A 57671-nucleotide genomic window follows, 5' to 3' on the forward strand; every position below is an offset into this window, starting at 1 on the left:
GGGAGTTAATCATATAATTATGAGAAATGGCTTGTTTCCCAATAACAAGAATTCTGACGTCAACCACCACAAAGAAAGCCAAAACACTCCCTTTAACGCTCAGGGATCAAACTCGAACTTCTAAACTCATAAACTTCTAAACTTATAAACCCATCAACTCCTAAACTTTTAGACCCCTCAACTTTTCAACTTTCCCCCGAAACCCGTACATTTGTGAAAAACACACGCCAATGCTAAAAGCGGGAGTTCTGGGTGCAGGTCACCTGGGAAAAATACACTTGAAATTGCTGCAACAATCCACAAAATATGACCTTGTGGGATTCTTCGATGCCAGCAAGGAAGCCTCGAAACAAATAGAAACTGAATTCGGCTATAAAAGTTTTCCCTCGATGGAAAGCCTTATAGATGCTTGCGATATGGTGGTTGTGGTGACCCCGACGAGCACACATTTTGAATGTGCCGAAAAGGTAATACGGGCCGGAAAGCATCTTTTTATTGAGAAACCCATTACGGAAACGGTCGCACAGGCAGAGCAGATTCGCGATTTGGCGAAAGAGATGAAAGTACGCGGACAAGTAGGGCAAGTGGAACGTTTTAACCCTGCCTTTCAAGCCATTAAGGATAAAATCCACAACCCGATGTTTATTGAGACCCACCGTTTGGCGGAGTTCAACCCCCGCGGGACCGATGTTTCGGTGGTATTGGATTTGATGATACACGACATCGATGCTATCTTGAGCGTTGTAAAAAGCTCGGTAAAGTCGGTAAGCTCCAGTGGCGTTTCGGTTATCAGCGAAACGCCCGATATTGCCAATGCCCGCATTGAGTTTGAAAATGGTTGCGTGGCAAATTTGACCGCAAGCCGCATTTCGCTTAAAAAAATGCGCAAGGCCCGTTTCTTTCAGCGCGACGCCTATATTTCGGTAGATTTTCTGGAGAAGAAATGCGAAGTGGTAAAAATGAAGGACGCCCCAAAGGAAATAGACGATTTTGCGATGGTGTTGACCAATGCGGAAGGAATAAAAAAACAAATCTATTTCGAAAACCCAAAAATTGAGGCAAACAATGCCATTCTTGACGAGCTGGAAAGTTTTTACGAAGCCATTAAAGCCGATAGAACTCCAGAGGTTTCGCTTAAACAAGGTACAGAGGCGCTTCGGGTGGCCATGTTGATAATTGAAAATTTTAAGAAAATATAGGCCCCTAACCCCGAAAGGAGGCCTAAACTTTGGAGAAATTATAAAAAGAATAAAAAAGTCTAAAATCTCAAGTCTAAAATCTCATATCTAAAAAATGAAAAACATAGCAGTAATAGGCGCAGGCACAATGGGCAACGGAATAGCCCACACCTTCGCACAATTTGATTATAAAGTACAGTTGATTGATATTCACCAAACGTCGCTTGACAAAGGGATTGCCACCATCACCAAGAATTTGGACAGAATGGTCGCTAAAGAAACCATTTCTGAAGAAGACAAGCAACGAACGCTGAAAAATATAACCACCTATACCAGCCTTGAGGAAGGCGTGGAATGTGCGGGACTTGTTGTGGAAGCAGCCACTGAAAATGTGGATTTAAAACTGAAAATCTTCCGCGATTTGGACAAGTTTTGTCCGGAAGATACCATTCTTGCGAGCAATACTTCTTCCATTTCAATTACGCAGATTGCCTCGGTAACCTCGCGTCCCGGAATGGTTATCGGGATGCACTTTATGAATCCGGTGCCGATTATGAAATTGGTTGAAATAATAAAAGGTTACAGCACGAGTGAGGAAACTTTCAAAACGGTGGAAGAACTTTCAAAAAAGCTGAATAAAGTTCCCGTGGAAGTAAATGATTACCCAGGTTTCGTGGCAAACCGCATTTTGATGCCGATGATAAACGAAGCCATTGAAACGCTTTATAACGGCGTGGCCGGCGTGAAGGAAATAGACACCGTAATGAAACTGGGGATGGCCCACCCGATGGGTCCCTTGGCATTGGCAGATTTTATCGGGCTTGATGTTTGTCTTTCTATTTTGAAAGTGATGTACGAAGGCTTTAAAAATCCAAAATACGCGCCTTGCCCATTATTGGTAAATATGGTCATGGCAGGAAAACTGGGCGCCAAAAGCGGCGAAGGTTTTTATGATTACAGCCAAAACAGAAAGGCGGAGGATGTTTCTTCGCAATTTTCGAAATAAATTTTAACCACGGAGTGCACAAAGATTTGCACAAAGTCCACAAAGAAAACCACTAAACTTTTAAACTTTTAAACTCCTAAACTTATCAACCCATCGACTCATCGACTTTTAAACACTTAAACTACTAAACTCATAAATCCAAACATTGGCCAAAATTATCCCCTTTAAAGCCGTCCGCCCTACGCGTGACAAAGTGAGCCTGCTCGCGGCGCGCTCCTATGACAGTTATACGGCCATGCAGGTAGAGTCGCGATTGCGGGACAACCCATTTTCGTTTCTGCATATCGTGAACCCGGGGTATAAGTATCAAAAGGAAATTTCGGGCGAAGAACGCTACGGCCTGGTACGCAACCGCTATCAGGAATTTAAGGAAGATGAAATTTTTATTCAGGACGAAAAACCGTCATTCTACATTTATAAAATCGTAAACCGTGACAGGCTTGAGTTCAACGGCATTGTGGCCGCGGCGAGCGTTCAGGATTACGCCGATGATGTCATCAAAAAACATGAGGACACGCTGGAATTTCGAGAGGTTATTTTTAAGGAATACCTAAAAACCGTGGGTTTCAACGCAGAAGCCGTGCTCCTCACCTATCCCGATAATGACGAATTGGAAGCCATAATTGAAGAGGTAATGCAAAGCCGCGCCGAGTATGAATTTACCACCACCTATCGCGACACGCACTATCTGTGGAATGTAGATGACGAAGTGCTGCTGAAAAAAATCCAACAGATTTATAGCAAAATGCCAGCGCTGTATATTGCCGATGGCCACCACCGCTCTGCTTCTTCATACCTATTAGCGAAAGATTTGAAGGAAGAAAATCCCAACCACACCGGCGATGAACCTTATAACTATTTTATGAGCTACCTCATTCCGGAAAGCGATTTAAAAATATATGAGTTCAACCGCTTGGTGAAGGATTTGAACGGGATGACAAAGGAAGAGTTTTTAATAAAGCTCGACGAACATTTCAGAATAGAAAACCGCGGAATGGAATATTACAAGCCTTCGAAACTGCACCATTTCAGCATGTATCTTGATGGCGAGTTTTATTCCTTGTACCTTCGCAAGACAAAATATGAAATAAAAAATGCGCTCGATGCGTTGGACACCCATATTTTATACGTTACGGTCTTAAAACCTCTTCTCGGCATCGAGGATTTACGGAACGACCAGCGCATTGAATATTCCCACGGAAAAAAGGATTTGGCATACGTAAAAACCGTGGTTGATTCGGGGACGTTTGCTGTGGGTTTTGGGCTGGTTGCCGTCACTACGGACGAACTAAAGCAGATAGCCGACGAAGGCCTGAAAATGCCCCCCAAGAGCACCTATATTGAACCGAAACTGAGAAGTGGCGTAACGGTTTACGAATTCTGAAAAAAGAGAAAAGAGAAAAGAGAAAGGAGAAAGGAAAAAGAGAAGTGATTATGACGATTTCAGAAAATTTAAAAAATTTAAAAAAAGCATTACCGAAGGATGTTACACTGGTAGCGGTTTCAAAAACCAAGCCCGTGAGCGATTTGATGGAGGCCTACAACGCAGGTCAGCGTGTTTTTGGCGAAAACAAAATTCAGGAAATGGAAGCCAAATGGCAGGAAATGCCAAAGGATGTGGAGTGGCACATGATTGGCCACGTGCAGCGCAACAAGGTAAAATATATGGCTCCTTTCGTGAGTCTGATTCACGCGGTGGACAGCTTAAAACTTTTAAAGGAAATCAACAAAGAAGCCCTAAAGAATAACCGGACCATCAATTGCTTGCTTCAAGTAAAGATAGCCGAAGAAGAGAGTAAATTTGGAATGGACGAAGCCGACGCCGCTTCCCTCCTCGCTTCCGAGGCATTTAAAAAACTTCAGAATGTAAAAGTTGTGGGCCTTATGGGAATGGCAACCTTTACCGATGATGAAAGGCAGATTTCAGAAGAATTTCAGAAATTGAAGGATGTTTTTGAAAAATTCAAGGTTCAAGATTCAAGATTTAAAATTCTCAGTATGGGAATGAGCGGCGATTACAAAATCGCAATCGAACACGGCAGCAATATGGTGCGTGTGGGAAGTGCGATTTTTGGGGAACGGAATTACGAGTAAACAGTTTTCTGTAGCGGTAAGCAGTCTTTACAATAAAAAATAAAAATAGAGAATAGTCAATAAACGGATGTACGCAATTTTAGACATAGAGACGACGGGTGGAAAATACAATGAGGAAGGGATTACCGAAATTGCAATTTACAAATTTGACGGTCACAAAATCGTGGACCAGTTTTCAAGTTTAATCAATCCCGAAAAGCCCATCCAGCCATTTGTTGTAAACCTAACGGGCATTAATAATGAAATGCTCCGGCACGCGCCCAAGTTTTACGAAGTGGCCAAACGCATCATCGAAATTACCGATGGCTGTATTATGGTGGCGCACAATGCCCTTTTCGATAATAGAATCCTTACCACCGAATTTGACCGATTAGGCTACCCATTTGAAAAGGAAACCCTTTGCACGGTGGAGCTCGCAAAAAAGTTGATACCCGATATGCCTTCATACAGTTTGGGAAAATTGGTGCGCTCGTTGGGCATTCCGTTAAGCGACCGCCACCGCGCCCAGGGAGATGCAAAGGCTACCGTGGCACTTTTTAAAATGTTGTTGGCAAAGGACACTTCCAAAGAAATAATTACGGAAACGCTCCGCAAAGACCCAAAACGGGAAATGGCGCCAAAACTTCTCGATATTATTGAAAACGCACCTTCTGAAACGGGTGTGTATTATATGCACAACGAAGCGGGAAACATAATTTACATCGGCAAGAGCAGGAATATCCGAAAAAGGTTGATGCAGCATTTTACCAACGATAACCGGAAGTCAAAAAAAATCCAACGGGAAGTTAAAGCGGTCACTTTTGAAAAAACGGGGAATGAAATGATAGCGCTTTTGAAGGAGTTTGAAGAAATAAAACAAAACAGGCCGCTATTTAACCGATCGCTTCGGCATCCGGTTTTTACACATCAACTCACCTCTTTTGTTGACGAAAACGGTTACATAAACCTAAAGATTGAAAAAGCGGACGGCAGAAAAAAGGCCATTTCTACGTTCAGTAATTATCAACAGGCAAAATCTGCACTTTTCAGAATAACTGAGGAAAACCAACTGTGCCAAAAGCTTACGGGACTTTACGAGACCAAAAAACAGTGTTTCAATTATTCCATTAATGAGTGTTACGGAGCTTGTGTTAACAAGGAACCGGCTGCCGAATATAACAACCGCGTACAGGCATTTTTGGAGCAGCATGCCAATGAAAACCAAAACCTGCTAATCATAGACCGCGGACGGGACGTGGAGGAACGCTCCGTGATTTTGATTGAAAACGGAAAATTCAAAGGCTATGGATTTTATAATTTGAATTATCAGATCAACAATCCCGAAATTCTAAAAAGCATTATCAACCCAATGCAGGACAGCCGTGACGTTCGGCATATTATTCAAAATTACCTTCGGAAGAATAAAGTGCTTAAAACCATAAACCTTTCTGTTAATAAAGTCAATTAAGCTAAAAGTTGCTTATTTTTAGTCATTCAAAAAAATTATCTTGAAACCAACCAATAAAAAATCCTGGCGCTACAGGCTTCACGAAATAATCTACGAAGCCGATACGCCTATGGGAAGGCTTTTCGACATTGTCCTCCTGATACTTATTCTGCTGAGCGTTGTGATCGTAATGCTGGAGAGCGTACGTTCCATCGATTTGGAATACCACCGGTTGTTTTATATAATTGAATGGATTATAACCATTTTCTTTACCATTGAATATATCGCGCGCATCATCACCGTAAAAAAACCAAGGCACTATATTTTCAGTTTTTATGGAATTATTGACTTTCTTTCCACCATTCCGTTATATCTGTCGTTCATACTTGTGGGGAGCAATTATTTGCTTACCGTGCGGGCGTTGCGACTGTTGCGGGTTTTCAGAATTTTAAAGATAACGCGGTACATTGGCGAAGGCAACAAGTTGAAAAAGGCACTGATAGAAAGCCGCCCGAAAATCTTTATCTTCATATTTGCCGTTCTCATCGTAGCCATTATTGCCGGAACCCTTATGTATCTTATTGAAGGAGAGGAAAGCGGTTTCAAAAGTATTCCCGTGAGCGTATATTGGTGTATTGTAACCCTAACCACCGTAGGTTTTGGCGATATTGCGCCTGTTACTCCGGCCGGGCAGTTTTTGGCAACCATCATAATGATTCTTGGGTATGGAGTTATCGCAGTGCCAACAGGAATTGTGAGCGCCCAATACTTAAGAAAGGCAAGTGATGATTACGTTCACGTAAATACCCAATCTTGCAGAAATTGCGGGGCGCAACGACACAGAGACGATGCCAAATTTTGCCACAAGTGTGGGGACGAACTAAACCCAAAAAGTCACGTAGAAACATAATGTCTTCAAAAAAGCCATTGTTAATATGTGTAGTGGGTGCTACCGCCATCGGCAAGACTTCCTTGGCCGTAAAACTTGCGCAGGCTTTTTCTACGGAAATCATTTCGGCAGATTCGCGGCAGTTTTTTAAGGAAATGACCATTGGCACTGCCGTTCCCAGCAAACAGGAATTAAGCGCCGCCCCGCACCATTTCATTCAAAATAAAAGTATTTTTGAAGCGTATTCCGTAGGCGATTTTGAGCGGGATGCGATTGCGTTGTTGGAAAATCTTTTTAAAAAAAATCAAATCGTTATAATGGTCGGCGGCTCTGGCCTTTATGTGGATGCCGTGGTGAAAGGTCTGGACAATTTTCCAAAAGTGCCTTCGGAAATAAGGGAACAGTTGAATCTGGAGTTAAATGAAAAGGGCCTTGAGGCACTACAAAATGAATTGAGGAATGCAGATCCCGTATATTTTGAGAAGGTGGATATCCAAAATCCTCACCGAGTAATTCGGGCTTTGGAAATCTATCGCGCCACCGGGAAACCATATTCGTCCTTCCTTAAAAAAGAAAATATACAAAGAGACTTCAATACTTTATTTATTGGTTTAACTGTCAATAGGGAAATAATCTACGAACGCATTAATCATCGGGTAGATACTATGATTAAGGAAGGGCTAATAGATGAGGCGAAATCGCTTTTTCAATACAAAGAAGAAAATGCACTGCAAACAGTGGGCTATCGCGAACTTTTTGAATATTTTGAGGGTAAAATTTCTTTGGAAGAAGCCATTTTAGAAATTAAAAAAAATACGCGCAGATTTGCAAAACGCCAAAATACCTGGTTTAAAAAAAATGAGGCTATCCATTGGTTTGATTACGATACGGAGGTCTCGGAAATTATAAATTTTATAAATGAAAAAAACGCCCTTTAGAGGCGTTTTTTTACACTTATCTTAATCTGTAATTAATTGTCAACTTCGCTCTTCACCACCAAACGGAATCCTTCGCCGTGAATATTGATGATTTCCACTCCATCGTCCTTGCTTAGATATTTACGCAATTTGGCAATGTAAACGTCCATACTACGGGAGGTAAAGTAGTTATCATCCCTCCAAATCTTGGTTAAGGCAAGCTCGCGCGGCATCAAGTCGTTTTTGTGCAGTGCCAAAAGCCGCAACAATTCGTTCTCCTTTGGAGAAAGTTTAATAGGTGTTTCCTTGTTATAGGTTAAGAATCGCAGTTTGGAATTTAGGTGGAAATTGCCAATCTGAAATTCAAATTGCTTGCTATCTGCAATAGAATCTGTAGCTTTCCTTTGAATGATTGCCTTAATTTTCATCAAAAGTACCTCGCTGTCAAAAGGCTTATTTAGGTAATCATCGGCCCCTACCTTGTACCCTTTAAGCACATCTTCCTTCATGGCCTTTGCGGTAAGGAAAATGATAGGCACATCCTCGTTTTTCTCCCGGATTTCCTTAGCCAATGTGAAGCCATCTTTATAAGGCATCATTACATCTAGTATGCAAAGATCGAAATCATCCTTTTTAAATTTTTCAAAACCTTCCATCCCGTTTTTTGCGTGGGTTACGTTATAATCGTTCATGGCTAGGTAATCTTTTAATACTGTCCCAAAGTTGGGATCGTCTTCCACAAGAAGGATTTTTTTGTTTTCTGTTTCCATAATTTTAAGATATTAAGTGTAGTTTTATAATAAATGTGCTGCCTTTTCCTTTTTCGCTTTCTACGTAAATTTCGGCATCGTGATCATCCAAAATACGTTTTACATAGGCTAAACCAAGGCCATGCCCTTTAACATTATGTATGTCGCCGGTATGTTCGCGGTAAAATTTTTCAAAAATGCGTTTTTGCACGGGTTTGCTCATTCCCATACCCTGATCGCGGATTTTTAGGATAATGCTATTCTTTACGTTTTCTGAATAGATATCTATCTTTGGTTCGTCTTCGGAATATTTTATTGCATTGTCAAGTATATTTACCAGAACATTGCTTAGGTGTGATTCATTAGCCAAGACGGTTGACTTGAGCGCCCCAAAATGCGTATGCACATATCCTCCCCTGTCTTCTATTATCAGGCTTACGTGCGAAATGGCATCTTCAACTATATCCTGCAAATCCAGTCGCTCCTTGGGCAGATCGAGTTCGTTTTTTTCAAGTTTTGAAATTCGCAAAACATTTTCAACCTGTGCATTCATCCGCCTATTTTCATCCCTTATCATTCCCAGATATCGATCCAAAAATTCCCTGTTGTCCTTTACCTTCGGATTTTTCAACGAATCCAACGCCAAATTAATGGTCGCTATGGGAGTTTTGAACTCGTGGGTCATGTTGTTTATAAAATCACTTTTTATTTGTGATATCTGTCTCTGTTTATAAATTTGCGATATGGCACTGGAATATGCTAAAATTATCACCGCCGTAAAGACCAGTGAAAGGATAGCCATACCCAGAATACTATTAAGAACCAACTTTTCCTTTTCAGAAAAGTTTACATACAGTTCATAATTATTGCTGTTTTCATTACCGAAAAGCGGAATTGTATAGGTGCTTTCTTCATTAAACTTAAAATCTTTGGAGCGTACCTTCGTTTCCAGATTGTTGCTATAAATGGCAAACTCAAATTTAGATTTTAACCCTCTTTCCTTTAGTTCCTTCGCTATTAGGCTTCTTATCTCCTCTGCGGTTACTCTTTTGTAGATAGGTACCATCGCAGTAACATTGCCTACAAAATCCTCAAATTGCTTACGTTCATAATCCTTCATTCTGGAGAAGGATTCTACCCTCGTATCTGTCGTGGTTATTCCGTCCAGCCCTTCAGAAATTTTTGTTTTTGTCTTTCTGCTGGTAAGTTTCCGGAACTGCACACTATCCATATCCGAATCGAATAGTCCCGTGGAGAGTTTATAATCCTGTTCTAAAATTCCATCGGTAAAAATGTAGGTTTCATTTGTGGCCTTATTTTGAATTCTATAAGCCAATTCGGTGAAACTTTGGTTGTCAGGAATTTGAATACTGTCCACATAAGCACTATAAACCTGATAATAGGCCTCGTTTTCCCTTAATTGAATTTCTTGGGCAACAGACAATAAAACTTGCTTGGAATTTATTGTGAACTGCTCTGCTTTTGTTCTATAAGCATTTGAAATCCAATATCCTTGAACGAAAACTATTCCCAATAATGAGAGGCTCATGAGCGCTATAAGCAATACGAATAGCTTTTTGTTCATACCTCAAAAGTAAGATTTTAACATTTAGCCACTCGTCCATTTAACCAAATGTTAACAAAAGATGCAAATGCACTCTCTAGACCGTCTAAAGCAAGGCGTTATGGATTTCCGCCACGCGAATTTTCGTAGCTTTCAGGTCTTGGTTATCGATGATAATATCGGCCAATTTCCGCTTTTCTTCATCGCTCCATTGATTGTCCATACGTTGCTCTATTTCAGCTATTGTAGATTTATCACGGGCCAAAAGACGCTCGATTCGCATGGATTTTGGTGCGGTGACAAGAATGACCTTATCGCATTCCCTGTAAGCGCCATTTTCAAAAAGAATGGCGGCCTCCTTAATAACATAGGAAGAATTTTGTTTTGAGGCCCATTTTTTAAAATGTTCGGCGACTCTAGGATGGATTATTCCATTTACTGCCTGCAGCAATTGTTTATCATTGAAAATTTTATCGGCAACAAAAGCCCGGTTGAGGCCTTTTTCGGAATATGCTTTTTCACCGAGCAAAGCTATTAGTTCTCGACGAATAACTTTTGAAGTATTCATCAACTTTTTTGCTTCCACATCTGCTATATATACGGGTACGCCTAACTGCGAAAACATTTTTGCCACAGTTGTTTTACCGCTCCCTATTCCGCCGGTAAGACCTATTATTTTCATTGAATTAATATTTCGGCCATTATAACCATCGTTTATTTAAAGACCAAAAAGTCTATCTTCTTGGGTTCAAAAACCACGTTTTGTATATTCGAAGGCTTTTTTTCCAAAGTGGGCAGCATAAAATTTTCTTCCTTGTTTCTTTTGGAATAATCGCAAATAACCCTAAAATTTTCCTTTGAAATGTCAGCAAAGTCATTCACGGAAACATCGAAAGAAACAGTAACATTTGGGGAAACAAGCTTAATGTCCATATCCGGCGGAAGGTTGATAACCTGCACTGGAAGAGTGAACTTGCCTTGGGAAAATTCGGCTACCCGTAAGCTTATTGTCACTTTATCGGGCTTTATTGAAACTATCTCTTCATTATTGCTGGTTATCTTGATGGTTTTCGAAATGTCCTGGTCAATATTCTCCAAAGAAATCTTCTCGGTTTTAATGCCCGCAATATTTTTCAGGCTTCCCGAAGGACCAGAAATTATAACGGAGTCTGGGGCGATCTTTAGACTGTCCACTGGCTTAAACCCATCCTTAAAAGTAAATTTATGTTGCGGGATTACACGCACCTTCTTCAGTACAATCGGATCCAGTATTACCTTCAGCTCTTCGACCGAGAGATTTTTTACAGCCAAGTTTCGGTTGAAATTGGAAGATACCATTCGGTTCAGTTCATTTTTGGAAATCGTAAAGTGATCCTCCCCTTTGTCATAATATTTGCCCACCGGCACATCGATCGTTGGCTTTTTAAATTTATAGAATAAAATCTCAAATCCGTTGGCTGTCAGATCAAAGGTTATGTCGCGCAGATTGCCTTCAGACAACGCCGCTGTTTCGGGAATATTTTCATAGTGAATTTTTGCAAGCATAGTAGCGGTGAACTCCCTACTGAACTTGGTTAAAATCCAGAAAATAGTAGCGACCAATAAAAAGAAAAGAAACCGTTTTACTTTTAAATTCTTGTTTTTCTTTAAAAACCCTTTTGCCATATTCTTGTTTTTCGCCATCTCTAAATTTACTTAAAAAATAAAAAGGGAAATTGTTTCTGGGGATCTTTCTTCAGAAAATTGATGAAAAAAGTAGCCTTTGCGAATGCCATTCCATATCCAAAAAACTGGATAAATACGGCACCTATGGAAAGAACGCCAATATAGAAACTATTATTTCTTAAGGAAGAATCTATTAGGAGGACCAGAAGGTAAAAGCCCAGTGGGATTAAAAACAGCGATGAAAACACGATTGAAAACACGAGCGATAGCAATACAAATACTACAAAAAACGTAGGAAACCAGAAAGTGATTTTCGAGGCTGAAGGATGCCATCTGTTTAGGATAGGACGCACTAATCCAAACTTTTTAACCTGCAAGTAAAATTTTTCCCAAGAAATTCGGCGTTTGTGATATACAAATGCGTTGGGAAGAAAGGTAGTTTGGTATCCTGCCTTTAGAATTCGCTGTGAAAGATCGGGGTCCTCCCCTGGATGAATTTTGGAATAGCCACCCGTTTTCAAAAAAGCCTCTTTTGATATTCCCATATTAAAGCTTCGGGGCTCAAAGTTAGTTACGCTTTTCTTGCTTCCCCGGATACCGCCAGTGGTTAAAAAAGACGTCATGGCGTAGTTAATTGCTTTCTGCAAAGGTGTAAAACTTTGATGGGCTGCATCTGCTCCACCAAAGCAGTGATAAAATTTTCTTTGAAGGAAATCATCTACCGCGTTCAAATAATGTGGAGGCAGCAAACAGTCGGAATCTAGGATTATAAAATAGTTTCCCTTGGCGCGTTCCATTCCATAATTTCGAGAATTTCCGGGACCTGAGTTTGCTTTAAAATAATATGAAATTTTGAGATTTTTGGAAAATTGGTCCACAATATCGCTTGCAGGTTCAGTAGATCCATCTTCTACAATTACAATTTCATATTCCTTATCAAAATCCAAGTGCATGAAACTTTCCAGGAGTTCCCTAACCTCCTGGGGTCTGTTAAATACTGGGATTATAAAGGAATATTTAATCTGCATCGGGCAAAGTTAATCAAATAAAAAAAGCCACCCACTTTCGTGGATGGCTTTTAAAATGACTTAACAATTTTAAAATATTAATTCTTTAAAATCTTGTAAGTTCCCGTTTGGCCTTCCACGGTTACCTTCATAAGATAGGTTCCGCTGCTAAGACCAGAGATATCAAGTTGCGACGTGGTTGCCTCCAGGCTTCTATCCACTACTCGCTGACCTAAAAGATTATAAAGTGAAACTCGCTCAATATTCTTTACGCTTTTTAGGTTCAATATCCCGGTAGTCGGGTTCGGGTAATAATTAAAACCTGCGATTGAATTTTCAGATACACCTAAATTGGTTCCGTCTATTACAATATCAGTAACTGCTCCAGAGTTCAGAACAAAAACATAGTATGCCTGTCCTGCAACAGTTGTGATAGAGGCAGAGGTACCTGGAACACACTGGTTGCTATTCTGTGGTACTAGAACAAGATCAGTCTCTACAGCGTTCTCATCAGGAGCGGTATAGAAAGTTACGGCACTAGCACCTCCTGGAGTGGTAATGCTTGCCACAGCAGTACCATCGCCAGCAGAAACAAAGTTATACCAAACGCCGTTGGCACCGGTTAAGTCACAGTTTTGTGGGTTACCATTCTCAGTTGTAGCGGCTGGCATTGCAACAGCAGGATCTGTGTAAGGTAATCCGATTTCATCTACATCAATAGAGTTTACAATCATGTCGTTCGGCGGAGGAGTTGGCATACAGCTAACATCTAAAGTGAAATTACCGGTTGCACCCCCAAAGCTGTGGATTAAGATATAATACTGCGTATTTCCATCACTTGCGAAAGTAACTTCCGATTGAAGACCGCAGGAATCATCATTTCCGTCAACGCAAACTAATGCGCCACAAGTTCCACTGTAAATGGAAATCTTTGAGTCGAAGTCTGTACCATTACACAAGGATACAGTAATATCACCTGGAAGGCCACTATCGTCGTTTAGAGAGTACCAAACACCTGGAGATGTGATAGCAGGACCACAAACAGGCGCTGTGGAATCCACAGTCGCTCCTACCGTAGTGCCCGTAACCGAATCCCCACAGCTAACAGCTATAGCTCCGCTACAATCGTCATTAGGTAAAGGCTGTGTACAACTAACATCAAGCGTAAAGTTACCCGCATTACTGCCAAACCCTTCTACCATAATATAATAAGTAGAGGTGCCATCAGAAACGAAGGTTACCTCGCTTTGAAGTCCACAGGCATCATCATTGAAAGCCAACTCATTTGCAAGATCGCAATCGTCAAAAACACGCAGTGCGGAGTCATAATCGGTACCGCCACCACAAAGGGAGATAGTAACCAATTGTGTTGAACCATTGCCGGTGAATTTATAAAAAACATCTGGAGCAGCATTACCACCAGAATCTGTGGCCGTCAAAGTTTCTCCCACAACGCTATCGCCGCATGCCAAAGCAAATGCGTTTGCACAATCGTCGTTTGTAAAGACCGGTGGTACACAAATAGACATTGAAAACTGAAGTACTTGCCCAGAATCTCCACCTGCATCATCACACACTTTTAAGTTCCAATAACCGTTAATATCCTCACCTGCAAATGCCGTAGCAAAAGCGCCGCCCATTGGCTCATAGGGTCCTACTCCGAAGGGAGCCGTAGCTAGCGTAATGTCAGCCCCTCCATCTTCAAACATAGTTCCATTATATCCATTATCAGTACCACCGCCAAGGTCATTGGCAAGTAATAATTCTGTTCCGCTTGGAGAAATTAAGTAAAGATCCAAATCTGCCGAAAAGGTATGTGCAATATCTATAGTTATATTTTCCAAAATAGCACCAGAACCGATAGTTCCCATTTCTGAAACAGTTATTGGGATAAGGTTTGGAGCATTTGCACAATCTACGGTTGTTGTTCCAGCACCATCTATATCAAAAGGAACCGCAGTGCTGTTATAAGCTGTGCTTGTGCAACTACCGCCACCAGCTGTGGTTACATTTACAGTATAATCTTCGGCCTGTCCAAAACCTGAACCAGGCGTACAGGAGTCTGTAGCATAACTGGCCTGGAATCTTTTAATAACTCTTAGTCTGGTTGGACCATCTGCAACTCCAGCCGGCACCAGAATGTTTCCAGTAGCTTGCTGGCCATCTGTACCTGTAGATCCAAATATGGTTCCAATTTCATAACGCTCACTTGCATTATCTAAAATACCATCTTGGTTCCAATCTATAAAAACGGTAAAGCTATTGGTAAAACCGCCTCCCGTATTTCCTTCAAGTGCTATGGGGTACGACATACCTTCTTCCATATCGCCCTCGATAGCGGTAAAATCCTCGTGAGCTGGCGACCCATCCAAAACCGGATCACTAACATTGCTAATGCCCGCAACCTCAACTAGCGTGATTGGCTCTACACCTGAGTTGAATTCCAACGGTCCACAGTAAGGATCTGGGAAGGGGCCTCCGCCGCCTACTTCTTCTCCTACTACATTAAATACTAGGTGCATATCTGGAAAACCTATGGTTGTTACATCAGTTGGAGTAGCTGCGCCACAGAATGCTGACTGAATATAAGTCGGAGAATTTTGTCCGGCGGCATTGGAACCGGGATAAAAATCTGCCGTATTCGTAAAGTCAGGCGAAAAAAGTTCCATTACCATTACCTCACCGGCAGGAATGGTAGCGCTTAAAGGAACTGAAACAACCGTCCCGTTATCTGCCGCCGAAGAAGCATAGTCAGCCGTTCCTTGCAGCGTAAGTGTTCCCCCTGGTAAACCAGTTGGGGATGAATAAATGTTTATAGTAACAGTAAGTCCTGTAGATTCCTCAACACCGAATTCAGCGGAAGTAACCTCGAAATCTCCAGCAATTCCAAAATCATTGGCTAAGTCAAAATCGCGAAAAAAACTGTCGTCACCACCAGGACAAGCCACAGAATTATTCGGAACTATGTTTTGGGAAACACTTTGTGTGATAACAACCGGAGCCATATTATTGAACAAAACGTTATCGACATTTGGAACATTTCTATTTAATGGTCCTTGTTCCGCACCCGCAGAAACCTTTTTGCCTGTCACATTGTTCCTACTATAAGAAAATGTGTCAGATTGAATAAACTGCGCTTCCATGGTGGTAAGAAAGCCACAAAGCATAAAAATAAGTAGTGTAAATTTTTTCATTAAAAATATAATTTAAGTTAGTAATTGATTTATGGATTAAAACTATTCTAAAAAAAGAACTTTACAAAACATTAGGCAATAAGAATTGACATCTCAGAAATTACCTTGAAAACCGATCCATTGAACTTTTGGGAGAAAACATTTAATACTCCTTCTTGCGAACCGGATGGTTCCCAAACACTTCAAAATAATTTAAAAAAAAACCACCCGTAAATCACGGGTGGTTCTTTATTAAATAATTAAAATAAACCTAGTCTTTAAGTACTTTATAAGTACCTATCTGTCCATTAACGGTAACTTTCATTATATAAGTTCCGCTACTTAGTCCAGAAATATCAACCTGTGCAGCTGTAGAATCAAGAGTATTGTCCTTCACTCGTTGGCCCAGTAGGTTATAAAGTGAAACTTGTTCTATATTATCCACACTACGTAGGTTAAGTACTCCCGTAGTTGGGTTAGGATAATAGCTGAAACCTGCTATTGAATTTTCAGAAACACCCAGGTTGGTACCGTCTATAACGATATCTGTAATAGCCCCAGTGTTTAATACGAAAACATAATACGCCTGACCAGCAACAGTTGAAATAGATGCTGAGGTACCAGGCACACACTGGTTGCTGTTCTGAGGAACCAGAACAAGGTCGGTTTCAGTGGCATTTTCATCTGGTGCGGTATAGAAAGTTACAGAACTAGCTCCGCCTGGAGTAGTAATGGAAGCAGTTGCTGTACCATCACCTTCTGGAACAAAATTATACCAAACACCATTTGCTCCCGTTAGGTCACAACCCGAAGGATTTCCGTCTTCAACGGTAGCCGCAGGCATGTGAACTCCTGGATCGGTGTAAGGGAAACCTATTTCATCAACATCAATAGAATTTACTATCATATCGTTTGGCGGAGGCGATAAAGCACAAGTTACGTCAGCTTCCCATCCGGCTCTTGGTACAGAACTGTCGCTCATAAATACAAAGGTCAATGCACCACTTGGATGGCTAGATGTAAATGGACCAGGAATAGAAGTTCCGTAAAAACCACCTGCAGGGAATCCACTATTTGTCGGTGGATTTCCGCTGGAAATTAATGGAGACGATGCGTCTGGACCGTCGTACACATATAATGCATCCCAGTTTGCCTCCACATCAAAAGCCGTAAAAGTAACCGTTACTTGCTCACCTGGATTCACAGGAGTTATTGTAGTGGTAACATTTTCACTATTCTGATAGTCGCCAGTTGGGCCTCCAGTATCATAGAACTTACCGCCGCAAGCAGGTGGGGTAGCAAAGCTGACCGGTCCTGCTAACTGGCTCAATCCATCTGAATCGCAATCTGCAACCACGTAAAAATCATAACTAAGACCTCCATCTAAGCCGGTAGCTGTAGCAGTGGTTGTACCTGCAGGCACAGTTCCGGTAGCAACTGGTGGATCGGTCATAGGGTTATCGCCTTGAAGGAATACATACCAGATATAGCCGTTGCTCGCGTTAGGCTCTGCATCCCAAGATAGATCAGCTGAATCTGCAGCTATATTGGTAACAGCAAGGTTTGTTGGTTCAGGACACGCTGGAGGAGGAAGAGTTTCCCCTATGGATGCCCAAGCTACCTGTGTAGTAGCCTCAGGCGTCACTATTGGTCCGATTAAGGTCGTGTTTCCTGTGGCCAAATCAACCGAACGCCATTCTGCAGCGAATGTTGTTCCATTAAATGCAGCCATATAAACCATGTCGGTTGTGGGATCATAACACATACCTTGACCAAAATTGGCATCAAAACCTATATTTCCTATAGCAGTAGCTGTAGCTGTAGCAAGGTCTATCGAGTAGAAGGTTTGGTTTACAAGCTCATAGGTATAACCAACGCCAGCTCCATCAATCGCAAGCGCGATAGGAAGATCCGAAGGATTAATTCCTGTAGCACCCACTAGTGTAGAAGAGATTGCAACCGGATCAATGGTGTAAAGATCAGCGCCTTGTATGGCATAGAGCGTACCAGTGGTACGATCAAATTCCATACCTACCCAATCTCCTGGTATATTGCCTAATAAAGTATAGAAACCAGAAACCACATCAAAAGAATAGAATTGACCTCCGTTATCAAGTACGTAACCGGTTGTTGGATTGGCTGGATCAATTGCACCAGCATTTTCAAAATTCACTGTTATTGGTGACGTTCCAAAAACCTCTGTAGTTCCAGGTGATGCCACTCCAAAACCAATAAGGTCTTGGTTGGAATTGTTGATACCGTAAACGGTTGTGAGCGGTCCGGGACCACCCCCACCAATAGGCTCGCACTGACCGCTAAAGGTATAAACTACCTCTTGAGCTGGATCGTCAATTGCCCAGGTACCTACTGTAGAATCAAATTTTGCATATGGTTCGCCCTCCACTGGGATATCATCTGTATATTCCCAGAAAACAGTACCCTGATTTGTTGCGGTGCCCATGCTAACTTCTATCCAATAGGTAGTATCAGATCCTGCATCTCCATCAAAAGTAAATGGCGTCACTGCCAAACTGGTCATGAATTGAAATGCAATCGGATTCGCCCAAGGCCCAGAACTCAAAATAGTGGGAACCACAGTTTCACTGCCTATCACAGCACCAGGCAAACCACCAGCATCGTCATAATAAACTATATTTGCTGTAATTGGTGGATCTTCCGGAGCGAAGGTAAGGAATGGGACCTCTATAGTATCTAAAACGAAGTCTTCTCCTGCAGCCACGACGATATCGGCAGCTGTTTTAAAGGTGGAATCTACGGAAGAACCAGAACCTCCACCGGCAACTGATCCAAAAGGATGATCTTGGGCACAGGCAGCACCACCACCTCCACCACCTCCGGCAGAAAGTACTTCAACTTCCCATCCACAAGTGTTTACGACAGCTGTGGCGTTAAATTCAAAGGTTAATGCTCCTGATGTAGAAGTAAAAATCGCAGAGCCGTTTGCAGCAATCATTCCTGCCAGTTCATCTGTAGTAGCATTTAAATTGCTATCATATAATTGAGGAGAACTGGTGTCTGGCCCATCATATATGTTTAAGAAGTCGAAATTTCCAAAAACTCTAAATGATAAAAACTCTACTGATAAATCGGTTCCTGTTAATGTAGTGGTAGTAACACAGCCACAATTAGGATAATCACCAGGATCCCCAGAAGAAGTTACAGAACAGTCGCCCCCTGGCCCTCCATTGGTACCATCAGATGGATCATAAAAGAAATCTCCCGTGGATACTGCAAAAGTTTCTGTTGCACCAGCTGTTGGAATTATCGCGGCAAGAGGATTTCTATTGTAAACCGTTGATGTATTTTCTACACTTACATTTTGGCCTTGTTGAGAAGCGGCAAAAACCTCTTGTTGCTCTAAAGAAGTAAGCGCCTCGGGGGCCAGAAATAATGGTTGTCTCTGCGCACTTTGAGCAGCCCTTTGCTGTGTAGAAGCTACTAATTTTCGTGCCTGTTCAGAATTATCTTTAACTGCCGAGGGTACAAATAATGGCACAAATTGATCTCTAGAAGCATTGATTCCAGTATTATTGCTAACCCCATTTCGAGAGTTGGCTGGAGCCTGGCTACTAAAATAGGAACGTAAAATTCGCTGTTCCTCCTGCGAAAAATATTCAGAAACAGCGCCATGGCGTTTTCCTAAATTTTGATACCTAGCCAAGAGCTCCTGCAAGGAGGCCACGGGCTTTTTTTGCATCTCTACATTCGTAGTGCCAGAAATGGACTTTGAGTTAGAGGGTTGAGTAACTTGGGCATTCATCGTTAGCGCGAGCATACCGACAAAAAGCCCAACAATAGTACTTTTTCTCATAATTTGATAATTTTAGTTAATAATTGACTAAAAGTATCTAAAATAATGTTAATATCAAATATTTTTAGCAACTACTTTCGGACTGTCGATAAAAAATATTCTCTATTCAGAAGCCTATGAATAAAATAAATGTGTTTAGAAATAATGACGAAGATTTTATTTTAAACAGAAATTCTATTTCTGATTATTTCCGTAGTTTTTATCAATTAACTGTAAATCAAAATGTTCCACCGGGATAGATTTACCGGAAGAGAATTTCTTGTCAACCAAAAATATTATTCGTGACTTCCCTATAAATATTACCTATTTATGGCTCTATTTTGGTGAGCCATACATCTCATTCTTTAGTGTTAGGAGCAAGTGAGAGCTCAAATAGAACTAAAAAACTCCGAGAATTCAGAATCTTAAAGCCTTTTGAATAAGCTTCCGCTTAATAGGGAAACAGGCTGCAATAATCTATTATTTCTTTTTGATGATCTGAAATTTACAGTGTTTTTAATAAATATTTTATGCCGCAAACCTTGAAATGAATCCAAAAAAAAACTCTTGCTGTTTCCAACAAGAGTTTTTCAATTTATAAATCATCTTTTATTCGCCGTCCACAAAGGCCTGCATCACGGCATCACTAACGCCCATATTGGAGAAGCCGCCGTCGTTGTATAAATTTTGAAGCGTTACCCGTTTGGTCAAATCGCTGAACATGGCAACCGTGTAGTTGGCACAATCCAGTGCGGTTGCATTGCCCAAGGGAGACATTTTATCTGCATAGCTTATAAAGCCGTCAAAGCCTTTTACGCCTTGGCCCGCCGTAGTTGGGGTGGGCGATTGCGAAATGGTATTTACACGCACCTTTTTATCCCTTCCGAAGAAATATCCAAAGCTGCGCGCAATGCTTTCCAGATAGGCTTTGTTGTCTGCCATATCGTTATAATCTGGGAATACGCGCTGCGAAGCCATATAGGTGAGCGCGACGATGCTCCCCCACTCGTTCATTGCGTCTTTTTGATAGAGCACCTGCATGGTTTTGTGAAAAGACACCGCGGAAATATCCCAACCTTTATGGGTAAAGTCATAATTTTGATTGGTATAATGATTGCCTTTGCGAACATTTACCGACATCCCAATGGAATGCAAAACGAAGTCCAGTTTGCCGCCCAAAATCTCGGTTGCCTTGGCCACCAAGTTTTCAAGATCTTCTATACTCGTAGCATCGGCAGGAATAACTTCTGAATTGGTTTTTTCGGCAAGTTCATTTATAGTTCCCATGCGCAACGCAATTGGCGCGTTGGTGAGTACAAACTTCCCTCCTTCTTCGTGAACGCGCTCTGCCGTTTTCCAAGCAATTGAATTTTCGTCCAAGGCTCCAAAGATGATTCCCCGTTTTCCTTTTAGTAAATTATAAGACATGTTTTAAATGTTTGTGGTTAATGGTTTCTTGTGAACTGTTTGTTGTTTGTTGTTTGGTGTTTGGTGTTTAGTGTTTGGTGTTTTGATGCTAATCTGTTCATTAAATATATTGAAATTCCAAATCGACTACCGACTACCGACTACCGACTACCGACTACCGACTACCGACTACCGACTACCGACTACCGACTACCGACTACCGACTACCGACTACCAAAAAGTAAAGATACATTTTAATTCAATAATTCCTTCGCATTGGCCAGGGCAGCTTCCGAAACATTTTTTCCGCCGAGCATTTCGGCTATTTCAACTAGGCGCTCCTCTTTGCCCAACGCTTTTAAATGTGTTGTCGTAACATTATTGACATCTTCTTTATACACCTTTAAATGGTGGTCGCCCTTTGCGGCTATTTGCGGCAGGTGCGTAATGCTCAGTAGCTGCATAGCCTTACTCATTTGGTGCATTATGGCTGCCATTTTATTGGCTATTTCACCAGAAACACCTGTATCTATTTCATCAAAAACGATGGTTGGTAATTTTTTGTATTCGGCCAAAACAGCTTTTACCGCGAGCATAATCCGGCTCATCTCGCCGCCGGAGGCAACCTTTTTAAGAGGGCCGAATGCCAAGCCCTTGTTTGCGGTAAAGAATAACTGTAAGCTATCGGTTCCGTTGTTTTTGAAATCTTCGGAAGGCGTAAGTTCAAACTGAAATCTCGCATTGGGAAGACCCAACGGAAAAAGCGTTTCCTCTAATTTTTTCTTAAGCAATGGAATTGCTTCCTTTCTTCTTAAATGAAGTTCTCCCGCCGTTTTCAAAGCGGTGTCCTTCAACTGTGCTTTTTGGTGCTCCAATTTACCTATCTGCTCGTCCAGCCCGAGGGTGGTATTTACTTTTTCCCCAAGTTCTTCCTCTATCGCAATCAGTTCATCCACGGAGTCAACCCCGTGTTTTTGTTGCAATTTGTAAAGCATTTGCAGTTTTTCGTTAATCTGGAACAACCTTTCGGGGTCGGCTTCAATATGTTCTGCGGCACTGCCTATTTCTGAAGCAATGTCTTCCATTTCAATTATGACGCTGTTCAGGCGTTCCCAGAAATCCTCAAACTTCTTTGAATATTCTTTAATTCTTCCCAAAACAATCCGGGTTTCCTTTGCCGTTTGCAGCGTGCCTATTTGCTCTTCATCCAAAAGTAGGTTGGCGTTTACAAGTGCTTCCTTAATATCCTCGGCGTTGTTGAGGGTCTCAAAATCCTCCTCAAGTTCCTTTTGGTTGTGTTTTTTTAGATTTGCCTGCTGCAGTTCATCGTAAAGAAAGCTATTGTAGTCCAGCTCTTTGGAAGCATTTTCCTTTTGAAGTTTTAATGCTGAGAGCGCTTCGGAAACCTTTTTATAATCTTGAAATTGAGCCTTGTAGGATTTTAAAATTTCCGCATTTCCCGCCAGAGCGTCCACCACTTCCATTTGGAAAGTTTCAGAAACAATCTCCAAAGTTTCATGCTGGCTGTGAACGTCCACCAAATAAGGCGCTAAGGTCTGCAATTGGTTCAGGGCGACGGGCGTATCGTTTACAAAGGCGCGGGATTTTCCGCCGGGCAATATTTCGCGGCGAATGATTGTGTGAGGCTCATAATCAAGGTCGTTTTCCTCAAAAATGATTTCCAGTTGATAATTTTTTATTTGAAAATGTCCTTCAATCACACATTTTTTGGAAGGGTCCTTCACGCTGCCCAGGTCGGCGCGCTTTCCCAGAACGAGTGCCAAAGCCCCTAAAATGATAGATTTTCCCGCTCCCGTTTCACCCGTAATAATCGTCAATCCTTCATTAAACTCCACGCGTATGTCTTCAATAAGCGCATAATTTTTTATGGCGAGGCTGGTTATCAAAATTTGGACGTTAAATTTTTAGACGTGAGACGTTAGGTTTTTTATTAATCAACATTCAGTTTTTGAACAATGCAATTTGAACCTATAAATTTAAAAGAAAGTAATTAACTGGTCTAAACTTGCGGAAAGAAAAATCAAAACTTGATTTCGGTCCAGTTGCTTCGCTTTGTGGGCGCCAATCGGTTAAGATTCTCAACCAGTTGTGTAATGTCAACCTGTGGACCACCGCTGAAAATGGCTTGTATTTCGTCACTTTTCGCATCAAAAAAAGTGCGTACCAAAAAAGAATTTGGACGACGGTCGTTAATGCCTTTCAAAGCATTGATGGCGCTCGCAATTTCCTGCTTGGCAGCTTTTTGGTCCGCGGCCATAATATCAAGTCCTTTGCGGTGGTATCGGTACATCACATCGTGAAATTCCTTATATACCGAAGACAGCAAGGCATCGTTGTATCGGTATCGGGACTGGTTGCCATCGGTAGCCTTCCAACCTTGGAAATTGCTGGAGGCAGCCGTGTTAGTAATCTGTTTCGCGATTTCAAAATAAGGCGCGCCCCCGTTTGGCGAGAACGTGTCCGCATCCAAACCTATTACCGTGTAGACGTGAAATGCCACAACGGAAACCAGGTTTGAGCCAAAAGTGTTAATATTGAAGTTCAAAGGTTCGTATTCCTTATAATTGAACTGTACTTGCCTGTCAAAATAATTATAGACCGGACTATCATAAGTTGACCCAAACACGGGACGCGAGGATTGAATTTGAAGCGTTGCCGTAAAGGAGTCGCCATCATATTCACTCACTACCAAGGTCATATTACAATCAATGCGCTCTTGGTTTTTATATTCCTTATCGGTCCATTTTGTATTGTTTACAAACTCCCGCAATTGGGTTTCAAGCGTCCTAAAAATCTGCAGATTGGGTTGGCCGGTTTGTTCGGCATCAATGGAAACGGTGCAATTAAGTTCCTGGGCCTGGGCCGAAGATACAACAATGGCACATACTAAGAAAAGTAAAATTTTACGCATTTGTCTGTTCTATAATATATTCTAAAATATCTTTTGCTACTTCTTTTTTAGGTTTAACAGGGAAAGGAAGCGTTTTATTGTCTTTGGCTATCAAAGTAATTTTATTGGTGTCGCCCTGAAAGCCCGCGCCCTTGTCGCGAAGCGAATTTAACACAATTAAATCTAAATTCTTTTTTTTCAGTTTCAATTTTGCGTTTTCTTCCTCATTTTCGGTTTCCAATGCAAAACCCACCAAGAATTGATCTTTCTTTATTTCGCCCAGCGAAGCCAATATATCTTTCGTTTTTGTAAGCTGAAGTGTCAAAGCATCGGTTTTCTTTTTTATTTTTTCCGAAGCAACATCCGAAGGGCGATAATCCGCAACGGCAGCACTTAAAATGGCCACATCACTTTTACCGAAATATTCGTGCGCGGCATTGTACATTTCTTCCGCAGAAGTAACGCGGATTATTTTTACGAAATCGTTTTCAAGTTTTAATGCCGAAGGGCCTGAAATCAAAACAACCTCAGCGCCAAGTTCGGCAGCGGTTTCGGCAATGGCGTAACCCATCTTTCCACTGGAATGGTTGCCGATGAAACGAACGGGGTCAATGGCTTCATAAGTTGGCCCGGCTGTAATCAAAAACTTTTTGCCACGAAGGGGAAGTTTCTGCAGCAAATCATTTTCCAAAAAGGAAACGATTCCCTCGGGCTCCGCCATCCTGCCCTGGCCTACCAAACCGCTGGCAAGTTCGCCAAAGGCTGCGGGAATCTGAATATTTCCAAAGCTATCCAATTTTTTAAAAGTTTCCGCGGTGGTGGGATGTTGGTACATGTCCAAATCCATTGCGGGGGCGTAGTACACGGGACATTTGGCCGAAAGATAGCACGCGAGCAAAAGATTGTCGCAAGCGCCGTGTGCCATTTTAGAGAGCGTGTTTGCCGTGGCGGGAGCTATCAAAAACAAATCGGCCCACAGGGCCAATTCTACGTGGTTGTTCCAGTTGGGCTCCTTAAAGCTGCCTTCTTCCTTTTCATTAGTAAAGGAAGAAAATACCTCGTTTTTTGAAAGTGTTGCGAGGGTGAGTGGCGTTACAAACTCTTTAGCCGAATCTGTCATTACCACTTTTACCTCAGCTCCTTTTTTTACTAAAAGCCGAACTAAAAAAGCCGCTTTGTACGCGGCAATCCCGCCGGTAACGCCAAGCAAGATATTTTTCCCGTTCAAAACAGCCATAATTAAGTGTTCAGTGTTCAGTAATCGGTACGCAGTAGCCAGAAATCAGGAAGCAGTTCTTACGCACTATGTTCCCGCTATGGGAGAGGGGACTTACTCTTCTACTACTTCATCAGCAGTATTTCGCCAATAGATTTTGTTCTCCAACCACTCCTGTACTGCCAAGGCGTGTGGTTTTGGAAGTCTTTCATAAAATTTTGAAACCTCTATTTGCTCCTTGTTTTCGAAAATTTCTTCCAAACTATCGTTGTAAGTGGCAAATTCGTCAAGTTTTTCCAAAAGTTCCTTTTTGATATCGCCATTTATTTGTGCGGCACGTTTCGCAATAATGGAAATAGCCTCGTAAATGTTGTTGGTAGGCGCATCGATCAAATTCTTATCGAAAGTAACCGTATTGATTGGCGCATCTGAATTTTTAATATCCATAGTAAAAAATAAATTAAGTAGTGGGTTCTGTTTCCACAGGCTCTAGCCTGTTCTCTATGTCCTGATTAATCTCCATTGCTTCGGGAGCCAAATCGGTATCTTTATAATATTTAATGAAATTATTGTAATAAACCTTTGCGGTGCGAAGCCGTTCCTGTACCAATACCGGAATACTGTTTATAGCCAATTTATAGGCCGCGAGAAATCTGCCGTAAAACGCATCTTTTCTATAAATAGAACCGGGATTGTCGGTTATAAAATTATCGAAGGCGCCAATCGCAGCTTTGTAATCCTCAACACGTAAATATTGTTTTGCGACTTCGAATTGCTTTTTTTCCAACTTATTTCTCAATTCAGCTACCAAGGTATTGGCCTCGGCGCGCTTATCAGAATTTGGGTATTGGTTTATGAATTCCTGTAATTTTTCCAGCCCCTTATCCGTATCCTTTTGATCCAGGGAATATCTGGGGGAAAGTTGGTAAAAACTTTTTGCCGACTTGAAGGCGGCTACCTCAACGCTATCACTTTGGGGGTAGGCTTGGGTAAACCTTTCAAATTGATACCCAGCCAAATAATAATCTTCAAGATTGTAATAGGTGTTGGCGTATATGAACATTAGCTTTTCGCCTTGTGGCTTCCCTCTGTATGCGGGCACCAACTGCTCCATTAATTTGAGGCCCTTTTTGTATTTCCCGATTCTATAAAGGGAATCGGCAAAGGCGTATTTTTTTCCCATATCATCCTTTCTAAGCACCTGCTGATATTGGCTACAGGACGAAAGCAGAATAGTGAAACAAACTAAAATAAAAAGTGGTAAACGCATGGGCTTAAAAAACATCGTGCAAAAATAGGGAATTAAACGTGATTGGACAAAACTTATTCTTCGGCTAAAATATTGCGCTGAAGGCTATTATTTGCAAGCCTTTTGAAATATTTAACTTCAAATGCAAAAAGGGAGCTTTTAGAATTTTTTGATGAAATCTTCTATTTTGGATCTCAAACCATCGCTAACTCCCACCAAAGGAAGCCTTACGGTATCACCGCAAATTCCCAATGATTTAAAAACTGCCTTTATTCCGGCTGGATTTCCTTCCGCAAAAATATAATCGATTACCGGGGCAATTTTGTAATGTATTTCATAAGCTTCGTCAGCTTTTTTGTCGAGACCCAGTTTTACCATTTTTGAGAATTCTTTCGGAAATCCTTCGCCGATAACCGAAATCACTCCTGCCCCACCGGCAAGTACCATTGGCAAGGTAATCATATCATCACCAGAAATAACAAGGAAATCTTTTGGACAACCGGAAATCAATTTCATTGCCTGCACAATATCGCCCGCAGCTTCTTTTATGGCCACGATTTTTTCAAAATCATTCGCCAATCGAATTACGGTTTCCGGAAGCATATTTGAAGCCGTCCTCCCCGGAACATTGTAAAGAATTATCGGCAGCGGAGCAGCCTTTGCAATTGCGGCAAAATGCTGATAAATACCTTCCTGCGTAGGTTTATTGTAAAAAGGTGAAACCGAAAGAATAGCGGTAAAGGCAGAAAGGTCGCGGGTTTTCATTTCTGAAATTACCTCCTGCGTATTGTTGCCGCCAATGCCCAAAACCAAAGGCAAGCGGTGATTGTTTGCTGAAACCACGGTGTCAATTACCAGCTGTTTTTCTTCTTTGGAAAGCGTTGCGCTTTCGGCAGTAGTTCCTAAAACTACCAAATAATCTATTCCATTTTCAATGTTGAAATTCACCACATTTTTAAGTCCTTCCACATCTACGGAAAAGTCACTTTTAAACGGGGTTATCAATGCTACGCCTGTTCCAACTAATTCTTTCATATTCTATATTTTGATGCTGTTGATACTTTTGTTTCTATGGATTCTAAAATTTGATTCATTCCACCTTTTGCTTCCTTCTTTTAGCTTCCATTAAATTTTTTTAAAAATTTTTAAATATTTTTTCACTTCACTTTTAAAAGCTTCCTTGTTTTGCAGGTCAACATTTAAAAGCAAATCAAAAAGCCGGGCATCAGAATTATTGAATCCTATTTTGAATTTTGCCCTGCTCTGCGCCACCATTGCCCCTAAAAACTCATGTGTCCCCTTGTAATAACCTATTAGCACATCAAACGGAAAATCCAAAAACTCCTGTGCATTCTGATTGTGGATTTCGCCGCGCCACGTAAATTCCTTATTGGTTATCTGGTTTTGCCGAAGCGAGGGTATCTTTCGCCGCGTTTCCACAAAAGTGAAGACTTTTACATCTTTTCGTTGCAAGCCGAGCTCCTTTCCGAACTCGTAAAGGATTTCAAAATCGTCAAAAAAAGCTTCATCCACCACAAAGCCCAAATATGTTAAAGGCTCATTGCGCTTTGAAAAATCCCGCTCAGTCAGGTTTTTTTCAATGTGTTTTTTTAAGGAATGTCGCTTTACTTTTTTCAACATGGAATGCCAAATTCTCGTGTGGCAAAAATAGCTATTTTCAGCGCTTTCCTACTTTCAATTAGGAAATCATTTGCAAAAAATCGTCTTCGGAAATGATGGCGACGTCCAAACTTTCGGCCTTGGTCTTTTTGCTCGGCCCCATATTGTCGCCTGCCACCACATAATTGGTTTTGGATGAAATGGAGCTGGAAACCTTGCCGCCGTTGTCCTCTATCAGCTTTTTGAGTTCGTCGCGGGAGACTTTTGTGAAAACACCCGAAACTACGAAGGTCTGCCCCTTTAACGTATCGGTTTGATTGGCAAGTTTTTCAGCGGAAATCTCCAACTGCACGCCATAACTTTTCAGCCGTTCAATAATGGCGTTATTTTCTTCGGAAGCGAAAAAGGAAACCACACTTTGGGCGATGCGCTCGCCAATTTCGTCAACGGTGGTGAGTTCTTCTTCGGAAGCATTTCTTAAGGCATCAATGGTTTTGTAGTGCTTTGCCAGTTTTTTGGCAACGGTTTCACCCACATAACGGATTCCCAGCGCGAAAAGCACCCTTTCAAAAGGAATCGCTTTGGAAGCTTCTATCCCTTTTATCATATTTTCGGCACTTTTTTGCGCCATGCGTTCCAACGGAATAATCTGTTCTTCTTTTAAAAGGTACAAATCGGCGTAATTATTTATCAAACCGTTGTTTACCAAAAGTGCGACGGTTTCGCCGCCCAAACCTTCAATATCCATCGCCTTTCGGGAAATGAAATGCTGGATGCGCCCAATAATCTGTGGCGGGCAACCTTCGGTATTGGGGCAATAATGTTGCGCTTCGCCTTCGGTGCGGACCAAGGTTGTTCCACATTCGGGGCATTCGGTTATGTAATTTGTTGGCGACGAATTTGGGTCGCGCTGTGTAAAATCTACCCCGATTATCTTCGGAATTATTTCGCCGCCCTTTTCCACAAACACCGTATCGCCCTCGCGAATGTCGAGCTTGGCAATCTGGTCCGCATTGTGCAGGGAAGCGCGTTTTACGATGGTGCCGGCCAATTCCACAGGCTCCAGATTTGCTACGGGCGTGATGGCGCCCGTTCTGCCCACTTGATAGGTTATTTGGTTTAAAACGGTGGAAACCTGCTCTGCTTTAAATTTATAGGCCATCGCCCAGCGTGGTGATTTGGCGGTATAACCGAGCTCTTCCTGCTGTTGCAGGTTGTTCACCTTTACTACTACCCCATCGGTTTCGTAGGGAAGTTCGTGGCGGTGCACGTCCCAATAATTCACGAACTCCAAAACCTCATCCAAGTTTTTAGCGAGTTTGGCAGCTTCGGGGACTTTAAAACCCCATTGCCTTGCTTTTTCAAGACTTTCAAATTGGGTTTTTATGGGAAGTTTTTCGCCTACAATACTGTAGAGCAAGCAGTCCAACGGCCGTTTGGCAACTTCGGCGCTGTCCTGCAATTTTAGGCTGCCGGAGGCTGTGTTTCTCGGGTTTCGGTACGGCTCTTCGCCTGCCTCTACCCTTTCGGCATTCATCTTTGTGAAACCTTCAAAAGGCAAAACTATTTCGCCGCGAATATCAAACAACGGCGGGTAATCGCCTTTCAATTGCAGCGGAATGGAGCGAATGGTCTTTACGTTTGCGGTTACGTCATCGCCCTGAAAACCGTCGCCGCGGGTAACGGCTTTTTTCAGCTTGCCGTTTTCATAAGTTAAACTTATTGAAGCGCCGTCGTATTTAAGTTCGCAAGTGAATTCTACCTTGCCATCAACGGTTTTTTCGATTCGCTTTTCCCAATCCTCCAAATCTTCCTTTGAATAGGAATTGTCCAAGGAATACATTCTGTAGGTATGCGGCACGGTCTCAAAATTCTTGGTGATTTCGCCCCCAACCCGAAGCGTGGGCGAATTGGCATCGTAAAACTCGGGATGTGCCTTTTCCAGCTCTTGAAGTTGCTTTAGTTTTTGGTCAAACTCAAAATCGGAAATGGTGGGATTGTCGAGGACGTAATAGTTATAGTTGTGCTCGCGGAGCTCGTTGCGGAGGGCAATGATTTGTTGTTCGATGTTCATAGAACAAATATAAAATTTAAAACCCCATAGCTCTTTGAGAACTTTGGGGTTTTTTTTAAAGTTTAAGAAAAATTTTTACTGGCAAGCACCGGTTTTCTTTTTAAAAAATAAAGGTGTTACGTCCTGCTCTCATTAAGCCATTTGGGAACATCGGGGCGTTTAAATTCTTCCATTTTTTTAAGAAGCCGATTGGTGTCTGAATCAACCAAAAGTAGATTGTAGTTGTCCATGGAAAGGAAACCCTTGCGTACCATGGTTTCGAGCATTTTTATTAAATCGTTGTAAAAACCGTTTATGTTCAGCAAACCAATCGGTTTTTGGTGCAGGCCCAGTTGCAGCCAGGTTATTATCTCAAAAAGTTCCTCTAAAGTCCCCATGCCGCCGGGCAGGGCGATGAAGCCATCGCTCTGTTCGTGCATTTTCAGTTTCCGCTCGTGCATGTTTTGGGTGGTGATTAGTTCTGTGAGGCCAAGGTGGACAACTTCTTTTTTCTTTAAAAAATTGGGGATGATGCCGATTACCTTTCCGCTGTTGTCGAGCACGCTTTTGGCAATGGTGCCCATCACTCCTATTTTGGCGGCGCCATAGACCAAGGTAATGTTTCGTTCTGCGAAAATTTCGCCCAGCTTTACTGCAGCATCGGTAATGGCGAGGTCGTTGCCGTCGCTACTTCCGCAGAAAACGCATATTTTGTCGAGATTGTTCATATTTTTTCTCTGTGTTCTTTGTGCCTCTGTGGTGGGCCGTTTTACAACAGTGGCACAGGGGGCACAGCGTTTTTAGATTTTACATTTCAACATTCGGTCTTTGCCGTAGATGTCTTTTTTTATTTCAATATTTTTAAATCCTTCCGCTTTTAAAAGCTCGGTCATTTCATAAGCAAGATACTCATTAATCTCGAAAAAGAGTTTCCCGCTGGGGTTTAAATGGTTTTTTGCCAAGTGGGAAATGGCTCGATAAAACAGCAAAGGGTCTTCATCTTTCACGTATAAAGCTGAATGGGGCTCGTACTTTAGTACGTTTTGCTGCATCTGCTTTTTTTCGAGTTCGCGGACGTAGGGCGGGTTTGAAACTATCACATCGTATTTCATCGGAAGGGTTTCCGCGGCCAAAATATCGGTTTGAAAAAAATCAACTTCAACCTTGTTTAATTTTGCATTCGCTTCAGCGATTTTCAAAGCTTCTTCGGAAATATCCAAAGCGGAAATTTTTGCATTGGGAAGGTTTTTGGCGAGGGAAATGGCGATGCAGCCGCTGCCGGTGCCGATGTCTAAAATCCCCTTGGCCCCCGAAGGGGGAAATCCACTCAATATCCACTCCACCAATTCCTCTGTTTCTGGGCGGGGGATTAGGGTGTGTTTGTTTACTTTAAAAGGAAGGCCGTAAAATTCTGTTTCGCCGATTATGTATTGAATGGGTTCGTGGTTTTGTAGGCGAAGGATTGCTTTTTGAAATTTTTCGGCTTCTGTTGCGGAAATGGTTCTTTCAGGGTTTAAAGCGATTTCTATTCGGGAGAGGTTTAGGTATTTTTCCGAAAGAATATTGAAAAAAGATTGTACTTCTTCCGAAGGATATAATTCTGAAAGCGATTTTTTGAAATTGGATTTAAGATCTGATATTTTCACAAGATTCTATTGATGCTTTGGATGCTTTGGATGCTGTGGATTCTCTGGATACTATGGATTCTATGGATACTTTGGATGCTTTGGGTTCTATGGATACTTTGGATACTTTGGACGCTTTGGATGCTTTGGATGCTTTGGATGCTTTGGGTTCTATGGATACTATGGATACTATGGATACTTTGGATGCTTTGGATGCTTTGGGTTCTATGGATACTTTGGATACTTTGGATTCTATGGATTCTATGGATTCTATGGATACTTTGGATTCTATGGATACTATTGTTTGGGATTTGGGTCCCGATTGCTATTGGGATGGTTTTTACAATGTTTTAAGCATATGCACCGGGCAGGAATAATGGCCCGTGTCGCCCATTGCGCTTTCAATATATTCAAAACCGGCTTGTTTATACAGCTTTTGGGCGTGGGTCATATATTCCATGGTTTCGAGGTATATTTTTTCAAAACCGAACTCACGCGCCTTTGCCAAACAGAACTCCATCATTTGTGCGCCAACTCCCCTCCCGCGGGCTTCGAGCAGGAAGTACATTTTTTGAAGCTCGCAGACGTTGCCTTCGTAATTGTCTAATTTCGCCACCCCGGCGCCCCCGATTATTTTGTTGTTTTCTTCCACCACAAAATAAGCGACCTTCGGTTTTTGGTAGGTTTCAAACATACAATCCAATGATTTATCGGCATAGGCGGTACCTACTTTTGGCACGTTGAAATCTTCCAAGACCGTACGTATCACTTTGGCTATTTGTGGATTGTCCTTCTTTTCAATAAGTCGGATTATTGGTGTGTCCATTCTAATTAAATCCTTGTATTTTTACGCTGTGAAGATACACGAAAAATATATGTTGCGCTGCATCCAACTGGCCAAAAACGGGCTGGGAACTACCTATCCAAATCCGTTGGTGGGCAGTGTAATTGTTCACAACGACCGAATTATTGGCGAAGGTTGGCATTACAGAGCCGGACTACCCCATGCTGAAGTGAATGCCATCGCGAGCGTTAGCGAAGTGGGCCTTTTGAAAGAAGCGACCCTTTACGTGAGTTTGGAGCCTTGCAGCCATTTTGGTAAAACTCCGCCCTGTGCCGATTTGATTATCGAAAGCGGAATAAAGAAAGTGGTGGTGGGCAGTTTGGACCCAAATCCTAAAGTAGCGGGGCGCGGCATCAAACGATTGATGGAGGCCGGTTGCGAGGTGATTGTAGGTGTTTTGCACGCTGAATGTGATATTTTGAACAAACGATTTTTTACCTTTCACCAGAATAAAAGGCCGTATATTTTTTTGAAATGGGCGCAGACAGCCGATGGATTTATTGCGCCAAAGGATGAGACCCGCGATGAGACGAAACCCGTTTGGATCACCAATGAATTTTCGCGCCAAATAGTGCATAAAATGCGGGCGGAGGAACAGGCAATTTTAGTGGGCACCCGTACGGTTTTACAGGACAACCCATCGCTAACGGTTCGGGAATGGGCGGGTGAAAATCCAACGCGGATTGTGATTGACCGAAATTTAAAGATTCCGGAGAATTTTTCGGTTTTTGATTCTTCTTCCAAAACGATAGTTTTCAATGAAACGGAAAGCAAAACTTCGACAAATATAGATTTTGAATCGATAGACTTTTCCGAAGAAATTCCCCAGCAAATCTGCGCAGCGCTTTTCCGAAGAGATATTCAGTCGGTCATTATTGAAGGTGGCGCAAAGACCCTGCAAACCTTTATTAACGCAAATTTGTGGGACGAGGCATTTGTATTTCAGGGAAAAAACCGTTTTGGTGAAGGTATCGAGGCGCCGATTTTTAAAGGTGTGCACGTTTCCGAAGAAAAGATAAAAGACGATACCCTGCGAATCTTTAAAAACGAAAACTCTTGATTTCACTGGCGCTCAGCATTCTTTCATCCACCATGATCTTTGTGGTTTTTAAACTTTATTCGAGGTTTAAAATCAACACCATGCAAGCCATCGTAATGAATTACTTTACGGCTTGTTTCTGTGGGATTGTTTTTCAGGAAAGTGCAATAAATATTGCAGAAATACCACACTTTGGCTGGTTTCCCTTTGCACTGGGTTTAGGGGCTATGTTTATAACCGTGTTTAACCTGATGGCAATAACTACGCAGCGCAGCGGGCTTTCGGTTGTTTCGGTAGCTACCAAAATGAGCGTTGCTATTCCCATTCTCTTCGGGCTGTTATATTATAAAGAGAGTCTGGGAGTTTTTAAGATTATAGGAATTATTTTAGCCCTTGCTGCCGTGTATTTGGCTTCGATAAAAAAACAGGACGGCTTAAAAATCAAGCCGACCAACTTCATCTTTCCAGTTTTAGTCTTCTTGGGCAGCGGAATAATAGATACGACCATTAAATATTTGGAAGGCGAGTATATTGCCAAAAATGACACGCCTATTTTCTCGGCAACTATTTTTGCGATGGCAGCGGCCATTGGCGTTTTACATTTGAGCGCTCAGGCACTGCAGGGAAAATTCAAATTCCAGCTAAAAAATGTTTTGGGCGGCATTGCCTTGGGAATCCCCAACTATTTTTCAATTTATTTTTTGGTGCAGGCGCTACGGAGCGGTATCTTGGAAAGCTCGGGAATATTTACGGTAAACAATGTTGCTATTGTTATGATATCAACTTTACTCGGCATTTTGCTATTTAAGGAAAAATTATTGCTGAAGAATTGGATTGGGATTGGGCTGGCGATTCTTGGAATTTTGTTTATTGCGTTGGAAAAATGGTAGTCCCCCTCACCCACAAAGGGGAAAAATAAAATTGTGAAACATTGGAAACTGAAAAAGACACATACAAAACCATTTTAAAGGCTTCCGAAGAGGTGCTTTTTAAGGAAAGGGGCAGTAAATTCTTTGGCTATGCCTTTCCGGTGGTTTCGGAAGAGGAGGTAAAGGAACACATCGAAAATCTTAAAAAAACACATCATACCGCGCATCATTTTTGCTATGCTTGGCAACTCGGCAAAAGTTATGAACACTATCGGGCCAATGATGACGGCGAACCATCAAACAGTGCGGGAATGCCTATTTACGGACAATTGCAATCTTTTGATGTTACAAATATTTTGGTAGTGGTGGTACGCTATTTCGGCGGAACCAAATTGGGCGTGGGCGGATTGATACAGGCCTACAAAACCGCTGCGCAAATGGCCTTGGAAAATTGTAGGATAATTGAAGAAACAATTGATGAAACGTTTCTTTTAAAATTTGAATACCCAGAAATGAACACAGTGATGCGCATCCTTAAAGATGAAGACATCAATATTGTAGATCAAAAAATGGAGCTCAATTGTGAGTTTAAAATCGCCGTTCGGAAGAAAGATGCGGAACGGATTTTTGAGTTATTTGAAAATACTTACAAAGTGAAAATCATCAAAAAACAAATCCCCAATTCCAAATAAATTTCGAAAACAAAAAATCCCAAAATTTGAAATCACGACTCTGTGATTTGGATTTATTCAAGCCTCTTTTTTAGGAAAGTTTTTCCAATAGGTATTGGGGTGCCTTGGTCAACTTTTTTGTCGTACTGTTCACAAAAACCAATACAGTGGTTGCCGTAGCCAAAAGTTGTTTGGATTCATTATAAATTTCATAATAAAACTCAATTTTTACAGTAGGCAATTGTTTCAAACTTGTCCTCACCGTTAGTAGGTCGTCATAAAATGCAGGCTGTTTATAATCTATACTGAAATGAACCACTGGTAGCTGTATATTATTGGCTTCCATCCATTTATATGAAAACCCGAGCGCCCTAAGCCATTCCGTTCGGCCCTGTTCCAAATACTGCGCATAGTTGCCATAATAAACCACGCCCATCTGGTCCGTTTCGCCATAGCGCACTCTTATTTCTGTATCTGTATTCTTCACGATTTTATGGTGTTTAAAGAAAGTTTTTTTGTAGTTTTATCGAAAGGGAAGTATGGGAAAAAAATTCTAATAATTCAACCCCAATCTGGTTTTTTTTATAACTTTTTTGTTCACATATTTGCACTGTTAAGAAATAGCTCGGAAACACTCCATCCCCTATTATTTTAACCAACCCTTTTTTAAAAACAAAACACAAATTTTAACTATGAGCAAAACTGCGGAATCGGTTTGGAACAATTGTTTGGCTTTTATCGAAGATAATATCTCTTCGCAAGCATACAAAACTTGGTTCGAACCCATTAAGGCGGTAAAGCTAACTGATAATGCACTGAGCATTCAGGTTCCTAGCAAATTTTTTTACGAATGGCTCGAGGAACACTACGTTAAGATATTGAAAGTCGCGCTCACCAAAGAGTTGGGAGCTACCGCTAAGTTGGTTTACATTATCAGAATGGAAAACACCTACGGCAACAAACAACCATTTACAGAAAAAATTCCAAGCGCCAATAGAAGCAATTTACAATCGCAGGAGGTTGATGTGCCGTTGAAAAACAAAAGCCCGGAACTTAAAAATCCGTTTGTTATTCCAGGAATCCGAAATGTTAAGATAGAATCACAGCTTAATCCCAATTATAATTTTGAAAGTTTCCTTGAAGGGGAATCGAACAGGCTGGCACGTTCGGCCGGTTTAGCAGTGGCAAATAAACCCGGTGGAACTTCCTTCAACCCACTCCTTATTTTTGGCGGTGTCGGGTTGGGAAAAACACACCTGGGCCACGCAATTGGTGTTGACATAAAGGATAAATATCCAGAAAAAACCGTTCTTTATATTTCTGCGGAAAAGTTTACGCAACAATACATTGAATCGGTAAAGAAAAACAACCGCAACGATTTTATACACTTCTATCAAATAATAGACGTGCTTATTGTGGACGATATTCAATTGCTTTCCGGAAAGGCCGGTACACAGGACGTATTCTTTCACATTTTCAACCATTTGCACCAAAACGGCAAGCAGGTTATTTTAACCAGCGACAAGGCGCCGGTGGATATGATTGATATTGAACAACGTTTGCTTTCCCGTTTTAAATGGGGCCTTTCTGCGGAATTGAACCACCCAGACTACGATACGCGTGTGGCGATCATAAAAAACAAACTGTACCGCGACGGCGTGGAAATGCCGGAGGATATCGTGGAGTTTTTGGCAAACAACATCAAGACGAACATTCGAGAACTGGAAGGCGCCATAATTTCATTGATTGCGCACTCTTCCTTCAACAAAAAGGAAATTACCATCGACCTTGCCCGCAAAATTGTTGATAATTATGTGAAACACACCAAACGCGAGGTTTCCATTGATTATATTCAAAAAGTAGTAAGTGATTATTTTCAAATGGACGTGGATACTTTGCAATCAAAAACACGAAAAAGGCATATTGTGCAGGCTCGTCAATTGGCAATGTTCTTCGCGAAAAAGTTTACCAAAGCATCCCTCGCCTCCATCGGTTCCCAAATAGGGCAGCGCGACCACGCAACTGTGCTACACGCCTGCAAGACCGTTGATAACCTTTCCAGTACTGACAAGCAGTTCCGCAAATATGTGGAAGATCTGAGTAAAAAGTTGACACTTTAGTTCAGGTTTCAGTCGCAGGTTTCAGTCGCAGTGTTCGGAAAGGAAATCACATCGTTCAGACTACTAAACTTTTAAACCCATAAGCTCTTAAACTTCTAAACACTTCATATCGTTTTGAAAAAATATAAAATCCTTATGGTCTGCCTTGGCAATATTTGCCGTTCGCCCTTGGCGGAAGGTATTTTGAAGTCGAAGGTTGACACTTCAAAAGTGTTTGTTGACTCTGCAGGTACTGGCCATTGGCACGTGGGCGATGAACCTGACCAGCGAAGTATTGCCGTGGGGAAAAAATACAATATAGACATTACCCAACAACGTGGAAGACAGTTCAGCGCAAAGGATTTTGACGATTTCGATTTGATTTATGTAATGGACAACAGCAATAAGGAGAACGTTTTGGCCTTGGCTGAAAATGATACGCATCGCCAAAAGGTAAAACTAATCCTAGATGAAATTTTTCCCGGTGAAAATGTGGATGTGCCCGACCCGTATTTTGGCGGAAATGCAGGTTTTGAAAACGTTTTTAAAATGCTCGATGAAGCCTGTGAACAAATTGCGAAGCGACTTTAACGCATTTTTACATATGGTTTTCTTACTTTTAGTAACTCACTAAATAAAAAACCATGAAAAAATTACTCCTCTGCATTCCATTCTTTCTTTTTTCCTCAATTTTTTTGGCTCAAGAAATATCCATCGAATTTTTTAAAGGAAATTTCACACAACCCTTAAGCCTTCAACACGCCAATGACGACCGTCTTTTTGTAGTGGAAAAAGGAGGCCACATAAAAGTAATCCAGGCTAACGGAACCGTAAATAGCACTTCTTTTTTGGATATTTCGGGAATGATCTCAACCAATAGTGAGCGCGGGCTTTTGGGAATGGCATTTCATCCAGATTATAGCAACAATGGCTATTTTTATGTGAATTATACCAATACTAGCGGTAACACACAGATCTCACGCTTTTCCGTAGATAGCGGCAATCAGGATTTGGCAGACCCCAATTCTGAATTGCCCATCCTCAGTTTTAACCAACCAGCCTCAAACCACAATGGTGGTAATTTGGCATTCGGGCCAGATGGTTATCTATATATAGCTTCGGGTGACGGCGGCGGCAGCGGAGATCCGAATGATAGAGGGCAAGACCTGAATTTTCTATTGGGAAAACTATTGCGAATAGATGTAGATAACCCTTCAGGGGGAAATAACTACGGAATACCTGCAGATAATCCGTTTTTAGGAAATCCTGACGCGCGCGATGAAATTTGGGCGTATGGTTTGAGAAATCCTTGGCGCTTTTCCTTCGATTTTACGGCAAACAACATTTGGATAGCAGATGTGGGCCAAACAAGCATTGAAGAAATAAACCGGACCGGAATTACTGAGGCAGGATTAAATTATGGCTGGAGATGTTATGAAGGCTCACAACCTTATAACACCCAGGACTGCCCTCCCCAATCTGAATTGAGCTTCCCTTTGGCTGAATATAACCATTCCGGTGGCAATTGTTCCATAACGGGCGGTTATGTTTACAGAGGTTCTGTATATACCGATATTCCGGGGCTATACTTTTTTGCCGATTTCTGTAGTGGATTGATTGGTACGGTCGATGCCACGGGGAATTTGACAGAGATCGGTATTTTTTCAGGTAGCTGGGTTTCCTTTGGCGAAGATGTCAACAAAGAACTTTATATCATAGATTTCGGTGGCGATATTTATAAAATTAAAGGAGGCGAAGTAGCCGGAACGGAAGACTTCTCATTAGAAAATTCACTCACCATGCTTCCTAACCCCTCTTCGGAATTTGTAACCTTTAATTTGAAAAACGATTCCCTTCAAAGCATTCAGCTCTTTGATGTAAGAGGCCGCTTGGTTTCTTCAGCAGAAAATATATCCAATAATGAAAAAGTCATTCGCATTTCAAGTTTGACTTCTGGTTTATATTTTGTGGGAATCACCTCTTCAAAAGGACAATCAACCGTGAGAAAATTAATCGTCCAATAATATTAATGACTTCAACTAAAGGAAATTTATACCTCATCCCCTGCCCTCTGGGCGATGTGCCTCCATTGGCGGTACTCCCGATTTCGGTAAAAAAAGCCGTTGAAAAAATTGACCATTATATCGTGGAGCATGAAAAAAATGCACGCCGATTTATAAAAAGTATTGTCCCAGAAAAGAAACAACCCACGCTGAAATTTCAAGAGATTAACAAATTTACCCACGCTGAAGAAATCCCCTCCATGCTCAATCCGTGCCTGGAGGGTTTTGATGTGGGCGTAATAAGCGACGCCGGTTGTCCCGGAATTGCTGATCCCGGGGCAAGAGCGGTACATCACGCACACGAACTCGGCATAAAGGTCGTGCCCCTCGTGGGACCATCGTCCATTTTACTGGCAATGATGGCCAGTGGATTTAACGGTCAAAATTTCGCTTTTAACGGGTACTTACCTATTGATAAAGGTGAAAGGAAAACAGAACTGAAAAGACTTGAAAAAATATCAAAGGATTTTGACCAATCCCAACTATTCATTGAAACTCCGTACCGTAACAATCAAATGCTGCAGAGCCTAATTGAAAATCTCAATCCACAGACAAGAATTTGTGTGGCTTGTGATATTACTTTGCCTTCAGAATACATAAAAACTGCTCCTGTAAGTTTATGGAAAAAAATAAAGGTGGATCTTCATAAAAGACCCACCTTATTTATCATTCAAGGATAAAATTTAAATTACCCTCGGTTTTTTATTTGGTACAATATGCGAAGTATCATACCCTGAAAACTTTCGCAAATAATAACGAATGGAGGCGCCATTGGCATCCTCAAAACGGTTTTCGCCCGCACTTCTCAAAAATTTCTTCACATTACCGGCACCTGCCAAATGCGCAGCGGCCAAAATTCCCGATTCGGTAACTTTCACACCGCCAATGGTTTTGCCTGCGTAGCGCTTTATATCGTTCCGAAGCACCCACTTATTCAAAGAAGTGTATGCTAGGAAAGCAGCCTCCTGCTGACGGGTATCGTATAAAAAATTATCGGTATTCTTAAAACCAATCATTCGTAAAGTGGCGCGGGAAAACTGATATTTCCCCATATATCCATAATCGTTTACGATATGGTAATTTCCTCTGGATTCCTTAAAACCAAGAGCTTCTTTAAAACCCAAATAGGATTTTCCCAAAAACAAATAAAACTTTGGGGTCACAGGAGCAATAAATGGCATAAGCTCTGCTTCTGTGGGAACGGTGTAGTCTAACTCTAATCCTTCTGTACTAAAAGTAGAAAAATCGTAGCTATCTTTTGAAATGAAACCTGTCCCTACTGTTACGGTAACAACAAGTAATACTGCAATGAGATATATTCTTTTTTTCATTAAGGTTTAAAATTCCGATGTTATTACATCGTCGTTTCAGCGCGCAAAGATAAGGCTTTTTTTAAAAATCTGATTTGTAGGCTGTTAAATAAATATTAAATAAAAAAGCTAGGCTTGTCAACCTAGCTTTCTTCAATAATTATAATGTCGCCCTGGCATTGTTGTCCGGGAGTATTTGAGAGACATCGTAATCTACGAAGCGTTTCATATACCTAGTTATAGGCACGTGATTGGCATCTTTGAAAACGACTTCTCCATTGCTGTCCAGAAATTTCATAACATTTCCGGCACCTCCCAGATGCGCCGCGGCCAAAAGGCCCGATTCGGTTATCTTAACACCATTGATGGTTTGGCCATCAAACCTATCAATATAATCCCGAAGTACCCATTTGTTTTTGGAAATCAAGGCCTCAAAGGCCTTTTCCTGTAACAAAGGGGAATTTAAAAATCGGGAGGTATTGTGGATTCCGACCCAGTTAAGGGTGGAACGGCCAAACTGGTACTTGCCCAAATAACCCAATCTGTTCACGGCTCTGTAATTGCCACTGCTTTCGCTAAAGCCGAGGTCGTAACAGAAACCCAGGAACGACTTCCCAAGAAAGGGAACACTGTCTTGGGAACTCATATTCACTTCATATTCGTAGGGCACATGGGCAACGTCCCCTACAATATTTGTAGCGAATATAGAACTGCTGTAATCTTCTCTTTTTGAAGAGAATGCCGTTGCAACAAATACCGCAACAGCCAGCAGCACAGACAATTTCATAAAACGTTTTGTCATGTTTTACTTAGTTTTTAAAAGTTATAATTATTGCGCCACCGCCTTATGCGGCGCGAAATAAATTCTTAAAAAGTAAACACACGCTATGGCAAACGCATGCTCGCCGCGCTATATGAAAAAATTGTGCCAAAGAACGATTGACAACCAACTGCATTAGCTGATTATCAATTAATTAACAAAATTAAAATACAACAAACCTATCCGGATTCCGAAGTCTTAACAGACTTTAACCCGGATTTTTGAAAGATTTTAACAGAAATGAATTTCTTGAAGGTTTACCTATTCAATCCTTGACTATTCACCCAGCGCACATATTCGATTTTGTTCACGTTGTGCTGTGCCAAGGTTTTTGCAAATTTGTGATACCCAAAATTGGTAACATCTGCCACAAAATAGTAATAATCGTGCTGCTCCGGGTTTAGGACCGCGTCTATGGATGAAATATCGGGCATCGTGATGGGGCCGGGCGGTACGCCGGCGTATTTGTATGTATTGTACGGAGAGTCCAATTCCAAATCTTTATAAAGCACCCTTTTTATTATTTGATTGTAATCCCCGCTTTCGCGTTTCAGGGCATAAATAACCGTCGGATCGGCTTGCAGCAACATTCCTACTTTTAACCTGTTTAAATAAACTCCCGCTACTCTCGGTCGTTCATCCACTTTAGCGGTTTCTTTTTGAACGATTGCGGCCAATGCCATCACTTGTTCTTTGGAAAGATTTAATCTTTTGGCCTTTTGGGTTCTCGATTCGTTCCAAAAGCGCTCGTATTCCGTTTTCATACGTTCGCGGAAGGTTTCCGCAGAACTGTTCCAATAAAACTCATAAGTATTCGGAATATACAATGAAAGGGCGGTTTCCTTATTCAAACCCACTTCCTTTAAAAATTGCGGATCGCGCATTGCGTTCAAGAGCGAAACACTATCGGCTTCAATCTGTTTTGAAATATGGCCGGCAAGGTCTTCCAAACGCTCTTGATTGTTGAATTTTACGTTGATGGGAATATTTCGGCTTCGCAGTGTATTTACAATATCGTTATTAGTCATTCCCTTTCTAATGATGAAATGTCCCGGTTTTATATTTGAAGCATACTTTTTTTGTTCCGCAATGGTAACGAATGAACCCGTGTCCCGCAAAAGCGGCTCCAGCTCTTCAACCACATCATTTATGGTTGCGTTGGTAGGAATATAAACGTGGGCCTCCTTATTATTGAAAGCCGTATTGCCCGAAAAAGCGGTGTCGTAAACATACCAAGCAAAAGCTCCCATCCCAATGGCACCGAGCAAAACGACAGCTATCAATATTTTTTTTATATACATTTTTCTGATTTTGGGATTAGGGGTTTATTAGCTGATAAAAATATTCACTTTTATAGTTTCTGTCTGAAAAAATCCAGTCCTTTTTTAAACCGCCTCTTTCAAAACCGGCCTTTTCAAATAATTTGATGCTGCCCTGGTTCTCTTCGGAAATCCCCGCGAAAATTTGATGGACGTTCAGATGTTTAAAGGCATAATTGCATGTAAGGCCCAATGCTTCGGATGCATACCCTTTTCTTTTATCCGCTTCGGAAAAAATTACGATACCAACCCCTACCCTGCTGTGTTTTGGGTCAAAATCGTAAAGATCGATGAAGCCTACCAGCGCCTGGTCTTCCTTTTTGCAAATTGCCAGACGCAGCTGTTGTACATCGTAAATATCGCGGTGGCTGTTTTCAAGATATTGCAGTAAAATATATTTGGAATAGGGTGTTGTGGTGTTGCTCACCTCCCAAAGCGATTCGTCATTTTCCAAGGTATAGAGAAAATCGAGGTCTGAAAGCTCCAAAGCGCGTAAAAAAATATGTTCTCCCTTTAACGTTTTCATTGCCAGATTCCTTTAAAGACTTGTGTTGCCGACCCTTCCAAGTACACATTTCTGTAACCCCAATCGGTTTTTTCAAACCAAACCTGCAATTGGCCGCCCGGTGTTTTTAGCAGCACCCTATTTTCTGAAGATTTACCAGTTTCAAACATAGCGATGGCAACGGCGGTCACGCCGGTTCCACAGGACAGGGTTTCATCTTCCACGCCGCGCTCGTAGGTTCTCACTGAAAAAATGGCAGGAGCTATTTGCTCCACGAAATTCACGTTAGAACCTTCTTTTCCGTAAATTTCATTTCGAATATTTCTTCCTTTTGTAAATACATCAAAGTTTTCCAATCCCGAAACCATTTCAACGTGATGTGGCGATCCGGTGTTCAAAAAAGTGAAATTTTCTGCAACGTTAATCTTTTCCACATCGTTCATTTTTAGTGAAACCCAATCCTCATTAACCATAGCTTCGTGCATACCGTCAACGGCTTCAAAAGTTGTTTTTTCTGAAATGATTCCCAAAAACTTGGCAAAATGCGCAATACATCTTCCGCCATTGCCGCACATAGTGCTTAGATTGCCATCACTATTATAATACACCATTTTAAAGTCTGCGGTCGGGTGCTTTTCCAGCAAAAGCAGCCCATCAGCACCCACACCAAAGCGGCGATCACAGATTTGGGCAACGAGTGCCGTATTCTCTTTTGGAAAAAATTCATCACGATTATCGATAATCACAAAATCGTTTCCCGTGCCCTGATATTTATAAAAGGTGAATTCCATACGCGCACAAAGATATAAAAAGCCACCCCAGCTTTCAGGAAAGTTATCACGTTAAATACAAGTTAAATACCCCTTCTTGGCATACTTTTTTCTAGTCATGGTTGTTAAATTTGTGGGAGTATTTAAATAATGTTTCTTCAAAAAAGTGTTTTTTCTTGATTTCTCAAGTATGAAAACACTTATAGCAATCTAAAATGCTAATCTTGAAAAAAGTGTTTTGCAACATAATTTTTTATTAATCATAAAATTCAATATAAAATGAAACAGACATTCCGTTTATTTCTGGTAGCGCTGTTTGCGGGCGCAGTTACACTTGGAGGTTATAATTTTTTTGAAAAAAAGGATTATATATCCTTCGAGCCCCAAAAAACTTCAAACTTTATCCCCACTAGCTTTTCTGCGGCAGCTGCCGAAATGAATACAGATTTTACCGATGCGGCGGAAAAAACAGTACACGCAGTAGTACACGTTAAAAATATGAGTGTGAGCACACAGCCCACCAATATATTTGAATACTTTCAAGGGGGCGGCCAGCCCCGGGCTCGCGTGGGTAGCGGAAGCGGCGTCATCATTTCGCCCGATGGTTATATTGTAACCAACAATCACGTAATCGCGAACGCCACAAACCTGGAGGTTACTTTAAACAACAACAAAACTTATACTGCAAAATTGATCGGTACCGACCCAAATACCGACATCGCCCTTGTAAAGATTGATGGTAATGAAGAGTTTCCTTTTATACCTTTTGGCGATTCAAACAATGTAAAAATTGGCGAATGGGTCTTGGCCGTTGGGAATCCCTTCAATTTAACCTCCACCGTAACCGCTGGAATTATAAGTGCAAAGGCGCGCGACTTGAACCAATTTGACGGCAATCCTCAATCTTTCATTCAAACCGATGCCGCGGTAAACCGTGGTAATAGTGGCGGCGCCTTGGTAAATACCCGTGGCGAATTGATTGGAATAAACACTGCGATCACCTCGGAAACCGGAAGTTATGTGGGCTACTCCTTCGCCGTTCCTTCCAATAACGCCCGAAAAGTGATTGAGGATATTTTGGAATACGGAAACGTTCAGCGTGGCATTTTAGGTATTCAAGTAGGAAATATAAACCCACAGATTGTGGAAAAATATGGAATTAACGACACCGAAGGCGTTTTTGTAGGCGGAATTGAAAAAGGTAGCGGCGCAGATAAGGCCGGAATAAAGGAGGGCGATATAATCAAGCAATTGGATGGCTATAAGGTTTCAAAATTTGCGGATCTCTCGGGTTACTTGGGCTCCAAAAGACCGAATGATGTGGTGGAAGTAACTATTCTTCGCAACGGCAAGGAAAGAAAAGTACCGGTAACTCTCGTAAAACTGGAAACTTTCTCCATCGACGATCTTGGGTTGGAGGTAAAAAACACTTCTCCTGAAGAACTCAAAGAGCGTGGCCTTAAAAACGGTGTAACTGTTACTCGCGCCCTCACACCAGAAATTGCACAATACAAACTTGAGGGAATTATCATCACCCAGATTAATGACGAAACCGTCAATGACATTGATGATGTTAAGCGAATTATGACACAACGAAACTATCGTTCCCCAATTAAAATGACTTTTATGGACACAGCCGGAAAAATCAATTCCTTTATTTTTAGGTAGTAGCTATGACGGAATCATTTTAAAACATACTTTAAGTTGAAATTTTTAAGCCACGAAGCCACGAATTATTATTACCAATATTCGTTGATTCGTGGTTTTATTTTTTAGAATATATTTCATCAAAACGATGAAAAAGAGTACTTTTGCACCAAATTTTAAACCCTTTAAAAATCCTTCCATATGAGTTTTGATGACGTTTATGAAAAAGAACTTTCTTTTCAAACTGACCGCCGAAAAGCTTCAGTAGAGTTTATTAAAATCGTTAGTGATCTTTGGTACGATAAGTCCATTGAACTGGTACTTTTCCGCAACCAGCTTATAGATCGTAACGTAAGTGAAATTTTGAACCTTCACGAATATGCTGGCGAATTTGTTCAAAAGCCAATATCAATCTTTGACTCCGTTGAAATTGCGCAGGCCATCAAAACCTTGGATCTTCCACCCGCAAAATTGGATATCGGAAAACTAACCTATGAGTTCCATTTAGAGGACGATAAATATTCAAACGCCCTGTCATTTGTTTCAGACAAATTAAAGGATGCCAAGGAAAGCAAAAACATTGTTCCTAAAGACGTCGTTCTTTATGGTTTCGGAAGAATTGGTCGCTTGTTGGCTCGTGAGCTTATGACCCGCACCGGTCAAGGAAACCAGCTTCGCCTTCGTGCCATTGTAGTTCGTGGAAAAATGGATCAAACGGTGCTGGATAAAAGAGCAACTTTGCTTCAATATGATTCTGTACACGGCGATTTCCCCGGAACCGTGCGTACCGACCTTGAAAACAGCGCGTTGGTTATTAACGGGACTACCGTTCATATCATTTCAGCAAACAACCCTGAAGATATTGATTACACACAATACGGAATTGAAGACGCCTTGGTGATTGACAATACCGGAGCTTTCCGTGATGATGCAGCACTTAGCCGCCATCTAAAAGCTAAAGGAACTTCAAAGGTTTTGCTTACCGCTCCAGGAAAAGGAGTGCCGAACATCGTTCACGGGGTGAACCAAAACGAATATGACCCGAATAAAGTAGATATCTTTTCAGCCGCATCTTGTACCACAAACGCCATCACTCCTATTTTAAAAGCAGTTGAGGATTCTTTTGGAGTAGTTCGTGGGCATTTAGAGACCATTCACGCATATACAAACGACCAGAATTTGGTAGACAATATGCACAGTAAATACCGCCGTGGCCGTGCTGCAGCATTAAATATGGTAATTACTGAAACCGGTGCAGGAAGTGCCGTTGCAAAAGCATTACCTTCACTGGCTGGAAAACTTACCAGCAACGCAATTCGCGTTCCTGTTCCAAACGGCTCTTTGGTTGTTTTGAATTTAGAAGTTGCAACCCCTACCACATTGGATGGAATTAATTCCACAATGAAAAAATACGCCCTGGAAGGCGATCTGGTTGAGCAGATAAAATATTCATTGAGCAATGAGCTTGTATCCAGTGATATTGTTGGCTCATCTGCCCCTGCTATTTATGACAGCAACGCAACTATCGTTACCGAAGATGGTAAAAATGTAGTACTTTATATTTGGTATGATAACGAGTATGGCTATAGTCATCAAGTAATCCGCTTGGCCAAGTATATTGCGCAGGTTAGGAGATTTACTTATTATTAATAGTAATTAGCAATATATAAAATCCCGCTATGTATTTAGCGGGATTTTTTTTTGCTAATTCTGTTTTGCCATTGCAAAATCAGGATTGCCCTATGATGATGCACACGTTTCGACATTAAAAATCAAATAACCAAAATCAAACTATTGGTGATGGTAATTGCTTGTTGGACTGGAAACAAATCGACGAAGGAAGATTTGTTCCATTTCAACAGTGCCAGGAAGGATATGGTCAAAATTTAATGGAGAAAAGACTTGTTTTTTACCTCAGTTCTTTGTTATATGCAGTTTTTATTTGTCACAGCTTCTAATTCAAATATATAATCTCTGTCCTCTGGGCTAACAATTTGTCTCAAAAAGGAAAGATGCTCATCAGAAGTAAGAAGTTCAGCCATAAGGTTTTGTCCTTTATAATTTCTTAAATCGTTAGTTTTAATATATTCGATAAATTTTGGATGTTTTCTAGTAAGTTCCATTTCTTTCACTCTCATTTTTTCTCTTATTTGACGGTGATTCTCCATAGTTTTGTTAGAATATTTGGTTAAATATACACATTCATCAAAATCATCTTTTTTTCCATATTTGAAATTACCGTCATATTTAAACCATTTATGTATTTTAATGGAAAATAAAATTGAACCTTGATTAAGAGGAAAATCGATTGTTTTTTTTGAGTTTTCTAAATCATATTTTTCGTCTTTGTAATAAATATTAAGAATAAATAGAGCTCCCAAAATATCGAAGAGATATTTTATACTTCCAAACTTATAGTTATTTGCACGATTATGTTTTAAATGTTGATATGCATTATTCCAAGTATAGGTAAGTTTATTATTTGGCTTCTTTTCGGATTTGTTAAACGGAAATAGAATTTTATTAGTTTGGTGACAATTGGGTGAGCTAATAATAACCACTTTTTGTTCTAAATTCCACTTTTGATTTAAAAATTTCAAAGCATCTTCATCAAATTTAATATGCTCCTTATTTCCTCCATTTTGCCAATATAAATCTTTAGCAAGAGATTCTATTTCAACTGCTGAACGTAAAATCAATTCTGATATTTTCGTAGAATAGACATCTAACTGATCGTCACTAATATAAATATCATATGTCAATTTCTCAATTTCCGATTCTAGATTTTTATAAATTGGCCAATAAATATTTGTCATTTTTTTTAAATTGCATATAACATGTTTATATACGCACATTTTTAAAATTATATCGCTGCTATCCCGCACATGTACGCAACTGCAGGCCTACCCAAATATAAAGTTTATTTTCGAACTACCTGCATTAACGTTTCCACCTTAATTTTCAACAGCTTATTCTCCTCCTCCAGCGCGGCAATGCGCTGCTGCAGGGGCCGTGTACTATCTGGGGCGTGGGTGGTAAAGTCTGGCGGCAGCTGGGCGGCAAGGTCCAGAAAGAAGTTGTGCTTCATGACCGTGCAGAGCTGCCACAGCACTTCGGTTTGAAGGGAGGGGCGCTGGGTGAACCGCAATAGGGTAACCCCAGACCGGCCCACGGCCCGTGCCAGCGCTGCCTTGGAGATGCGCTGCGCCTTGATGCGCCGGGCCAGCATCTGGCCCACATGGGGGGCCGTCATTTGGGTACTGAACTTGCTTTTTGCCATAGGTGTCAATTTTTTTTTATTAGTGTAAGAGCTGTTTTATGGGACTGTTTTCCAATTTTTATTAGTGAAAATGATAATTTTAGTAGTGAAAGTGATAGTTGTATTAGTCAAAACGTTAATTTAATTAGTGATAACGGTTATTTTATTAGTAACAAGATTACTATTATTAGTGAAAAAGATAGTTTTATTAGTTAGAATATTATTTTTAATACTGTAAACATCATTTTTAATACTAAATATAATGGTAAAAATAGTTACAATAGCAGTTTTAATAGTGCAATCGCTTATTTTATAGACGTTTTGACTATCACTTCTTAATAGCCTGGACACTAAAAAAACGGTTCCCAAAAGAACCGTTCCTTAGTGCGCCCCCCGTTTGTTACGAGGCGGTTTCCTCGCCATCCACGGGCCTGCCTCCACTTTTTGCAAAGCGGGGCTTTAGCCTGTCAAAGCTGGCCTGCGCGCCGGGCACGCCCGTGCGCGCCATAACCTCCAGCATGCCGTAGGCGCCCGTGGCCATACCATAGGCCTCGTGGCCCGCCAGGCGCTTTACGTCCTCAAGCCGCTGTACCATATCCATCAAGCGGCTTATGATGCTCTCCACCTGTTCAAAAAGCTGCAGATCGTTCGCCAGAAACTCTAGGTTATAGGTGGCGTTTACGGCGGCATTGGGGTTGGTGTTCATCTCGTCCAGCACCTCTTCGGCAAATACCTTGTTGTCCACGCTTATGGCGTTCAGGTTACGGCGTTGCTCGTCGGTGAGCGTGGCATCTGGCAGGGCAGCGGCTGCAGTGTTTAGGGCTTCCATAATTTCAGTAACTGTCAGCGCCTCCAGCGTCTGGTTCAGTAGATTTTGATTTGTGTTGCTCATGACTTTTGTTTTAAAATGAATCGGGAAGCAATTTTTAAAAAAAAATTATACGGGTCAAGAGGAAAAATCCTGATTTTTTAGGGGTAGATCCCCCATTTTATCTGTATATATTTTCCTACAATCCCAAGGGATTCGCTTGGCCAAGTATATTGCGCAGGTTAGTAGATTTACTTATCATTAGTAATATTGTAATTTATTGAAATATAAAAATCCTGTTGCTGTGGTAACAGGATTTTTTATATTTGGAAACTTAACACACTTTCTATAACAATGCGAGTTTTACGAACTAACCGGCTTTCAATTCTGTTTCTTATTTCTACTTTAATTTTTGTTTCGTGTTCAAAAGAAAGCGATGATCCAAACCCTACGGAAATAACTGTATTTACCAGTGATTTTTCAAGAATTATGGATGAAAACCCAACGAATGGGCAAGTTATCGGAAACGTTCAAGGAAGGACAAATCAAGGAACAGTTATTTTTTCAATTACAGAACAAAATCCCGCAGGAGCGTTTTCTATTAATTCTGCTTCGGGAGAACTGAAAGTTGCCGATGCCTCAATTTTCGATTTTGAAACAAATCCAACAATTTCTGGAACGGTAAATATCGCAAATGGAGCGGTTTCTAAAAATGCCTTGGTTACTATTTCTTTGAATGATTTGAATGAAGAGAATATTTTTGAAGGAGATATTCAGTTAAAAACACAAGCCGATGTGGACGCATTTGGATCGCACAATTATAGTGCAATAACAGGACATTTAATAATTGGTTACACTTTTGGGTCTATTTATTCAAACATTACTGACTTATCACCATTAGAAGATTTAACATCTGTGGGCGCAGAAGTTGTTATTTCACATAATGGAGCATTAGAGTCTATTTCAGGGCTTGAAAATCTTTCGGAAATCGGAAATACTTTGAGCATCTTCGACAATCCTGTTTTAATAAACTTAGATGGTTTTCAAAGCATAACAGAAATCAAAAAGGACTTATACATTGGTTATAATGATTTATTGATAAATCTCAATGGGTTACACAATATTACCAAGATTAAGGACAATTTATCTATTGAAAGTTTATTCATTAACAACTTGAATGGCTTACAAAACCTAACAACCGTCGGAAGCCTTTATATTGCATCCAATCCTAATCTGGAAAATATAAATTCTTTATCGGGATTAATTAGTTTGAGGTATTTACTTCTTATAGAATCAAATCCATCATTGGTTAATTTAAATGCTCTTGAAAATATACATTCTACTATAGCTCGTGTAGAAATCTATGAGAACGATTCGTTAGTAAATTTAAATGGTCTTCGAAATATAGGTGCAAATAGATATCTGACAATTTCGGGTAATAAATCCTTAATAGATTTATCAGGATTGCAAAGTGTAACTAATATCATTTCGCGTGTTTTAATCGAAAAAAATGAAAATATTCAAAATTTAAATGGATTGGAAAACCTTCAGGAAGTTGGTTATGAAATGGTAGTTATGCAAAACATTAATCTATCAGATTTTTGTGCAATAACTAATTTATGTGTTTCTGGTAATATTGATAATTTTTACACAGAAACCAATGCCTATAACCCAACAAAACAAGACATTATTGACGGCAATTGCAGTTTATAAAACAATTTTAAAATTTTCAAAAAAAAAAGATTCCTGTAAAAGCAGGAATTTTTTTATGACTTCATTAACTGAAAATCTTCAAGCTTTCAATCAAATTTGTTAAAATAATTGCGTGCAAAATATGTCAGAAACCCAAAAGCGAAGCCGTTTCAAAAAGAAACGATATCTTGTTCCTATTATCATTTTGATCCTGCTCATTGCCTTTCGGCTTTACCTACCCACCTTAGTAAAAAATTACGTAAACAAAGTGCTGGCAGACATTCCCGGCTATTATGGGCAGGTGGAGGATATAGACATTGCGCTAATCCGCGGGGCCTATGTTATCAACGGAATGTACTTGAACAAGGGAACGGCAGAAAGCCAGGTTCCGTTTTTGAATTTTCCCAAAAGCGATATTTCCATCGAGTGGAAATCGCTCATCAAAGGTAAAATCGTAAGCGAAATAATAATGACCAGTCCCGAGGTTATCTACGTTTTTGAGGACCAAAAAGACACTGAAGGCGATGCCGATGTGGACGACTGGACCAAAGCCCTCACAGACCTTGTGCCCATAGACATCAACCATTTTGAAGTACACGATGGCAAAGTAGCGTTTGTGCAACTTTCCGCAGACCCAAACATAGATTTGCAGATTGACAAACTGGAACTCACCGCCGACAACCTGCGCAATGTGGTAGAAAAAGAGCGCATCCTCCCCTCTCCCATTCGCGCCAGTGGCGTTTCCATTGGCAATGGCAAGGTTTCTCTGGAGGGCAATATGAATCTTGTAAAGGAAATCCCCGATATGGACCTTTCCTTCTCCCTCGAAAATGCCGAGGCTACGGCCTTGAACGATTTCACAAATTATTACGCAGGCCTCGATTTTGACCAAGGTACTTTCGGCCTCTACAGCGAGGTTGCAATTGCCGACGGCCATATGATAGGCTATGTAAAACCGCTTTTAACAGACACCAAACTGATTGGGGAGGGCGATGGCTTTTTGGAAGTGCTGTGGGAAGGATTTGTAGGTTTCTTTAAGTTCATCCTAAAAAACCAGGGCACCGATACGCTGGCAACAAAAGTACCCTTCGAGGGCGACCTCAATAATGTGCAGGCGGGCGTGTGGCCCACTGTTTTCAATATTTTTAAGAATGCCTGGATAAAGGCTTTTACCGGTTCGGTAGATGACGATATTAATTTTAAGGATGCATTTCAAGATGAAAACTTAACCCGGGAGCAAAAACGTGAACTTCGGAAAAAGGAAAGGGAACAGCGAAGGAAAGAACGAAAAAAGGAACGCGAAGCAAAAAAAGGGTAAGCCATTAAATTTGAGCGCCACTCTCCTCTTTATTCCTGCAATATCGCCCTCGACAAAATTCCATTTAGGCCTTGGCTTAATTCAATTTGGCGTATTTTTGCCAACCATAAATATAGAATTGCCTTACCATGCGAATTGATATTATAACCGTATTGCCCGAATTGCTGCAAAGTCCCTTTGAAGTTTCAATATTAAAACGCGCCATTGAAAAAGGCCTGGTGGAAGTCCATACCCACAACCTCCGCGATTATGCCACAAACGCCTACAAGCAAATAGACGATTATCAATTTGGCGGCGGCGCGGGAATGGTGATGATGATTGAGCCTATTGATAAATGCATCTCCCAATTAAAGGCCGAACGGAATTATGACGAAATAATCTATATGACGCCCGATGGCAAAACTTTCAATCAGCACACGGCAAACGAGCTTTCGCTGAAGGAAAACCTCATTATTCTCTGTGGGCACTACAAAGGCGTGGACCAGCGCGTGCGCGACCATTTTATAACCCGCGAAATCTCCGTGGGCGATTTTGTGCTGAGCGGTGGCGAACTTGCGGCCGCCCTTGTCTGCGATGCGGTCATCCGTTTGATTCCCGGCGTTTTGGGAAATGAGACCAGCGCGTTGACAGATTCTTTTCAGGACGATTTATTGGCACCCCCCGTTTACACCCGTCCCGCAGAATACAAAGGTTGGACGGTTCCCGAAATCCTCACAAGCGGCAACACCCCAAAAATTGAGGAATGGCGGGAAGAGCAGGCTTATAAACGGACTAAGGAGCGGCGACCGGATTTGTTGGAGTAAATATTTCAAAGCGGGTTTTTCAAAAAAAGAATGGGCAGCTTTAATCTTACGTAACAAATCATTATTTTTACACGTAAAACAATTCGAAATGGACAAAAAGCTCACATTAAGCCTGGACGGAACAGTCATTGAAAGTGCAAAAACCTATGCAAAATTGCACAATACCAGTCTGTCCAAACTTATCGAATCATATTTGGCATCGCTTACAAAAAATAAAAAAAACAAACCCGATATTACGCCTTTGGTAGCAAGCTTAAGCGGTGTAATAGAACTTGAAGAAAATTTTGATGTAAAAGATGCTTACGCGGAATATTTAATCGAAAAATACAAATGAACCGAGTATTAATCGACACCAACATCGTGATAGATTTACTTGCAATGCGAAAAGATTTCTATGAAGAAGCTGCCGATCTGTTTTCGCGTGCGGACAAAAAAGAACTTGTTTTGGCAATTTCAGCTCTAACGTTTGCAAACACCAATTACATCCTCACTAAACTGAAATCAACAAAAGAAGCACGGGAAATACTGCGGAAATTTAAACTTCTCGTTGAAATAGTAAGCCTGGATGAGAAAATAACCCAGCTGGCTTTGAGCGATGATGATTTTCCAGATTTTGAAGACGGATTACAGTATTATTCGGCTATGGAAAATCAAATTGACATCATTATAACACGAAATAAAAAAGATTTTAAAAACTCGAAAATTCCAGTTTTAACAGCAAAAGAGTTTATGGCAAAGAAATAGTATTTTGCGGTTATCAACAATCAACCACAATCAAACAAAATCAACACAAAATGAAAACCACACAAATCATAACACTACTCCTCGCCGTAGTCATTTTCACCGCCTGCAAAAACGAGTCAAAAGAAAAAGAAAGCACAAAAACCGAAAATAAAGTGAGTTCAAATTTCAACAATATGCTCGACAATTACTACGAGGAAGGTTTAAAACTTAATCCACTGAACGCTACATTTTCGGGTGATTCACGCTTCAACGACAGTTTCCCAAACTTCCTTTCAGACGAATATATTGCTGAGCTGAAAAACTATTACACAAAATACAAAGAAGAAGCCTCCACCTTTGAGGATGCTGATTTAAGCGAAACCGAAAGGATGAGCAAGGACATTCTGCTGTGGGAATGCAACATAAACCTGGAGGCGCTTACTTTCAAAAACGGCATCTATTTTCCCATAGACCAAATGTGGTCCGTAAACTTGTTGATGGGCCAATTGGCAAGCGGCAGCAGCGCGCAACCCTTCAAAACGGTGGAGGATTACAACAATTGGCTAAAACGCGTTGATGGATTTGTAGTCTGGCTAAATTCCGCGGAAAGCCGAATGAAGGAAGGCATGGCGGCCGGATACGTGCTTCCAAAATCGCTGATCGCAAAAGTAGTTCCGCAGTTAAAGGCGATGACCGAGCCCAATGTGGGAAAGAACCTATTCTATTCCCCCGTAAAAAATTTCCCTGAAAACTTTTCCGAAGAAGACAAAAAACAGCTTACCGAAGCCTATTCCAAAATGATTTCCGAAAAAATTGTTCCCGCTTACCAAAGCCTTCACGATTTTATGGCCGGCGACTATTCAAAAGCAGGAAGAACCACTACCGGAATTGCAGATACGCCCAATGGCGAAGCGTTTTACAAGCACCAAATAAAAAAATACACCACCACGGAAATGACCGCCGATGAAATCCACCAACTGGGTTTAAGCGAAGTCGCTCGTATCTCTTCAGAAATGGAAAAAGTGAAGCAACAGATCGGGTTTAAGGGCGATCTGAAGGCATTCTTCAATTTCGTGCGGACTAATAAAGAGCTAATGCCCTATACCGAACCGCAGCAAATCATTGATCATTTTTACACTATATACGACACGATGAAGCCGAAGCTGGAAGTGCTTTTCGACAAAAAACCGAAAACCCCTTTTGAAGTAAAACAAACTGAAAAGTTCCGTGAAAATTCCGCAAGTGCCGAATATAATCCCGGTTCTTTGGACGGCACGCGACCCGGTATTTTTTATGTTCCCATCCTCAACGCTTCGGAATATAATATTTACAGCGACGAGTCGCTCTTTTTGCACGAAGCCATTCCCGGGCACCATTACCAGATTTCGCTGACCCAGGAAAATGATGAACTGCCAATGTTCCGAAAAACCCTTTTCTACAGCGGTTATGGCGAAGGTTGGGCGCTTTACAGCGAATCGCTCGGAAAGGAACTGGGGCTTTACACAGACCCGTACCAATATTTCGGAATGCTGGGCGCCGAAATGCACCGCGCCGTGCGCTTGGTAGTGGATACCGGAATGCACGCCAAAGGCTGGACGCGCGAGCAGGCCATTCAATATTGTTTGGAAAACGAAGCCGAACCCGAAGCTGGAATCATTTCAGAAATAGAGCGCTATATGGCCAATCCCGGACAGGCCTTGGCCTATAAAATTGGGCAATTAACGATTTTGGAACTTCGTCATAAAGCCGAAAAGGAATTGGGCGACAAATTCCAAATCGGCGAATTCCACAACCAAGTTTTGGAAACGGGTTGTGTGCCGTTAAAGTTGCTTGAAAATAAGATTGACAAATGGATTGCTGATACAAAATAAATAAGCAAATCAGCATAATATTGTAGGCGCGCGATTTATCACGCGCCTTTTTTCATTTAAAAAAAATTGCAGATTATAATTATTATTTAGATATTTGTCTAAATACCTAAACAGATTGTGAAAGATATTTTCAAAGCTTTAAATGACGAAACCCGAAGGGAAATACTGGAACTATTGAAAAAAGAGGATTTAACAGCGGGCGAAATTGCGGACAATTTTAATATATCCAAACCCAGTATTTCGCACCATTTGGACATTCTGCAGCGTGCAGATTTAATAACCGGAGAAAAAAAGGGACAGTTCATCCACTATTCCATAAACACCACAATTCTCGACGATGTTTTTACTTGGCTACTAACCCTCAAAAAATAGAAATTATGCAATTCAATTTTAAAAAAGAAATCCCTTTGATCTTGATAACCGTAATTCCGGCTATTTTTCTATGGTACGTTTGGAATTCCCTGCCCCCGGAAGTTCCCCTTCATTGGAACATAAGCGGCGAAGTGGACCGTTACGGAAGCAAAAATGAACTTATCTGGTTAACCACTCTCGTCCCAATATTTTTGTACGTGCTGTTCTTGCTGGTTCCGCTTATTGACCCTAAGAAAAAAATAGCCGCGATGGGCGGTAAATTTTATACTATCCGGTTCTATTTGACGCTTTTCCTTTCGGTTCTTTTCACGTTTATAATCTATTCGGTAAAAGAACAGACGTTGACCAATCCAAATTATCTTTTTATAATTATAGGTGTCTTTTATGTTGTTTTGGGCAATTACTTCAAAACCATCAAACCCAATTACTTTATTGGCATCCGAACCCCTTGGGCATTGGAGAACGAAACTATTTGGAAAAGCACGCACAGACTTGCCGGTAAATTATGGGTAGCAGGGGGATTGCTGATAATAATCACCTGCTTTCTCTTCAAACAGCATACTGCTCTTACCCTGTTTTTAATAATTACGGCCATAATTACCATAATTCCCGTGGCGCATTCCTATTTGCAATTCAAAAAAATAACTACAGTATTAATATTGCTTTTAACGTCCACAAGTTTTTTTGCCCAAGACAATCTCAACCGTCCACAGACCCCACAAGCTCCGTTTTCATATAATATAGAAGAAGTATCCTTTCAAAATATGCAGGACAGTATTACATTGAAGGGAACTTTTACCTACCCTAAAACCGGAGGGAATTTTACAACGGCAATCCTAATTTCAGGTAGCGGTCCCCAAAATAGAAACTCGGAAATTTTGGGACATAAATCTTTTTGGGTCCTGGCAGATTATCTCGCCAGCCACGGGATAGCAGTGCTTCGCTATGACGATAGAGGCGTTGGTGAATCTACGGGTGATTTTTCAAAAGCAACATCTGTAGATTTTGCTGAAGATGTGGTAGCGGCAATTACTTACTTGGAAGGCAGAAAAGAAATCGATCCGAAAAAAATAGGCCTGATTGGCCATAGCGAGGGTGGAGTCATTGCTCCAATGGTGGCTTCAGAAAATAAAAACGTAGCCTTTATTGTCTCCATGGCCGGTGTTATGATTCCCGGCAGTGAACTTTTGCTTCTTCAAAAGCAACTTCAACTGCGATCCATGGGTTCTTCCGATTCGTTTATTTCAAAAGAAATTGAATTTGATAAGGGAATAATGAGCACGGTCACTACCTCCCCGGTTGATTCCTT

Annotated in this window: 53 protein-coding genes (1 of these 53 running past the window's edge); 25 read left to right on the forward strand and 28 right to left on the reverse strand. The window is 41.2% G+C overall.

The genetic code is table 11. The features are described from left to right. The first annotated feature begins 230 nt into the window (after window positions 1-230). From MB09_RS04645 to miaA, 7 genes are all read left to right on the forward strand, one after another. Window positions 231-1199 carry a Gfo/Idh/MocA family protein gene (locus MB09_RS04645; protein WP_045079701.1) on the forward strand — a complete coding sequence of 323 codons (969 nt, stop codon included), beginning with the start codon at window positions 231-233 and terminating at the stop codon, window positions 1197-1199. Window positions 1200-1293: 94 nt separating this feature from the next. Further along, on the forward strand, window positions 1294-2184 hold the full coding sequence (locus MB09_RS04650; RefSeq protein WP_045079702.1) for a 3-hydroxybutyryl-CoA dehydrogenase: 891 nt from the start codon (window positions 1294-1296) through the stop codon (window positions 2182-2184). Window positions 2185-2329: 145 nt separating this feature from the next. Next, window positions 2330-3568 carry a DUF1015 domain-containing protein gene (locus tag MB09_RS04655; RefSeq protein ID WP_045079703.1) on the forward strand — a complete coding sequence of 413 codons (1239 nt, stop codon included), beginning with the start codon at window positions 2330-2332 and terminating at the stop codon, window positions 3566-3568. 50 nt (window positions 3569-3618) lie between these two features. After that, complete coding sequence (locus tag MB09_RS04660) at window positions 3619-4278, forward strand: YggS family pyridoxal phosphate-dependent enzyme (RefSeq protein ID WP_045079704.1); 660 nt, start codon at window positions 3619-3621, stop codon at window positions 4276-4278. A gap of 52 nt (window positions 4279-4330) precedes the next feature. Then, window positions 4331-5725: an exonuclease domain-containing protein gene (locus tag MB09_RS04665; protein WP_317619473.1), complete on the forward strand. Its 1395-nt coding sequence runs from the start codon at window positions 4331-4333 to the stop codon at window positions 5723-5725. Between the two features lie 40 nt (window positions 5726-5765). Next, on the forward strand, window positions 5766-6614 hold the full coding sequence (locus MB09_RS04670; protein WP_045079706.1) for an ion transporter: 849 nt from the start codon (window positions 5766-5768) through the stop codon (window positions 6612-6614). Further along, the gene (gene miaA / locus MB09_RS04675) at window positions 6614-7531 is read left to right on the forward strand and encodes a tRNA (adenosine(37)-N6)-dimethylallyltransferase MiaA (protein WP_045079707.1); all 918 of its coding nucleotides are present in this window, start codon (window positions 6614-6616) and stop codon (window positions 7529-7531) included. The genes MB09_RS04670 and miaA overlap by 1 nt, the downstream gene beginning before the upstream one ends. Window positions 7532-7563: 32 nt before the next feature. Here the strand turns inward: miaA and MB09_RS04680 are convergent, their stop codons facing one another. The 18 genes from MB09_RS04680 to prmC all read right to left on the reverse strand — a co-directional run bounded on the left by MB09_RS04680 (window position 7564) and on the right by prmC (window position 31581). After that, window positions 7564-8280 carry a response regulator transcription factor gene (locus tag MB09_RS04680; protein WP_045079708.1) on the reverse strand — a complete coding sequence of 239 codons (717 nt, stop codon included), beginning with the start codon at window positions 8278-8280 and terminating at the stop codon, window positions 7564-7566. A gap of 4 nt (window positions 8281-8284) precedes the next feature. Then, complete coding sequence (locus MB09_RS04685; RefSeq protein ID WP_045079709.1) at window positions 8285-9844, reverse strand: sensor histidine kinase; 1560 nt, start codon at window positions 9842-9844, stop codon at window positions 8285-8287. Window positions 9845-9929: 85 nt separating this feature from the next. Then, window positions 9930-10505, reverse strand: a complete 576-nt coding sequence (gene coaE, locus MB09_RS04690) for a dephospho-CoA kinase (RefSeq protein ID WP_045079710.1) — start codon at window positions 10503-10505, stop codon at window positions 9930-9932. 32 nt (window positions 10506-10537) lie between these two features. After that, complete coding sequence (locus MB09_RS04695) at window positions 10538-11506, reverse strand: CdaR family protein (protein ID WP_045079711.1); 969 nt, start codon at window positions 11504-11506, stop codon at window positions 10538-10540. 8 nt (window positions 11507-11514) lie between these two features. Next, complete coding sequence (locus MB09_RS04700) at window positions 11515-12516, reverse strand: glycosyltransferase (RefSeq protein WP_045079712.1); 1002 nt, start codon at window positions 12514-12516, stop codon at window positions 11515-11517. A 77-nt stretch (window positions 12517-12593) separates the two neighbouring features. Beyond that, entirely contained in the window at window positions 12594-15689 is a 3096-nt protein-coding gene (locus tag MB09_RS04705; RefSeq protein WP_045079713.1) for a GEVED domain-containing protein, read from the reverse strand. Between the two features lie 250 nt (window positions 15690-15939). Beyond that, entirely contained in the window at window positions 15940-19500 is a 3561-nt protein-coding gene (locus MB09_RS04710) for a T9SS type A sorting domain-containing protein (RefSeq protein ID WP_045079714.1), read from the reverse strand. 588 nt (window positions 19501-20088) lie between these two features. Beyond that, window positions 20089-20907, reverse strand: coding sequence for an enoyl-ACP reductase FabI (locus tag MB09_RS04715; RefSeq protein WP_045079715.1), 819 nt, complete (start codon window positions 20905-20907; stop codon window positions 20089-20091). Between the two features lie 233 nt (window positions 20908-21140). Next, a complete protein-coding gene (gene recN, locus MB09_RS04720) occupies window positions 21141-22793 on the reverse strand; it encodes a DNA repair protein RecN (protein ID WP_045079716.1) in 1653 nt (550 codons plus the stop codon). 134 nt (window positions 22794-22927) lie between these two features. Continuing rightward, window positions 22928-23818, reverse strand: coding sequence for a type IX secretion system protein PorD (gene porD / locus MB09_RS04725; RefSeq protein ID WP_045079717.1), 891 nt, complete (start codon window positions 23816-23818; stop codon window positions 22928-22930). Next, entirely contained in the window at window positions 23811-25034 is a 1224-nt protein-coding gene (gene coaBC, locus MB09_RS04730) for a bifunctional phosphopantothenoylcysteine decarboxylase/phosphopantothenate--cysteine ligase CoaBC (RefSeq protein WP_045079718.1), read from the reverse strand. The genes porD and coaBC overlap by 8 nt, the downstream gene beginning before the upstream one ends. 93 nt (window positions 25035-25127) lie before the next feature. Continuing rightward, complete coding sequence (locus MB09_RS04735; RefSeq protein ID WP_045079719.1) at window positions 25128-25460, reverse strand: DNA-directed RNA polymerase subunit omega; 333 nt, start codon at window positions 25458-25460, stop codon at window positions 25128-25130. A 13-nt stretch (window positions 25461-25473) separates the two neighbouring features. Beyond that, window positions 25474-26298, reverse strand: a complete 825-nt coding sequence (locus MB09_RS04740; protein WP_045079720.1) for an outer membrane protein assembly factor BamD — start codon at window positions 26296-26298, stop codon at window positions 25474-25476. Window positions 26299-26421: 123 nt separating this feature from the next. Further along, the gene (gene dapA, locus MB09_RS04745; protein WP_045079721.1) at window positions 26422-27297 is read right to left on the reverse strand and encodes a 4-hydroxy-tetrahydrodipicolinate synthase; all 876 of its coding nucleotides are present in this window, start codon (window positions 27295-27297) and stop codon (window positions 26422-26424) included. Between the two features lie 90 nt (window positions 27298-27387). Further along, complete coding sequence (locus tag MB09_RS15405) at window positions 27388-27903, reverse strand: DUF6913 domain-containing protein (protein WP_052671286.1); 516 nt, start codon at window positions 27901-27903, stop codon at window positions 27388-27390. Window positions 27904-27961: 58 nt separating this feature from the next. Then, the gene (gene ligA, locus MB09_RS04755) at window positions 27962-29956 is read right to left on the reverse strand and encodes an NAD-dependent DNA ligase LigA (RefSeq protein ID WP_045079722.1); all 1995 of its coding nucleotides are present in this window, start codon (window positions 29954-29956) and stop codon (window positions 27962-27964) included. Window positions 29957-30072: 116 nt separating this feature from the next. Continuing rightward, a complete protein-coding gene (locus tag MB09_RS04760; protein ID WP_045079723.1) occupies window positions 30073-30663 on the reverse strand; it encodes an LOG family protein in 591 nt (196 codons plus the stop codon). 72 nt (window positions 30664-30735) lie between these two features. Continuing rightward, entirely contained in the window at window positions 30736-31581 is an 846-nt protein-coding gene (gene prmC / locus MB09_RS04765) for a peptide chain release factor N(5)-glutamine methyltransferase (RefSeq protein ID WP_045079724.1), read from the reverse strand. Between the two features lie 17 nt (window positions 31582-31598). Between prmC and MB09_RS16125 the strand changes: the two genes are divergently transcribed. Beyond that, the gene (locus MB09_RS16125; RefSeq protein ID WP_045079725.1) at window positions 31599-31937 is read left to right on the forward strand and encodes a hypothetical protein; all 339 of its coding nucleotides are present in this window, start codon (window positions 31599-31601) and stop codon (window positions 31935-31937) included. Here MB09_RS16125 and MB09_RS04775 read toward each other — a convergent pair. Then, a complete protein-coding gene (locus tag MB09_RS04775) occupies window positions 31901-32386 on the reverse strand; it encodes a GNAT family N-acetyltransferase (RefSeq protein ID WP_045079726.1) in 486 nt (161 codons plus the stop codon). The genes MB09_RS16125 and MB09_RS04775 overlap by 37 nt on opposite strands. A gap of 28 nt (window positions 32387-32414) precedes the next feature. Here MB09_RS04775 and ribD point away from each other — a divergent pair, with 28 nt between their 5' ends. From ribD to MB09_RS04790, 3 genes are read left to right on the forward strand one after another with little or no spacing between them, the layout of a single operon-like run. Next, entirely contained in the window at window positions 32415-33464 is a 1050-nt protein-coding gene (gene ribD, locus MB09_RS04780; protein ID WP_165586673.1) for a bifunctional diaminohydroxyphosphoribosylaminopyrimidine deaminase/5-amino-6-(5-phosphoribosylamino)uracil reductase RibD, read from the forward strand. Next, complete coding sequence (locus MB09_RS04785) at window positions 33461-34333, forward strand: EamA family transporter (RefSeq protein WP_045079728.1); 873 nt, start codon at window positions 33461-33463, stop codon at window positions 34331-34333. Before ribD ends, MB09_RS04785 begins: the two co-directional genes overlap by 4 nt. A 41-nt stretch (window positions 34334-34374) precedes the next feature. Next, on the forward strand, window positions 34375-35004 hold the full coding sequence (locus MB09_RS04790; RefSeq protein WP_045079729.1) for an IMPACT family protein: 630 nt from the start codon (window positions 34375-34377) through the stop codon (window positions 35002-35004). 70 nt (window positions 35005-35074) lie between these two features. Here MB09_RS04790 and MB09_RS04795 read toward each other — a convergent pair whose 3' ends face one another. Then, the gene (locus MB09_RS04795) at window positions 35075-35470 is read right to left on the reverse strand and encodes an acyl-CoA thioesterase (RefSeq protein ID WP_045079730.1); all 396 of its coding nucleotides are present in this window, start codon (window positions 35468-35470) and stop codon (window positions 35075-35077) included. Between the two features lie 205 nt (window positions 35471-35675). On the opposite strand from MB09_RS04795, the gene dnaA reads away from it, so the two are divergent. The 4 genes from dnaA (at window position 35676) to MB09_RS04820 (ending at window position 39825) form a co-directional block, all read left to right on the forward strand. Beyond that, window positions 35676-37103 (forward strand): chromosomal replication initiator protein DnaA, encoded by a 1428-nt coding sequence (gene dnaA, locus MB09_RS04805; RefSeq protein WP_045079732.1) that lies wholly within the window; start codon window positions 35676-35678, stop codon window positions 37101-37103. A 135-nt stretch (window positions 37104-37238) separates the two neighbouring features. Continuing rightward, a complete protein-coding gene (locus tag MB09_RS04810; RefSeq protein WP_045079733.1) occupies window positions 37239-37673 on the forward strand; it encodes a low molecular weight protein-tyrosine-phosphatase in 435 nt (144 codons plus the stop codon). Window positions 37674-37726: 53 nt separating this feature from the next. Continuing rightward, complete coding sequence (locus MB09_RS04815; RefSeq protein WP_045079734.1) at window positions 37727-39106, forward strand: PQQ-dependent sugar dehydrogenase; 1380 nt, start codon at window positions 37727-37729, stop codon at window positions 39104-39106. A 5-nt stretch (window positions 39107-39111) separates the two neighbouring features. Further along, window positions 39112-39825, forward strand: coding sequence for an SAM-dependent methyltransferase (locus MB09_RS04820; protein ID WP_045079735.1), 714 nt, complete (start codon window positions 39112-39114; stop codon window positions 39823-39825). A 3-nt stretch (window positions 39826-39828) separates the two neighbouring features. Here the strand turns inward: MB09_RS04820 and MB09_RS04825 are convergent, their stop codons facing one another. The 5 genes from MB09_RS04825 to dapF all read right to left on the reverse strand — a co-directional run bounded on the left by MB09_RS04825 (window position 39829) and on the right by dapF (window position 43890). Continuing rightward, the gene (locus MB09_RS04825) at window positions 39829-40476 is read right to left on the reverse strand and encodes a hypothetical protein (protein ID WP_045079736.1); all 648 of its coding nucleotides are present in this window, start codon (window positions 40474-40476) and stop codon (window positions 39829-39831) included. Window positions 40477-40615: 139 nt separating this feature from the next. Then, window positions 40616-41257, reverse strand: coding sequence for a hypothetical protein (locus MB09_RS04830; RefSeq protein WP_045079737.1), 642 nt, complete (start codon window positions 41255-41257; stop codon window positions 40616-40618). A 275-nt stretch (window positions 41258-41532) separates the two neighbouring features. Then, the gene (gene mltG, locus MB09_RS04835; RefSeq protein WP_045079738.1) at window positions 41533-42576 is read right to left on the reverse strand and encodes an endolytic transglycosylase MltG; all 1044 of its coding nucleotides are present in this window, start codon (window positions 42574-42576) and stop codon (window positions 41533-41535) included. Window positions 42577-42592: 16 nt separating this feature from the next. Beyond that, a complete protein-coding gene (locus MB09_RS04840; protein ID WP_045079739.1) occupies window positions 42593-43120 on the reverse strand; it encodes a GNAT family N-acetyltransferase in 528 nt (175 codons plus the stop codon). Next, window positions 43117-43890: a diaminopimelate epimerase gene (gene dapF, locus MB09_RS04845; protein ID WP_045079740.1), complete on the reverse strand. Its 774-nt coding sequence runs from the start codon at window positions 43888-43890 to the stop codon at window positions 43117-43119. Before dapF ends, MB09_RS04840 begins: the two co-directional genes overlap by 4 nt. A 258-nt stretch (window positions 43891-44148) precedes the next feature. Between dapF and MB09_RS04850 the strand changes: the two genes are divergently transcribed. Both MB09_RS04850 and MB09_RS04855 read left to right on the forward strand, forming a co-directional pair. Further along, the gene (locus MB09_RS04850; protein WP_045079741.1) at window positions 44149-45537 is read left to right on the forward strand and encodes a trypsin-like peptidase domain-containing protein; all 1389 of its coding nucleotides are present in this window, start codon (window positions 44149-44151) and stop codon (window positions 45535-45537) included. Between the two features lie 180 nt (window positions 45538-45717). Continuing rightward, window positions 45718-47166, forward strand: coding sequence for a glyceraldehyde-3-phosphate dehydrogenase (locus MB09_RS04855; protein WP_045079742.1), 1449 nt, complete (start codon window positions 45718-45720; stop codon window positions 47164-47166). Between the two features lie 275 nt (window positions 47167-47441). On the opposite strand, the gene MB09_RS04860 is transcribed toward MB09_RS04855, so the two are convergent. The 3 genes from MB09_RS04860 to MB09_RS04870 all read right to left on the reverse strand — a co-directional run bounded on the left by MB09_RS04860 (window position 47442) and on the right by MB09_RS04870 (window position 49667). Next, window positions 47442-48332: a hypothetical protein gene (locus tag MB09_RS04860; protein WP_131459822.1), complete on the reverse strand. Its 891-nt coding sequence runs from the start codon at window positions 48330-48332 to the stop codon at window positions 47442-47444. Window positions 48333-48436: 104 nt separating this feature from the next. Next, on the reverse strand, window positions 48437-48796 hold the full coding sequence (locus tag MB09_RS04865; RefSeq protein ID WP_045079744.1) for a hypothetical protein: 360 nt from the start codon (window positions 48794-48796) through the stop codon (window positions 48437-48439). Between the two features lie 379 nt (window positions 48797-49175). Continuing rightward, entirely contained in the window at window positions 49176-49667 is a 492-nt protein-coding gene (locus MB09_RS04870; protein WP_045079745.1) for a hypothetical protein, read from the reverse strand. 405 nt (window positions 49668-50072) lie between these two features. Between MB09_RS04870 and MB09_RS15410 the strand changes: the two genes are divergently transcribed. From MB09_RS15410 to MB09_RS15715, 8 genes are all read left to right on the forward strand, one after another. Beyond that, complete coding sequence (locus MB09_RS15410) at window positions 50073-51296, forward strand: cadherin repeat domain-containing protein (protein WP_131459824.1); 1224 nt, start codon at window positions 50073-50075, stop codon at window positions 51294-51296. A 121-nt stretch (window positions 51297-51417) separates the two neighbouring features. Beyond that, window positions 51418-52593 carry a DUF748 domain-containing protein gene (locus tag MB09_RS04880; RefSeq protein WP_045079746.1) on the forward strand — a complete coding sequence of 392 codons (1176 nt, stop codon included), beginning with the start codon at window positions 51418-51420 and terminating at the stop codon, window positions 52591-52593. A 128-nt stretch (window positions 52594-52721) separates the two neighbouring features. After that, a complete protein-coding gene (trmD, locus tag MB09_RS04885; protein ID WP_045079747.1) occupies window positions 52722-53396 on the forward strand; it encodes a tRNA (guanosine(37)-N1)-methyltransferase TrmD in 675 nt (224 codons plus the stop codon). 88 nt (window positions 53397-53484) lie between these two features. Next, window positions 53485-53730, forward strand: coding sequence for a DUF6364 family protein (locus MB09_RS04890; protein ID WP_045079748.1), 246 nt, complete (start codon window positions 53485-53487; stop codon window positions 53728-53730). Beyond that, window positions 53727-54140 carry a type II toxin-antitoxin system VapC family toxin gene (locus MB09_RS04895; RefSeq protein ID WP_045079749.1) on the forward strand — a complete coding sequence of 138 codons (414 nt, stop codon included), beginning with the start codon at window positions 53727-53729 and terminating at the stop codon, window positions 54138-54140. The genes MB09_RS04890 and MB09_RS04895 overlap by 4 nt, the downstream gene beginning before the upstream one ends. A gap of 50 nt (window positions 54141-54190) precedes the next feature. Further along, the gene (locus tag MB09_RS04900) at window positions 54191-55990 is read left to right on the forward strand and encodes a DUF885 domain-containing protein (RefSeq protein WP_045079750.1); all 1800 of its coding nucleotides are present in this window, start codon (window positions 54191-54193) and stop codon (window positions 55988-55990) included. A 117-nt stretch (window positions 55991-56107) separates the two neighbouring features. Next, window positions 56108-56362 (forward strand): autorepressor SdpR family transcription factor, encoded by a 255-nt coding sequence (locus MB09_RS04905; protein ID WP_045079751.1) that lies wholly within the window; start codon window positions 56108-56110, stop codon window positions 56360-56362. A 5-nt stretch (window positions 56363-56367) separates the two neighbouring features. Further along, window positions 56368-57671, forward strand: partial view of an alpha/beta fold hydrolase gene (locus tag MB09_RS15715; protein WP_084709028.1) — the 5' portion only. Its footprint extends 418 nt past the window's final position; the window shows 1304 of its 1722 coding nt (coding positions 1-1304); its start codon is at window positions 56368-56370; its stop codon lies beyond the right edge, outside the window.

This window comes from Aequorivita vladivostokensis, assembly GCF_000952855.1.
Lineage (GTDB): Bacteria > Bacteroidota > Bacteroidia > Flavobacteriales > Flavobacteriaceae > Aequorivita > Aequorivita vladivostokensis.

Bases quoted from the DNA above. Each gene is read 5' to 3' on its own strand.
- MB09_RS04660 (WP_045079704.1), top strand. From the start codon at position 3,619: ATGACGATTTCAGAAAATTTAAAAAATTTAAAAAAAGCATTACCGAAG.
- miaA (WP_045079707.1), top strand. From the start codon at position 6,614: ATGTCTTCAAAAAAGCCATTGTTAATATGTGTAGTGGGTGCTACCGCC.
- MB09_RS04830 (WP_045079737.1), bottom strand. From the start codon at position 41,257: ATGACAAAACGTTTTATGAAATTGTCTGTGCTGCTGGCTGTTGCGGTA.
- coaE (WP_045079710.1), bottom strand. From the start codon at position 10,505: ATGAAAATAATAGGTCTTACCGGCGGAATAGGGAGCGGTAAAACAACT.
- MB09_RS04715 (WP_045079715.1), bottom strand. From the start codon at position 20,907: ATGTCTTATAATTTACTAAAAGGAAAACGGGGAATCATCTTTGGAGCC.
- MB09_RS04685 (WP_045079709.1), bottom strand. From the start codon at position 9,844: ATGAACAAAAAGCTATTCGTATTGCTTATAGCGCTCATGAGCCTCTCA.
- coaBC (WP_045079718.1), bottom strand. From the start codon at position 25,034: ATGGCTGTTTTGAACGGGAAAAATATCTTGCTTGGCGTTACCGGCGGG.
- MB09_RS04810 (WP_045079733.1), top strand. From the start codon at position 37,239: ATGGTCTGCCTTGGCAATATTTGCCGTTCGCCCTTGGCGGAAGGTATT.
- MB09_RS04815 (WP_045079734.1), top strand. From the start codon at position 37,727: ATGAAAAAATTACTCCTCTGCATTCCATTCTTTCTTTTTTCCTCAATT.
- MB09_RS04865 (WP_045079744.1), bottom strand. From the start codon at position 48,796: ATGGCAAAAAGCAAGTTCAGTACCCAAATGACGGCCCCCCATGTGGGC.
- MB09_RS04710 (WP_045079714.1), bottom strand. From the start codon at position 19,500: ATGAGAAAAAGTACTATTGTTGGGCTTTTTGTCGGTATGCTCGCGCTA.
- dnaA (WP_045079732.1), top strand. From the start codon at position 35,676: ATGAGCAAAACTGCGGAATCGGTTTGGAACAATTGTTTGGCTTTTATC.
- MB09_RS04820 (WP_045079735.1), top strand. From the start codon at position 39,112: ATGACTTCAACTAAAGGAAATTTATACCTCATCCCCTGCCCTCTGGGC.
- mltG (WP_045079738.1), bottom strand. From the start codon at position 42,576: ATGTATATAAAAAAAATATTGATAGCTGTCGTTTTGCTCGGTGCCATT.
- dapA (WP_045079721.1), bottom strand. From the start codon at position 27,297: ATGAAAGAATTAGTTGGAACAGGCGTAGCATTGATAACCCCGTTTAAA.
- MB09_RS04825 (WP_045079736.1), bottom strand. From the start codon at position 40,476: ATGAAAAAAAGAATATATCTCATTGCAGTATTACTTGTTGTTACCGTA.
- MB09_RS04680 (WP_045079708.1), bottom strand. From the start codon at position 8,280: ATGGAAACAGAAAACAAAAAAATCCTTCTTGTGGAAGACGATCCCAAC.
- dapF (WP_045079740.1), bottom strand. From the start codon at position 43,890: ATGGAATTCACCTTTTATAAATATCAGGGCACGGGAAACGATTTTGTG.
- trmD (WP_045079747.1), top strand. From the start codon at position 52,722: ATGCGAATTGATATTATAACCGTATTGCCCGAATTGCTGCAAAGTCCC.
- MB09_RS04890 (WP_045079748.1), top strand. From the start codon at position 53,485: ATGGACAAAAAGCTCACATTAAGCCTGGACGGAACAGTCATTGAAAGT.
- porD (WP_045079717.1), bottom strand. From the start codon at position 23,818: ATGCGTAAAATTTTACTTTTCTTAGTATGTGCCATTGTTGTATCTTCG.
- MB09_RS15410 (WP_131459824.1), top strand. From the start codon at position 50,073: ATGGATGAAAACCCAACGAATGGGCAAGTTATCGGAAACGTTCAAGGA.
- ligA (WP_045079722.1), bottom strand. From the start codon at position 29,956: ATGAACATCGAACAACAAATCATTGCCCTCCGCAACGAGCTCCGCGAG.
- MB09_RS04900 (WP_045079750.1), top strand. From the start codon at position 54,191: ATGAAAACCACACAAATCATAACACTACTCCTCGCCGTAGTCATTTTC.
- MB09_RS04850 (WP_045079741.1), top strand. From the start codon at position 44,149: ATGAAACAGACATTCCGTTTATTTCTGGTAGCGCTGTTTGCGGGCGCA.
- MB09_RS04895 (WP_045079749.1), top strand. From the start codon at position 53,727: ATGAACCGAGTATTAATCGACACCAACATCGTGATAGATTTACTTGCA.
- MB09_RS04775 (WP_045079726.1), bottom strand. From the start codon at position 32,386: ATGGACACACCAATAATCCGACTTATTGAAAAGAAGGACAATCCACAA.
- MB09_RS04870 (WP_045079745.1), bottom strand. From the start codon at position 49,667: ATGAGCAACACAAATCAAAATCTACTGAACCAGACGCTGGAGGCGCTG.
- MB09_RS04695 (WP_045079711.1), bottom strand. From the start codon at position 11,506: ATGGCGAAAAACAAGAATATGGCAAAAGGGTTTTTAAAGAAAAACAAG.
- MB09_RS04740 (WP_045079720.1), bottom strand. From the start codon at position 26,298: ATGTTTTTTAAGCCCATGCGTTTACCACTTTTTATTTTAGTTTGTTTC.
- MB09_RS15405 (WP_052671286.1), bottom strand. From the start codon at position 27,903: ATGTTGAAAAAAGTAAAGCGACATTCCTTAAAAAAACACATTGAAAAA.
- MB09_RS04735 (WP_045079719.1), bottom strand. From the start codon at position 25,460: ATGGATATTAAAAATTCAGATGCGCCAATCAATACGGTTACTTTCGAT.
- MB09_RS04700 (WP_045079712.1), bottom strand. From the start codon at position 12,516: ATGCAGATTAAATATTCCTTTATAATCCCAGTATTTAACAGACCCCAG.
- MB09_RS04855 (WP_045079742.1), top strand. From the start codon at position 45,718: ATGAGTTTTGATGACGTTTATGAAAAAGAACTTTCTTTTCAAACTGAC.
- MB09_RS04880 (WP_045079746.1), top strand. From the start codon at position 51,418: ATGTCAGAAACCCAAAAGCGAAGCCGTTTCAAAAAGAAACGATATCTT.
- MB09_RS04705 (WP_045079713.1), bottom strand. From the start codon at position 15,689: ATGAAAAAATTTACACTACTTATTTTTATGCTTTGTGGCTTTCTTACC.
- MB09_RS04840 (WP_045079739.1), bottom strand. From the start codon at position 43,120: ATGAAAACGTTAAAGGGAGAACATATTTTTTTACGCGCTTTGGAGCTT.
- MB09_RS04645 (WP_045079701.1), top strand. From the start codon at position 231: ATGCTAAAAGCGGGAGTTCTGGGTGCAGGTCACCTGGGAAAAATACAC.
- MB09_RS04760 (WP_045079723.1), bottom strand. From the start codon at position 30,663: ATGAACAATCTCGACAAAATATGCGTTTTCTGCGGAAGTAGCGACGGC.
- MB09_RS04650 (WP_045079702.1), top strand. From the start codon at position 1,294: ATGAAAAACATAGCAGTAATAGGCGCAGGCACAATGGGCAACGGAATA.
- MB09_RS04860 (WP_131459822.1), bottom strand. From the start codon at position 48,332: ATGACAAATATTTATTGGCCAATTTATAAAAATCTAGAATCGGAAATT.